The sequence below is a fragment of the Candidatus Sysuiplasma acidicola genome (assembly GCA_019721035.1).
Taxonomy (GTDB): Archaea; Thermoplasmatota; Thermoplasmata; order Sysuiplasmatales; family Sysuiplasmataceae; genus Sysuiplasma; species Sysuiplasma acidicola.
Map to the genome: position 1 here is coordinate 1 of JAHEAA010000018.1, position 42518 is coordinate 42518.

A 42518-nucleotide genomic window follows, 5' to 3' on the forward strand; every position below is an offset into this window, starting at 1 on the left:
CATCCAGAAGCCAGTTTTCGAGCTCATGCTGGTCGAAGCCTGAGCCGACGTATTTAGCGAGATAGAACGCCTCGCTGTTGAGCGTAGTGGTAAACGAGATAACTTCCCGCTGCTCCCAGTGCGGAGGCAGTCGGCGGATATATAGTACTATTGGCGGCAAAACTCGCCGGCAAATGTGCAGACAGCTCCAGCTGTGCGGAATAAGTGTCTTCGGTGGGAGCATAGAAGGAGAGAGGATTGTGGAATATAAGCACAGGCGATAGAATCGTCATCCCCACAAAAAATACCAGCATGTAAAAGCCGACCTTCCCGTAAGTCGACCTGTAGTAAACTTTCCACTGCTTCTTGAACCTCAGATATTGAAAATGTGCACGCTCTCGTCTGAAACTCTTTTCCCTTGGACTTACAGCGTCTGCCAACCGGAACACCTCAGAGGCTAATTCGGGGGTCAAGCCAGGCGTGAATGAAATCAATTATGGAATATGCTATGATTACAATAATGGATATGACAAACAAGGCGCCTTCGCTGAGCGGATAGTCTTCAGTTAACGTCGCTTCATAAAGCTTGTGGCCGATCCCGGGCCAGGAAAAAATTATTTCCACGATGACTGCACCACTCGTCAGCAAGGCGAATTCAAGGGCCATTCTGGTGGAAACAGGTATCATTGCATTCCTTGCTGCGTGGTGGAACATTATTGTTCTCTCCGGTACGCCTTTAGCCCTGGCAGTGGCAATGTAATCTTCGCCAAGCACCGAAACCATCGCGGCACGCATTGTCAGCACGTGTGCCGCAAGCTCGACTACCACCAGACTGATGAGAGGCAACGACATTTTGTAAAGAATGTACTCGAATGAAGCAAACGTGAATTGATGAAAATAAGACGGACTGAAACCCGAGGTCACCGGAAAGAGGTGATAATACGCAACAAAATAAACATAGAGCAGAATGCCGAGGATGAAAAATGGAATCGAGTTGAGTATCAGGCTCGATGTGTTTATCAGAGCTTCGCTCCTTTTCCCTCTCTTCCATGTTGAGATGATACCTACCGGTAGGCCAAACAGGAATGAAAGCACCGCAGCCGTTCCCAGCAGGAGTAGGGTATATGGCATCGATGAAGCGATAATATCCCAGACGGTGGTGCCCCTGTAATAGTCAAAACCGAAATTAAATGTGAACATATCTTTGAGATATATTACAAAATTTGCGAAATTCCACTTTCCCCCGGCAAGTCCCAGAGACTTTTCAATCGCGGCGAGGGTTGTCTTCGAGACGTTCTTTCCCCTCGCTCCGATTAGAAACAGCTGAGCAGGATTTCCTGGCATGAGTCTGTAAATCACATAAATGAAAATAACGGTGGACACAATCAAGACCAAGGCCTGAATGATTTTTCGCGCAATGAGATAGACATTCATTGATTACACCGCACAAGAGCTTTTGACCCTTCAACTGCCGATGGCACGTATACTTCGTCTTGCTATTAGAAAATAATTAATTTCCGGAGACAGAATGGTCTCCGGAATTCCAAGAAGTTTCACCTATTCAGGGATTGGTTGTGTTTCCTCCACCAGTGCTGCCGCCTTTTTTACCTCTTGATGAAACATAGAGGACTGCAAAGATGACAGTCAGTATGACAAATATGCCGATAAGGCCAAACGCATACAGTGGAACAGACACAACTGTTTTTGTCTTTGTCACAGGCGGTGATGTGACCGTTGTTGTAATTACATAGTGCGGAACGAGGTATACTGTCTGTGTAGTGGTTCCAGAGCTTGTGGTTACACTGATTGTTACTGCGGTCAAAACAGACACATTCGGTGCATTATAGAGCAGCACAAAGCTCCCGTTGCTTGCAGTAGTACCGCTGGAAACACTCACATTTCCCAGACTCACGCTGACAGAGACGGTTACGCCTGATGCAGATGGGCCAGCGGCAGAATTTAGCGTGGAATTGACATACATGGTATAGGTGCCGTTAGCTGGGAGGACTGTGACGCCGTTTATTGAGCTCTCACCTGAGATATAAGCGGCAACGACAGGCGAAGGTGCAACGCTATTCACGCTCTGGTTGGAATAAACGAGAGCAGAGGCAACCTCGCCGCCCATACCAACAGCGGAAAGCTGGAATTCGTCGTAGGGTATGAGATAGTTATCAGTGTATGGTGCAATGTTGTAGCCAACAAAGGTTCCGCTTGGCGCATATGCGGGCTGATACAGCTGTGGTGTAAAGGTCAGATTTGCGTTGCCGGTTGCATTAGTAACAACAGAGATGCCTGGCAGATAGGTACTTCCGAAGAAGACATTGGGATTGAATGCCTGAAGTTCAACACCGGAACTGTTGAGGAGCAATCCGCGATTCGCACCGAGCGCGTTTTGGCTGGCAGCGACTACAGTGTAATTGGCCACAGGCTTACCGGTGGTTGAGTTTGTTACGGTTAGTGTTACAGTGGTCTGACCGTTTGGAGAGATGGTGGAGTTCACAACAGTCATAGTGATTGAAACATTTGGCGCGACTGTAGTTTGTTCAACCTGAATCGGAAGCTCTACCGGTTGCTGAACGCCAAAGCCCTCAGGACCGAAAATCGGGTTGTTGTTTGTCGCAGAGGTCATCTCACCTATGGTGCCGTATGGGGCTATGCCTCCGACAGCACCGCCGGCAGCATAGTTGCCCAGGAATACGTAAGATTCGAAAACACTGCCTGCAACGCTGAAATTAGTAGTTGGAGCAGCGCTCAGGAGTACGGATATCGTTCCGTTGCCGGGCGTAACTCCGGAGATTGAGGTAAGGCCGTAGTCCTGAACAGTGTTGACGTTCACTTCAGTGATATTCATTGTCCCGGTTACCGGAAGAATCGAAAGTTGCGTGAGGTTGTATGACTTCATGTTAGCCACATAGACCTGGTTCGCTGGGCTCTCTGCCAGTGCAACAGGATCGATGCCTGTAAGGTTTGAAAACACTGTTTTCATCATTGTAGTGTTTACGACAGTGACATTGTTTGAAAGAGCGTTGGCAACAAGCGTGTAGTTAGCGGAAACGGGTAGAATTGAATCTGGCGAGGTGCCCACGTGTACGCTGCCGATAGGAGTGTTACCTGCAGCCGAATACACTGACAGGTTGCCGGTTCCCTTGTTAGCAACCATCAGATCTCCGGAAGCGTTGACAGCGAGAGCGTCAGGTCCGCTAACTCCAGCCGTTATAGGTGTGACCGCTTTTGCGCTTGTCGTGTTAATTACAGTGAGATTGTTTGAGAGTTCATTGGCAACCACCAGGAAGCCTGTCGCATTGAACGCTAACGCAGACGGGTCTGTGCCCACTTTATATGTCGCATTGACCACACCAGTTGTGTTGATGACTGAAACGTTGTCGGACCCGTAGTTGGCTACGAAGACGAAGCCTGTCGCATTCATTGCAAGTGCAGAAGGTGCAAGGCCGACGGATATGTTCATCATGGTTGCCAGTGTTGTGGTGTTTATCACTGTTACATTATCAGAGCCCTTGTTTGCCACGTACAGCTGACCAAGTCCATTGGCCAGCAGCGCATCCGGATTCTTTCCGACAGTTATGCTGCCCACCATCTGAGGTATTCCAGAAGGATTGGATGGATTGATTGCATAAACCTCTCCTGTAGAGTTGCTTGCGACAAACAGCAGTCCGCTTGCCGGGTCGAAGGCCATAGATGTCGGAGCGGGAACTGCCGAACTGGTCACAGGAATGGTTGAGTTGACGATCAGAGGATTGGTTATTGGTGCGCTGTCAAATCCGAAGCCGTAAACCGGATTGTATGACGAAGTGTTGGAAATGCTCTGATTCGCGCTGGTGTTAAGCATGTAGACTGCACCGTTCAGCGATTGAATCGTGTACTGGTAACCGGAAATCGGAGCTCCTGTCATCGGATTGTAAACTTCTACCTCGATCTTTTTCCATCCGGCTCCATTCACCAGCGTCGGCGATGAAACAACTTTGTAGGCAACAGGCTGACTGGATACCGCTACGTGTGTCCAGCCGATTCCTGGAACTGAAGTCCCGGTGTAACTCGGCGGCATGACAGCCGCGGCAGATATGTTGATTTCCGACACATAATCGGAAGTATATATCAACGGATTGTTGTCTAGAACTTTAAACTGCCATACAGCTTCGCCTGCCGAATTTGTGATCAGTTTGTATGAAGTAATGTTCACAAGTGCTCCCTGGGGAGAGTAACCTACGTCGACCTCAGCACCAGAGACCGGCTGCCCGTACTGGTTTCTGACCTGTATCGTGGCATTTGCAATTTGTCCATTGAAGTAAACAGTTCCGGGGGTTACAACACCCACATGAAGCTGTATTGGAACGGTCTTGGGCGGAGTCACTTTAACAACGGCTGTCCTGAGGTGCAGAGACAGGAAATTCCAGTACATGAAGCCCAGGTACGGAAGCGAGTCCTTGATTACGCCGGTAAAGGTAGAGTTTGTGAATGGCAGGATATCGATCGGGTAACCCAGATTAATCATAGTCGACTCCTGTGCGGCTATTCCCTGGATCTCATACGCAATCGACAACCTTTGAGAGAAATTTGTCTGAACATTCAACTCATTGGTGAGATTGTTCATCAGGCTGTCAACCTGACTTCCAGTGAGAAGCTTTCCGTTTATGGTCAAGCTGGAGAACGGACCAAGATAGAAACCCGTGCCCAGACCGACCGTTGAATTGTAGAAGGAGAAGAAATCGCCGGTAGGATCGCCGAATATGCCAGTTATACCCAGATTTATGGAGCTGTATGAGTAGGTTATGAGGTTGGAAACGAGTGTGGTAAAGGCCTCTTGGGTAATTGTCGTAGGCACACCTATAGCGTTCCATTCCTTGGCTATGATAAGTGCACCCTCAACACCCAGTGGATCTTCGCTCGCGACTGTTATCTGCATATTGGCAGTAACGGCCGTGGCTTTGGTAGGCGATGTTCCGTAATACCACTGACCGGGTTGTGGATAAGTTGTTCCTTTAACTGCTGGATGCCAGTAGAAACCCGGTGTGCTGTTTATCATACTCCAGGCGAGAGCGGGATTGTAAGAGTACTGGGGTGTGCTGTAATTGTGCCAGACGCTGTCGGATACTGGAATTATAGGCTGACCGAGCACATCATATCCTTCATCAATAACAGATGCGAGATATGCCTTGTCCGTTGCATAATTAAGTGCTTGACGGAAGGCAGTTACATTATACGGTGAATTTGTAGAGTAGCTGTTGAGCTGCATATACCCGTAACTGGTCGATTTCTTGTGATAAATGTAGGTACTGGGCATCGTCTTTATCGTAGGAAGGAACGTCGGGGGCAGACCGAACTGTATCGTGTCGACTTGTCCGAGTAATTCAGCTGTCGCTGCAGCAGAAACAGACAGATACTGCGGAGTGTGAAGTTCATAAAACTTGGGGGTATATTGTCTCATCCAGGAAGGACCGTATTGGACAAAGTAGTGAGGATTAACATATTCGGTCCAGTATGCGTCCGGTATCCAGCTGCCCTTGGGCATACCGTAACCGCCGTTGAACATGAACGGACCGCTACCAACGAGACCCGACGCAGTGCCTGTAGTCGGATTGTAATTCATATTCCATGTGTCATAACCATTCTTGGCACCTGTGTAGTTCCAGGCGGTGGTTATCGACGAGGCAAAGTCGTGATTCACCCATATGTGGTATGGAAGAACACTAGATTCGAGAGTGTAAAACAGGAAGCTCGCAGACTGTGCACTGAGGTAAAACTGCACTGTAAGATTGCTTGTAGGCACAACATTTACCACATTAATGTAATCGCCGCTGAAGTCAAGTGAAGATTGCAGTATCTTCCATGTAAGGATAACATCGGCCGACTGGACATATTCTGTCCTCATCGTTACGGACGGCCACTTATACTGATGAGTGTAAGACTGTACAGCACCTGTGGACGCATTGAACGCGTTGAATGTAGTGGTGTTGCTGAATGTATACGTGCTGGCGGCATTTGCCGGCGTCCAGTCAGTCCACTGAACACCAGGCCTGAGATTAACAGTCCATATGTATGCAACTGGCATAGTCTGCCCGGTAACCGGGTCAAAAGTGGTCATATTTGCACTCGCAGGCGCCTCAGACCAGCTTGTAGCGAGCCATGGCATGACAGCGGGGGTTGCATTCGGAGAAAGCTGGGTAAGAGGATCGTAAACCTGGTCCAGAAGAGCAAAACTGTAAGCATCAGTCGCCAGATAAATGTTAAGATGTTCGACAGATGCCGTTGCTGCCCAGTTATAGGTACCATTAGTATAACCAGGTTCCTGCATCGTGGTAGTAGGGTAAGTCCATGCGGTCGAAGAAGCGCTGGAAGTCGCTGCCTTTGAAGCGGCAGAAAGTCCTGCACCTCTCACGGCGTATGCGCTCAAACCCCCTGCAAAAAAGGCAGCGCCCATCATCACAGCGACTGCCAGAATCGATATTGCTATTTTCGTCTTACCGTTCATCGAAAGCGGCTGCCTGAACATACTTATCTTGGACTTTTGCATTTCAATCAACCCAATTTTTATCATTTTCAGACACAAAATTTAGTCCCCAAATGGCATTAGTTGTATTTAAACAATAGGGATAAAGGTTTGTTATTTAACATTATGAATAAATATTCGAAAGAGTCGTAGAGGGAGAACTATGCTCTCTTTGAGTTTATTCATCTCACCACTGCCGGTATTTTCATGAGTACTGAGATTGATCGCTCACAGTGTATCCGTAAATCGCTAACAATACCATAGCTAACCTTGTTTGCAAACTTCCAGCTATCACGATGCCATGGAAGTGGTGTTTCCCAGCACTACCTGCAGGAAAGAAATCACTATATTTTAAGTTCCCTGTTCTCCATAAGCAGCCGGCCGTCGATAATCGTTGTGACCACATCCGATCCCTGTGCAGAGTACACGATATTGTTGAGTGCATTACTTCTGGTCAGGGGATGGAGACGTGGGCTTAAGGCGTCGAGGATTACAATGTCTGCCCTCTTGCCTTTTTCAATCGTGCCGATGACATCTCCCTTCAATATGGACTGTGCTGCATCCCTCGTTGCCATATCCAGTACAGTTTGCGCATCCATCAGTCCTGCGTCCCACTTATTGACTTTCTGAAGAAGGGAAGCAGTTCGCATCTCTTCGAACATGTCAAGATTGTTGCTTGTCGTTGCACTGTCTGTCCCTATGGATACGTTCACTCCCTCATTCTTCAACTCGACCACAGGCGCGATGCCCGAGCCGAGCTTCATGTTAGACCTGGCGCAGTGAGCTACGGACACGTTATGCGTTTTCAACATACCTATTTCCGCCTTGGTCAGCCATGCGCCGTGTGCGGCAACAATATCGCAGCCGTCGAAAAACGAAAAACTGTTGAGCCATTCTGCGGGCCTCATGCCAGTCCCCCTCTGATGGGAGTATACTTCATGCCTTGTTTCCGCAAGATGCGTGTGAAGCAGAGTGTTATGCGCAATGGCCATGTCCTTGGCACTATTGCACGTTTCGCGGGAACAGGCGTACACGCCTTGAAGACCGACTGAAGGCGTAATCAATCCATTTCGCGGACACTCCCTTATGAATCGTTCTGCATTTGCTATCGGCTTCCCTTTCTGCGTGGTTTTGTCTTCGTCGAGAACTGCCCATGAAAGAAAGGCCCGGATACCGAAATGCCTGCAGACCTCCGCAACCAGATCTTCGCCGTAATACATGTCCAGAAAAGATGTGGTACCGCTCATCAGCATTTCCCGGATAGACAGTTCGGTCGATGCCCTTATGGATTTGTCTGACCTGTGGGCGTCGAGCTCGAAAGTCTTCTCCAGGAATTCCTCGAGCACTATGTCGTCGACCATTCCCCTGAATTCTGTCATCGCCACATGTGTGTGCGTGTTTATGAGTCCGGGCATCACGATACCATTCTTGGCGTCTATCACAACGTCCGATGTATGACTCACTTTGCCAATCTCTGAGATGACGCCGTCCTCGATCCAGACGTTCCCTTCAACGACACTTCTTTTCGAATCCTGTGTAACTGTTATGCCGTTCTTGATCAGAATATCCGTGTGCATGCACCAGCCTGATGGTCTGATCGGGACATGACGGGCAGATAATAAAAATCATTGTACGGTGATGCGAAGAATCCTCCGCAGACATATAGCTAGCGAAGACGCCGATGTGCAAGGCAGATGATACAAGCTAACAGAGAGTCAAGAACAGCAACGGTCCACTGTACTGAACAAAGTTGACATCACGGTGCTTCCTCAGAAAGAGCGCGCGCATGCACTGAAAAGTTGCGCAATCTGCCGCTGCCGTTGATCATATCGACACGGGTCAGGATTAAATATTACGAAGATCATATCGTCAGACATACGTCGGACCGGTGGTAATTTTTGAAGCATTACTACGAACAGCCATTCAGCGAAGAAGACCTGTACAGGATACCACAGGGAGTAGTTGGTCAGGCTCCATCCGTTTATCAGCTCCCAAAAACGGACAATGCAAAGAAAACAGGTCTTGGTTCCGGGCATAAACCATACAGCATATGGAGTGCTGCCAAGTACATTCTGATGATATCGCTGATGCTCTACTGGCTACCGCTTGTAGGACAGATGATAGGTGGCTTCATCGGAGGCAGGCGGGCGGGCTCGCCGTGGCGTGCGATAATCGCGGCCATGCTTCCTGTTCTGGTTCTTTACGGTTTGTCCTCGGCGCTTACTACGGGGCTGATTCCAATCAGATTCCAGAATGCAACATTACTGACATACGTGCTTATCAAGGATGCCCTGGAAAAGCTTCCTATTGCGGCACCTTACATCAGTTTCGCCACGACATATGTCGGCTCATTCATAGACGAGTTGAGGACAGCCGCCTCATTCAAGGTTGGCAATTACCTCTTAACCATAGCATTTGCGTATATCGGCGGCATACTGTCTGATCAGAGCAGGAGAGAGCTTGAGTACGTCTCTAGATTTGGAGCGCCCACGACAAACATACTCGTGTCAGGGCGCGACGGGGGTCAGGAATCGCCGAGGCAGCACATCAACTTTACAAGACCTCTTGGTATGCTTCGATCATTCTTTCCCGCGAGGAGTAGAGGACCGTATGGATTTGACAGCATGACACCCGTTTACCCGTCCCTGCCGCCGGGAGGAGGTGGCGCGTATGCTTCACCCGGAAGAACGATGCAGGCGCAACCCCGTGGCAGGTTTGAGGAGATGCGCGCGGCGCCGGGTGGGATGCCCGGACCGCAAGCCAAATATGCCCGGAACAGTGATTATCAGACCGGGGCAAACACATCGCCCCGTCAGCCACAAGATGCCTACTTCGCCCCTCCCCTGGAAAACATCTACCGGAGAAGGATGCCCGAAGATGCGGGTAAACCGTCAATTATGCGGAATACAGGAAAGGCGGACAAGTCGACAAGAATGTACGCAGGGGCGCCACAAGTCAGGCTCCACAGAGCCGCAGACGGCGTTGACATGTCAACACTGCGGAAGGACAGGATCAAGGCAGAGAGCACACGGAAGCTCGTCGAGAGGGCGCTGGGCAAAGACTACCTGAACACTGTCGGGAAGCGAAGTGTTCAGCATGGTAGCATGATCGCTGCAAGAGCACCTTCAGGCACATTCGTGCAGCCAAATATTCAGAGAGAGGAGAAGAAGACAAGTCAGTGGGACCTTCTTTAGTCAAAGACCATCTGTTTTCGGGTTTGGCTGGCAAAGCACCACCGACGATTCAGCCATGGCATTCAGCCATGGCAAAGTGTTAAGAGCAGGTAGTCTTTGATCTAAGAGGAACCAGAATGTTTTGCTCAAAGTGCAAATCGCTTATGTTCCCTGAAAACGGGAAATTCAGATGCAGAAGATGCGGCAATGAAGAGGGCATTGGTAAATCTTCCAAAAACACGGTCCGTTCCGAAATGAACGCAGACCGGGAGCTATTAATTGTTGAAGGGCGATCCGACACACTGCCCAAGACAGACATCAAATGCATCAGGTGCGGTAACAACGAAGCATACTGGGTGCTCAGACAGACAAGGGCCGCCGATGAACCCGAAACCAGGATCTACAGGTGTACTGAATGCAGTTACTCGTGGAGAGAATATTGAGTCGCTGTACGCAGACACGCGCGAGCGATTGGATGTTGCACCGCGATACTCCTTCAGATGCAGTAACCCGCCTGCGGCATAACAGTTTGGCAGACGATGCAGAAGAGTGGTTTTAAGCCCAAGCAGACATAACAATTATATTTTGATAGCATTCTACCCGCAGAAGGAGTTAACAGATGTTTAAAGCCAGTGTGAAAGCCGAAGTACTGAAGCAGATTGTAGAAGTGGTTTCGACACTCGTTGATGAGGCGAAGTTCAACATAGATGCAGACGGAATATCGCTCAAAGCCGTTGACCCGGCTCACGTCGCGATGGTTGAACTCACGCTTACCAAGGAAGCGTTTGAAGGGTACGAGGGAGAGGAATGTGAACTTGGAATAGACCTTGAAAAGCTCAGGGATATACTCAAACTCGCCCATTCGGGTGATGAGGTCAAGCTGGAGCATAATGAAGACAAAAACCAGCTCATTATCAAAATAGGCAGTGTTACGAGAAGGATGAGCCTTGTAGACACGGCAGGCATGTCTGATCCGAAAGTGCCCAATATCGAGCTTCCCACGACGATGAAAATCTCCGCCGATGAGCTGAATTTCGGCATAAAGGCATCGGAGAGCGTTTCCGATCATATCGCGCTGGTTGCCGACGAGGATTATTTTGAAATGAGTTCAGAGGGCGATTCAGACTCCGTTGATTTCCGGCTCCCGAAGGATAAGCTTCAGCTGCTGGAATCAAAGGGGAAGGTGCGCAGCCTCTTCCCTCTCGATTACTTTTCCAACATGGCCAAAGCCATTTCCGGCAACAGTGAAATCAAGATTAACCTGGGCAACAACTATCCGGTCAAACTTGAATTTGAAATTGCCGGCGGCAGCGGACGTGTGAAGTACCTTCTCGCACCGAGGGTAGAAAGCTGAACTGCCATGAGTTCCAGCGGATACCGGATATGCGTCCTGGCATCGGGCAATGGTTCCACCTTTCAGGCCATTGTTAATGCCTGCAGAAGCGGTTATCTGCAGGGTAAAGTCATAACACTGATATCGAACAAACCGTCCGCATTTGCACTGAAAAGGGCGGAGAAGGAGGGCATAGAATCCATTGTCATAGATTCCGCAGCAGTTCCGCGGCAGGAATATGACGCGCGACTTCTTCACGAACTCAGCATCAGGAAGCCGGACATCATCTGTCTCGCTGGATACCTGCGAATACTCCCTGCATCTACCATTTCTTCTTTTCCCCTAATACTGAACATACATCCTGCTTTGCTGCCGAAATTCGGAGGCAAGGGCATGTACGGCATAAATGTTCATCAGGCGGTGATTGCAGCGGGTGAAAAAGAAAGCGGATGTACGGTTCACATTGTGACGGAGCGCGTTGATGATGGCCCAACAGTCGTACAGAGAAGAGTGCCCGTGCTACCCGGCGACAACGCCGAGAGCCTGAAGAACAGGGTGCACGCGGAGGAGCTTATGGCATATCCGGAAGCCATAAAGAAATTGATGGAAGAGAACCATCCCGGACGGTTGAAGTAGAGTGCTGCTGTTGGCTTGACCGACAGACAAATTTCATTGTATACTAAAAGGGAAATTGTTCAAAAGATTATATACACGAATATATTCGCTTTAAGCGGGTGTGGAATCAGTTGATGGAGCATTCTGCGGAAACGCGCTCTGTGCCTGAGCTTCGCCGAATTGCCAGAGAGGTCAGGAAAAGCATTATAAGAATGACGAATGCCGCAGGCTCCGGGCATCCCGGAGGCTCGCTCTCTTCCGCAGACATAATGACAGCACTCTACTTCGGGCTTCTGAAACACGATCCGAAGAATCCGCGCTGGGAAGGGAGAGACATTTTCATACTAAGTAAAGGACATGCGGCGCCCGGATACTATTCCGTTCTAGCGCAGGCCGGATACATACCCGAATCGGAACTCATGACGTTAAGAAAGCTTGGCAGCAGGCTGCAGGGACATGCACATACCGGAGTGCCTGGAGTGGAGCTGTCCACGGGCTCGCTCGGCCAGGGGCTCTCCGTTGCTTGCGGCATGGCGCTTGCATCCAGACTCGACGGAACGAAACGAAGAATTGTCGTTCTGATGAGCGACGGCGAGAACGATGAAGGCGAAACGTGGGAGGCGGCGATGTTTGCAGCATACAGGAAACTCGACAACATCACAGCGTTCGTCGACAGAAACGGCATTCAGAATGACGGTTTCACAAAAGACATACTTGACACATCCGTGCTGGAGGAAAAGTGGAGGGCCTTCGGATGGAATGTCATAACAATTAACGGTCACGATTTCAGCGAAATCATCGATGCTTACGGCAAATCGCTGCAGCAGACAGGACGACCCACGGTGATAATAGCCAATACCGTAAAGGGAAAGGGCGTATCTTTCATGGAAAACAACGTCGCATTTCACGGTAAGGCGCCGACGGCAGAGGAAACGGTAAAGGCACTTGCGGAACTGGACAGGGCGGGCTGACCGAGATGGAGGCGGGTAGCCTGAAGCTTGAGAGTCAGAGAAAGGAGTACGGCAGAGCGCTGACAGAGCTCGGCGCAAAAGACAAGGACGTTGTGGTGCTCGATGCCGACCTCTCCGTGTCCACACGGACTGCAGATTTCGGAAAGATATACAAAGACAGATTTTTCAACTGCGGCGTTTCTGAAGCGAACATGATGGCAACGGCAGCGGGACTTGCGATGGCCGGGAAGACTGTGTTCGCCTCAACCTTCGCAGTGTTTGCAACAGGTCTCACTTACAATCAGATCAGACAGTCGATAGCTTATCCGTCTGCAAATGTGAAGATCGTCGCGAGCCACGCCGGCCTCTCCGTCGGACCTGACGGAGCAACTCATCAGATGTTTGAGGATATTGGCCTGATGCGAGGCCTGCCGAACATGACTGTGGTCGTCCCCGCGGATGCGGCTGAAACACATCAGGCGACGTTCGAACTTGCCGGAATGAAGGGACCGGCATACATGAGATTCGGAAGGGCGGACGTGCCGCCCGTTGGCGCCGGACAGGTTCCGTTCAGGATTGGAAGGGCCCAGGTACTCCGTGACGGGAAGGATGTTGCAATCATTGCCACGGGCCAGCTGGTTCACGCTGCACTGCGCGCGTCCTCCATGCTCGGGGAGCGTGGAGTCGACGCCTGCGTCGTCAATATGAGCACGATAAAACCGCTTGATACAAGCACCGTTCTTGCATGTGCAAGAAAGACCGGTGCCATCGTGACTGCTGAAGAGCACAGCATCATCAATGGACTCGGCGATGCCGTGTGCTCGGCAGTTGCTGGCAATTATCCCGTCCCGGTATGGAAGTTGGGCATCAATGACACTTTCGGGGAATCGGGACAGGCGGAAGAGCTTATGGTCAGATACGGCCTTACAGCAGAAGGTATAGTAGACTCTGTTGTGAAGGTCATGAAGCTGAGGCAGTGAGCGTGGCGTTATGAAAATTTTCCTGGATACTGCAAACATTGCGGAAATCAGAGAGGCGTGGGATCTTGGTGTGATAGACGGCGTGACGACGAATCCCTCGCTCGTGTCCAAAGAACATAAAAAATTCGACGAAGTGCTGCAGGAGATTTGCAGAATAGTCGACGGTCCTGTAAATGCCGAGGTTGTCAGCACCGACTACGACGGTATGATGAAGGAAGGAAGACAGCTCGCCAAAATCAACAGGAGGATCGTCGTGAAGGTTCCGATGACGCCGGAAGGGCTGAAGGCGGCGAAATCACTGCACGGCGAGTGCATTAAGACCAACATGACACTAGTGTTCTCTGCGAATCAGGCATTGCTCGCGGCGAAGGCCGGTGCTTCGTACGTCAGTCCGTTCATAGGCAGGCTGGACGACATGGGGAACGAGGGCATGCAGATCATCAGGGAAATCTCGGAAATATACGGGCACTATGATTTCAGGACAGAGATACTCGTCGCAAGCGTCCGCAATCCCATTCATGTGATTGAAGCGGCAAGACTCGGGGCACATGTGTCCACCATTCCGTACACCGTTCTGAAACAGATGATGAAGCATGCGCTAACAGACACGGGACTCGAGCGATTTTTGAAGGACTGGGAAAAGGTGCCGAAGTGAAAAGGGCGGTGCCGTATTGAAGGACGGAGAAGGGAGTCAGGAACCGCAGGAGAGGGACGGTCTTGACGAATGGGTGGATGAGCTCGACAGGCTCATCGGCGTAGAGGAAATGACGGAGGAGGAAGTGCGTGCAGCCCAGGCCGCTCAGAATGAGCAAAAACGCGGCATTGACATCACGCTTGTCATTGTTGCAGCAATCATCGTCCTGATAGTCATTGCGGCGCTTCTCTTTTTCAGAGTACTGTGATCAGAAAGCTGTGAGGATGTAATAGGCGTTGAACATGATTATTATCGAAGCTGTGACGACCGCCAGCAGCGTAGTCACCCTTCTGTTCACAAAGGGACCCATGAGTCTTCTGTCTGCGGAATAGAGTATGAGCGGTATCATCGGCAGCGGTATCATGATGCTCAGAACAACCTGGCTGTAGAACAGTATGAAGAACGGGTTGAATCCCAGAAGCAACGCGAATGTTGTCGGAAAAACGTTGATGATCCTGGTGACGATACGCCGCTTCCATGGATTCACTTTTCTTCCGAGGAGGCCCTCCATGACTGTCTGCCCGGCAAGGGTCCCTGTGGTGGAGGAAGAGAGACCGGAACAGAGTAGTGTGGCAACAAACGCATAGCCCGCTATCGGGCCGAAGAGCGGCACGAGTGTCGCGTATGCGCTGTTAATCGTCAGCACGAATGTGAGATGACGTGAAAAGAAGCTTCCCGCCGCAACGAGAAGAATTGCGGCATTGACGAATGACGCCATGGTGAGGAATATTATTGTATCATACTTGTGGAAACGCAGCATCTCCCGCTTTTCAGCCGGATCCGAGCCTCTGATCTTGTTACGCGTGAGGTCTGAATGCAGATAGAGCACATGCGGCATCACCGTTGCGCCGATGATTGATATGATGAAGACGGCGAATTCCGCATTCACCGAGGGGATGAACGAACCTTTCAGGACTGCGTGCAGGCCCGGTCTTGCAAGGAACAGCTCGTAGAGATAGCCGACGCCAATCATACCGACGAAAAGCATGAAGGCCTGTTCCACCCTGCGCATTCCCTTGTTTGCAAGATAAATGAGCAGAAAAACGTCGAATACACCAATGAGGGATGCTTCGATATAGGGAATGCCGAACAGGAGATTGAGTGCCAGGACTGTTCCGAGGAATTCTGCAAGGTCGACAGAGGCTGATGCCGCCTCCGCTCCCAGCCAGTACGGTAAAATATAGCGCCTTCGCTTCAGAGAATGACCGACGAGTTCAGGAAGCGATTTTCCCGTTGCTATGCCAAGTTTGCCGGAAAGGTACTGCAGCAGCATAGCCATAAGACCCGCAAGCCACACTACCCAGAGCAGCACGTAACCTGTTTTCGAGCCTGCTGCAATGTCAGAGGCGAAATTGCCCGGATCCACGTAGGCGACGCTGACTATGAGGGCGGGTCCCATGTAAGCCACGAGGCGCAGCAGGCTGCCAAGCGGGCTGTTCTCCTTGCGTCTGCTTTTGAAATTGAACATTCAGATCGTCGCCTTTTACAGAAATGCCTGATCGGAAGGTCAGGTGGGAACCGCGCCGCCTGAAGCATCCAGCCACTCTTCCAGAAAATGCTTCATTGGCGGACCAAGATCTGTGCGAAGTCTGCTGAGCATCTCCTCACCGAGCCTGGTTGTTGAGTAATACTTGTGCACCTTTCCGTGCTCTATTCGCTCTTCCTCCTCCAGCATCCCTTCATCCATCAGCTTGTGGAGGACAGGATAGAGCTTGCCCGGGCTCAGTGTGTGGTTGTGCATGCGCTCCACATTCAGCAGATCCGTTCCAGAAATAGGCGATTTGGAGCATACCCACAGTACATAGGGCCTGAACAGACCCCGTTCCATATATCTGGTCAATTCATCCATCGTCTTCTCCCCGGATTAATATCTATTTTAGATAACAATAATAGATATCTGTCTCAGATATTAAAGATTGCGGAGAACTTTCACGCTACAGAATAACAAACTCAAGAACATTTTCCAGACGTTTCAGCGTGGCGGGAAACGCCATACCTACTGGCCGGTAAATTCCGGCTGCCGCTTTGCGGAAAAAGCCGAACGGCCCTCGTCAAAGTCGTGCGTGTGACCGAGCTCTCCCTGCACCTCTGCCTCCAGATCGAGGAATTCTCCCATTCCTTTGAAAAGCGATGCATTGAGAAGGCGCTTGCTCTCTGCAAACGAACGGTATGGTCCGGTTGAAATTTCATGCGCGGCTTTCATCGCTTCGCTGAGCGGATCGTCGGATACAGAGAACAGAGACCAGGAAGCAGCCTGTGCTGCGGAAAATTCTCCTCCTCTCAACAGCAGATCGAAAGCTGCGGCGGCAGGCATCAGGCGGGGCAGCATGAACGAGAGGCCGGTATCAGGCGCCAGACCGATGCGGTGAAATGCCGTGACAAATCTTGCGTCCGGAGAGGAAAAGCGCAAATCGCATGCAACAGCCAGGCTCAAACCCGCTCCTGCAGCCACTCCCCTGACCGCACAGACAAATATCTTCCTGCCGAAACGAATCTCCCTCAGCAGCGGATGAAAAGTGTCTCTAAGATCCGTCTTCAGATCGCTGCTTACTGAGGACAGGTCGGCACCTACGCAAAAGCCCCTTCCGCTTCCGGTCAGCAGCACGACCCTGATATCATCGTCTCCGTTGGCCCTGCGCAATTCCTCGTGAAGCTCGGAGCGCATTTCACTGCTCAGTGCATTGAGCTTTTCCGGCCTGTTCAATGCGATTGTCTCGATATGGCCATCCTTTGAACAGGAAAGTGTATGCATTTTCTCATCCGACACGACGGTGCGTGCAGGCGCTCAATCGGACGCGCTGCGACGAAGAGCAGTGCGTCACACGTCAGCCTGTTAACCATTCCCTGAGTATATCACGATTGTTGCGTCTTCTGTTTATGCGTCCGGTGCACCAGTCTCCTGCCATTCAGACCGAGGAATCGGGCTCATTCCACTTTGCCTTCCGCTTTTCCAGAAACGCACTTATGCCCTCCTTTCCGTCGGGATGTGAAATGGAGAGAATGAAATTCTTACGTTCCAGTTCCAGTCCCTGGGTGAGCGTGGTTTCATGCGCCCTGTTTACGCTCTCCTTTGCGAGCTCAAGCGCGAACACCGGCCGCTCAGCAATCTGTGCGGCGAGAGTTAGTGCCTCTTCCATCAGCAGCTCGTCTTCGCAGACACGGCTTACGAGGCCACAGGACGCTGCTTCTGCAGCATCGATCAGCTTGCCGGAAAGGACGAGTTCCATTGCCCTGGACTTGCCTATCGCACGTGTCAGTCTCTGCGTTCCGCCGGCGCCCGGCATTATGCCGAGATTTATTTCAGCCTGACCAAACTTTGCGCTTCTGCCGGCAATGCAGATGTCACATGCCATAGCAAGCTCGAGTCCTCCTCCGACCGCTGCGCCGTTTATTGCCGCGATCAGCGGCTTCCTGAAACGCCTTATGCAGTCCCACAGCGGCAGATGGCCGCCCCGGACGAGTTCGGAGACAGACATGCCTGAAAGTTCTTTCACGTCCGCGCCTGCCGAAAATGCCTTTCCGTTTCCCGTGAGAACGACCACGCGAATTTCTCTATCTGCTGCGCACCGATCTAGAGCATCGACAAGCCCCTGCACCATTGCCATGTTTATTGAGTTCAGCTTCTCAGGCCTGTTCAGTCTGATAGTGCATACACTGCCCTTCTTTTCTGTTGAAACTGTATCGTTCACCGGAACCACGTCCTGTATCACCCTGCAATTGAAATCATGAGCCCGAATGGTTTCATGCAGGTGATGACCTTATATCCTTTCGAATAAATGTTTTTGGCGCCCGAACCGCAGAATCGTCAGGCCAGTTCACTGTATTATTTATAGCTTCTACAGCACTATCTCCTTCCATCATGAAAAAGGAAAAGGTGGAGCTTCCGGAGTTTCCGCCGAATAACATCTATCCCGCTGAGTGGGAGTTCACCGGCGATTTCGAATGGAGGCTGTACGAAAGGTCAAAGAGGGAACAGTGGGACGAGTCCTCGCTTGACTGGGCGAAACTGGATGATTTTGTTTCCGGACTGGAGAGAAAGGAGCGACTGGCCATGGCATACTGGTGGGCACTTCTTTCCACGTTCGATAATGCCAATCCCGTCTTTTCCTACGCCGTCGTGAAAGCTCACGAACTCAAGGAAAAGACAGCAGTTCGGTGCCTGCTGAATACCATCGCATATGACGAAAACAGGCACAACATGGTGTGCGGCATGTGCATAAACAAACTGTGCCCTGGTTTTCCGACGAAATTCAAACCGGCAAATGACCTGGAGGCGAGGGCTCAGGCCAACATACTCTGGACGTGGTACAACGGTGCCAGATACTGGAAGGCGTATCTGGATTCCTACAACAAGTACAGTACCGATGTGCTGTTCACGTCTTTCATGATGGGCGAGGCTGCGGCAACTACCGTATTCACCCAGATGTCGAAGAACACGAAGGTGGAAACATTCAGCCAGGCATTTGGCAACATAGCAAGGGATGAAACGAGACACTATGCGTTCACTCAACTCGTGATGGCCGACGGCGCCGGGAAGATGAACAAGGAGAGGAAGGCTCTAGTCACCAGGCAGATTAAAGCTGGCTTTATCTTCCTCTCGCTCATTACATACAAGCTGCCTACAACGTCCAACACATTCTGGAAGCTTCCGCACTACTTTGGTGAAGTGAACGGGAAAATGGAGGACATAGCGAGGGATGCAGGTCTTGGCATCCCTTTCATCGGCGAAAAAGAGGAAGCCTGGCGATCGGCCGTTCTCAAGGTCGGTGCGTCTCTGAAGAGATATGACATACGGCTTCCCGAGATCCCGGAGCTTGGAATAAGCGGAGAAGATGTGGGCGATGTTGACGGAGACGAAGTGATACCTGTCTTCTGACAGGCCGGATAACTTCATGGTGATGTGCGCATGCACCGTTCAGAATACGACATCGTAGTGGTGGGAGCTGGCCCCGCAGGAAGCAGATTCGCGGCAGCTTCGGCCGGCACAAGAAGCGTGCTGCTGCTCGAGGAAAACTTCGAAATTGGGAAACCGGTGCAGTGTTCCGGCCTCGTCAGTCCGCGTGTGATTGAAATGAGCGCGCTGCCTTCATGGTTCAACGTCATAAATTCCGTGAGATTCCATTCGCCTTCTGGAAACGAGCTTTCTCTCTCCGGCACTGAACCCAAGGGATATGTGATTGACAGGAGCGGCCTGGACATCCATCTTGCGGGGAAAGCGGCGAGAGCCGGTGCAGACATGATCCTCGGCGCCACATTCACCGGCGCCGAAAGACAGGACGGGCATCTTGTCATATCCTTTATGCACCATGGTGAGGCAAAAAAGGTGAAATGCAGACTGCTCATAGGCGCAGACGGCATGTCCTCGTCTGTTTCGAGGGCATTCAGACTGGCAAGGTATGAAGAGATGGTTTCCTGCGTTCAGACAGATGCGTTTGCTGGGGAACTGAACAGGGGAGATGCTGTGCGCCTCTATTTCGGCAGCGGCATCGCGCCGGGCTTCTTCGCCTGGGTGATACCTTCGGGTGACTTCACCCGCATCGGACTTGGGACAGCAGTAACCGATGCGCCGGCATCCCTCTACTTCGAACGGTTTCTGAAGAAGCTGGGCGTGAAGAGGACGCTGAACATAACTGCCGGACCCATTCCGCTCGGCAACAGGGGGAGGATGGTGGACGACGGCGTCATGCTCATAGGCGACGCGGCAGGGCAGGCCAAACCGATATCAGGCGGAGGCATATTCACGGGAATGGCTGCTGCAGATATAGCAGCAGGCATAGCCCTGGAAGCGTTCGAATCCGGCGATTTCAGCCGCAGATTCCTCTCACGGTACGAAAAGGAGTGGAAGAGGGGGATCGGCAGGGAGCTGGAACGGGCTTCCCTTGTCAGGAAGATATTCCTGGAAATGGACGACAGGCACCTGGACATGCTGTTCAGGACCCTTGAAGAGAGTTCTCTGAAGGATCTCCTCAGCAAAGGCGACATAGATTTTCCGACGGAACTTTCGCCTCTCGTCCTCTCCAGAGCTCCGGGACTGCTAAGATATTCGCCGCAGCTGATAAAGGCGCTTCTGTGATGGTTCGGCATCAGCTGCGCTTGCGCCTGTGGGTTCTTCTGAAGGAGAGGGCGGCGGCAGCCGCGAATCCGGCTGCGAGCACGCCTGATGCAAAGAAAATGGACCATGGCGCAGGCGTATTCACACCGAAGGAAGTATCCGGGAGTATCCCTGCAAAACCAAGCGTGTTGTTGAGATAGGTGTAGTTCAGAGAAGCGGAACTGCCGTTCTGAACGTATATTTTCTGCCACTGGGCAGGAGAGAAATAACCTTTTGAAGCCATTCTGTACACAGTGGATACGATGAGAAAGGTGAGCGACATCGACACCATGTATGTCCCTTCGTTGAAAAACGTACCGTGCAGCGTGTTATAATCCGTCTGGAACGGGAACGTGAAATTGTGAAGGGCACCGGCCCCGATCGATTTGGCTGTCAGCGTTTCTGCAGGCTGTCCCGTGCCGATGAAATATGGCAGGCGGGAAGAGGTAACGGATGATGAAGGCACGGGAACGAACGAAGAGCCGTCCACAAATGCATAAACAGTCAGTGTGAGCAATACTTCGGTTATACTGCTGTTGAATACATTCTGAACCTCGACGTTGAGCGTGCCGCTCTGTCCGGGCTGGATATCGGGTGATGAAACCGACCGTATCATTCCGTTTGCGTACGACTGCTGTCCATAGGCTGGAGATGCGAAGGGCAGGAACAGAAGAATTGCGGCGCAGACAGTCAAAAGCTTATTGCGTAGCACGAATTCATGATTTTGTGTCACATATTAAAGACTCGCCGAAACGCGGCATGCCCGGGCATGAGCCGGCGGTCGAGGGCCGGTGAACGATGGGCGGCAGTGAGACAGGCGGCGTCGCCAGATCGACGCCTTACACTAAGGCGGTGTCAATTGCGAACGTGCCGCCTGAACTTAAAAAGCTCCTTCCAGGGAAGTGGGAGATGATCGGGAAGGTTGTCATACTGAAACTCAGGAAGGAACTGGAACCGTTTGACGATCAGGTGGGCGAGGCCTATGCTGAAGCGCTTGGAGCCGACAGCGTGTTTGCGGTGGACGGTATGATCAGCGGCACATACAGGAGGCCGGCGCTTCACCGGATATACGGCCACGACGGTGAGACCGTGCATCATGAGAACGGCGTCAATTACGTCATAGACGTCTCGACCGTGATGTTTTCGTCCGCCAATCATGATGAGCGCATCAGAATGGCCGGTCTCGACTGCGATGGTGAAACAATCGTGGATATGTTCGCCGGTATCGGACATCTTTCCATGCCAATTGCGGTGCACTCTGCTCCAGCGAAAATAGTGGCTTCAGAGGCAAGCGAAGCGACGTACCGCTATCTGCTGAAAACGATCGAGGCAAACGGCGTTCAGGATGTTTATGATGCGTTGAACATAGACAACAGACTACTCGACGTGAAGGGAGCGGACAGGGTGATCATGGGATATCTGATGAACACAGGCGAGTGGCTCGGCCATGCAATAAGCATGTGCAGAAAAGGCGCCACGATTCATATGCATGAGGCTGTGCGCCGCAACGCCCTGAGCGAGTGGAAAGAGACATTGACGGCACATTACGGCGGTGGCAGGGTGACTATTTCATCGGTGCGCAAAGTCAAGGGATACTCTGCTCTTTTCGACCACATGGTCGCGGACCTCACTGTCTGCTGATGAACTGACTGTGAGCGCGCCGGGAGTCTTGGCTTCCAAAAAGTAATTAGTAGTAAAAGCGAATTGAATACGAGAAGGTTTCCGATGGGAGAGCGCGAAGACTATGCACGGGGTTATCTCAAGGGATTTGAAGACGCCCTGAATGAAGTGTGGACAGAAGTTCTCTCTTTCGGGACCAGGGCATATTCGCCGCATGAGCTGCAGATCCTCGCCAGAACGAGGAAGAACATGATCCAGCAGACCGTCGACGTAAAGAGACAGGAACTGCAGAAGATGTTCGGCGTGATTCTGACGAAACCGAACAGGGAAGTGCCGTCGGAGTTTACAATCAGGGCAGGCAGTTCAATCGTGGTGAGGGAGGAGAGACCTGACAGGGCGTTTTCAATTTTCGCTTCGATGCTCTCCGGCGGTTCGGCCGGCATGTCCGTCACACGTACCGATCCTTCCAGGGTAATAGAGAAATATCATCTGGATGCAGGCAAAACAACATTTATCTGGCTGACCAAGATTGAAAAGGACGAAATAGTGCAGGGAGACAGAAGATACCTGATAAGAAACAACCTGCCGAACCTCGCGGCGGAGATACGCTCGTTTTACAGTCGCGTGAAAGGCGGAATAGTCATACTGGAAGGGCTCGAGTACCTCGTGACGCAGTATGAATTCAGGCCGGTGCTGAGATTCATACAGATGGTGAACGAGCAGACCGAGTACAGCAGCGGCTACTTCATCATCACTGTCGATCCGCAGACGATTGAAGACAGAGACTACAGGCTGCTCGAGAAGGAAATGAGTCTGACAGTCTGAGCGCTGCACTCAGTCCTGATCTGTCCCCGATTTTGCGCCCTTCCCGCCGAATTTTATTGCAGCCTGAGCGGCCGCCAGCCTTGCGACGGGCACCCTGTACGGCGAACAGCTGACGTAATCCAGTCCGGCAACCTGGAAGAAGTCGATGCTACTGGGATCGCCGCCATGCTCGCCGCATATGCCTATTTCGAGGTTGCTCTTTACCTTCTTCCCTTTCTGGATGCACATCTTGACCATGGCGCCTACGCCCTTGACGTCTATGCTCTGGAACGGATCCGATGGCAGCAGATTGTTGGCCACGTAGTCTGGCAGGAATCTGCCTGCATCGTCCCTGCTCAGTCCGAGCACTGTCTGTGTCAGATCATTGGTGCCGAGCGAGAAGAAGTCCGTGACCCTTGCAATCTCGTCGGAGAGGATTGCGGCCCTGGGAAGTTCAATCATCGTTCCGACCATATACTTCAGTGTGACGCCGTGCGCTCCCATGACTTCAGCCGCCACCGCATCGATCTGGGGTCTGAGCAGGTCGATCTCTTCCCGTCCTTCAACAAGCGGTATCATTATTTCCGGTGTCACCTCGATGCCTTCGTTCTTCTTCAGTTCGCAGGCAGCCTCGAATATCGCCCTGTACTGCATTTCGTAGACTTCCGGGAAGGTTACTGCCAGCCTGCAGCCCCTGTGCCCGAGCATTGGATTCAATTCATGAAGCGCGACCGTCCTTGCACTGACCTCTTCCGGTGCTAAACCCATATCCGCCGCGAGTCTTGACACCTCTTCAGTCCCTTTTGGAAGGAATTCATGAAGCGGAGGATCGAGCAGCCTTATGATTACCGGATATTCGCCCATTTCACGGAACAGCCCCATGAAATCCTCCTTCTGATAGGGCAGAAGCGCCTTCAGCGCATCTTTCCTGGCATCTGTCGTGTTCGCGAGTATCATGCGGCGCATGTGCGGCAATCTCTTTTCCCCGAAAAACATGTGTTCCGTTCTTGTCAGACCTATGCCGTGCGCACCGAATTTTCGTGCAATCCTTGCGTCCTCAGGCAGATCGGCGTTGGCCCGTATCCCCATGGTTTTGATTTCGTCCGACCATTTCATGAACGTATCGAAATAAGAATCCAGCTCCGCTGCCTTTGTTGGCAGTTCACCGAGATAAACGAGCCCTGCCGTTCCGTCCACGCTTATGTAGTCGCCGGCTGAGACCACCCTGCCGCCTTTGGCCCTGAACGTGCCGCTGGCGCTGTTGATGGAAAGTTCGGAGCATCCCACAACGCAGCACTTACCCATGCCTCTGGCGACCACGGCCGCATGAGAGGTCATGCCGCCAGTTGCGGTCAGTATGGCCTGTGCCACAGCCATGCCGTGTATATCATCTGCCGATGTTTCGTTCCTGACGAGCACTACTTTACTGCCTCCGGAGGAAAGCGCCACGGCCTGCTCCGCGTCGAACACCACCTTACCGGATGCAGCGCCGGGAGAAGCTGGGAGTCCCGAGGCTATTTCTGTTCGCTGCGCAGTTTCATCAAACACCGGATGCAGCAGCTGCTCCAGTGTCGAAGGGTTTACAGACATGAGAGCCTGTTCCTTTGTCAGCAGTCCTTCGCTCACCATCTCCACTGCAGCCCTCACTGCCGCCTGTGCAGTTCTCTTTCCTGCCCTCGTCTGCAGAAGATAAAGCTTTCCGCGCTGAATCGTAAATTCGATGTCCTGCATATCGTGGTAATGGGACTCCAGAAGCGTTTTGATTTCAATCAGCTTCGCATGCGCTTCGGGCATCCTTTCCTCGAGCGATACACCAGGTCGGGAAGCATCCCTGTTTATCGGTTGGGGAGTCCTGATGCCTGCGACGACATCTTCGCCCTGGGCATTGGTCAGGAATTCGCCGTAGAATCTGTTCTCTCCGGTGGAGGGGTTCCTGGTGAAGGCGACACCAGTGGCACAGTCATCGCCCATGTTGCCGAACACCATGCACTGAACCGTAACGGCGGTTCCCCATTCTTCCGGAATGCCGTTAAGCTTTCTGTATGTGACGGCACGCTTGTTGTTCCATGACTCAAACACCGCCCCGATTGCATTCCACAGCTGTTCCATAGGATCTTCCGGAAAAGGCTTGCCTGTCAATTCGCCTATCCTGGCCTTGTATGCGCCAACGAGCTGCCTCAGTTCCTCCTCGTTGAGATCGGTGTCGAGCTTCACGCTTCTCGCGCGTTTTGCTTCCTGTAACAACTCTTCGAATACATGGTGCTCCACACCCATGACAACATTCCCGTACATCTGAACGAACCGTCTGTATGTGTCATATGCCCATCTGCCGTCACCGGTTTCGGCTATGATCGACGCTACTGTCGCGTCATTGAGGCCGAGATTGAGAACGGTGTCCATCATGCCGGGCATCGAAACGCGCGCACCCGAGCGCACTGAAACGAGCAGAGGTTTTTCCTTCCCGCCGAACTTCCTTTCCATCTTTGCCTCTGTCTTATGAAGCGCCTCCATGACCCTGCGTCTGAGTCCCGGCGGAAACTTGCGGTCGAGTTCATAATATGAGTTGCATACCCTGGTTGTGATAGTAAAACCAGGTGGAACAGGCAGCCCGAGTCTGGTCATTTCTGCCAGTCCGGCACCCTTTCCACCAAGCAGATTTCTCATCCCGGCGTCTCCTTCCTCGAAAAGATAGACAAGTTTTCGCTTTACCATTCAACCACAGCCTCATCGGACAGTATACGTTCAACTAATTAAAACCTTAAAGGATCAAAAGTTGCTCTAACGGAAAACGCTGCCGCTTTCTTTATTTGACTGCGCCTGGTGCCGCCGCTGCGGGCAAAGCATGCACAGCGACTACGGATGTGCCGGAAAGGGCTACTTGCCGAGGACGATTTCTATGGACGAAACGTTTGAAGTGGTGCCGTCCTCTTCCTTCAGATTCTCTGTCGATATCCTGATGTTCTTAACGACAGAATCCTTAAGGAATCTGTTACGCGTTATTTCGGCAACGTCGACGGCCCTGCTGATGGATTTTCCGCGTGCCTTTATCGTCACGTCCTCTCCCGCACTGTTGAACTGCGTGATAACTGCAAGAACGTAGTTCATTGCGGGCTTCTTCCCTATATATATAGTGTTGTTTTCTGCCATGATATTATTCTCCTTCTTACGTTGTGACTGGATGTGATTGTGCGCCTCCGATGGATTACGTCATCAATATTTAACTTCGTCGCCGTTTCACCAGAAGCCGGAACCTGCAGAAACTCGATCTTCGACAGTAAACAGGACATTCCGTCCAATGGCCAGGCCGTGCAGGTTTCCCTCGGGAAGCAGTTCCGGCAGAGGATGCGGCGGGATAAAATAACGCGAAAGATTGAAGTTCAGGGAATGTTTGGAACGGAAGGTGGTGCTGGATTGAAGGCGCTCATTATAACCGGAATGGCCGGAGCCGGCAAGACGGAATTTGCCAACTGCTGTACATCGCTCGGGATACCGGTGGTGCAGATGGGCGATGTCGTCAGGGAGAGGGTGAGGCAGCTCGGCCTTCCGCTCAACGGCCAGTCTGTTGGAAGAATCGCGAGCGCGGAGAGACTGAAATTCGGAAACGATATCTGGGCGAAACGCACTGCGAAAATCGTCAGCGCCGCCATGCAGAACACGGTGATCGACGGGACAAGGAGCGAGGCGGAAGTCGCCTATTTCCGCCGCTTCTTCGGTGCAGATGCTACCGTTGTGACGGTATATGCATCAGCTGTAACAAGATATAACAGACTGATGTCGAGAGGCAGGGATGACGTGCCGCTGAGTCATGGCGAATTTGAAGAGAGAGACAGGAGGGAGCTGGGCTGGGGACTGGGGAATGCAATAGCGCTCTCCGACAGAATAGTGGGCAATGAAGGCGCAATAGATGAGTTTCGCGTTTGTGTGAAACACATGCTGTCCGAACTCGGCTTCACTGTGAAGAAGGAAAAGTGATCCTTTGGCGGAAATGAAGCTCGGCACAGTCAGGCCATGCACGGGGGAGTCCTATGTCGTTTATCCCGCGCCGATATATGATCTTCCGCTCAGGGATTGTGCAAAGGCACTCAGGCGGCACGGGTTCGCGGCGAGGGAGGAGGGGGCGATGGTGGTCGTTCAGAAGGAGGATGTCTCCTTCACGCTTTACAGGACAGGCAGGCTGCTGGTGCTGCCGTGCAGAACTGCGGAGGAAGCAGTGCGCAGATCCAGGGAGATATTCAGTGTGCTGGAAGATGACAGGAGAGTTTCGCAGGCCATCGGATCCGCAGAGCTGATTTGAAATGCACCCTATGATGATGACGGGAGGATATCTGACGGATGATTGCCGCCGCTGACAGTGATATCATTTCCATTGTGCTGAGCATTGCCCTGAGCTATATCGCATACTGGCAGGGAATGCTCACGGCAAAGGGATCAGTGGCTGCATTCGCAGTCAGCGCCACGGTGGGAGTACTGGGCAATCTATCCTGGCTCCTGGTCATACTGACGTTTGTCCTTGCCGCGTTCATTACCACAAGATTCAAAATACTTGAGAAGGCAGGAAGAGGACTGCAGGAAGGTAAGAAAGGCGAAAGGGGAACAATCAATGTAATAGCCAACAGCCTGCCTGCGGTAGTCGTATCGGTGGCGGGTTACATCTTCGTAAAAAGCATGCCGGGCTGGTATTTCGCTATCGTCTTCATAACAGCGATAAGTGCTGCAGCTGCAGACACACTGGCAAGCGAAGTCGGTGTCCTTGATCGCAATACAAGGCTCATCACAAACCTCAAACGCGTGCCGACGGGAACGGACGGCGGCATATCTTTGACGGGCACGCTCGCGGCACTGGGGGGAGCTGTTTTCATTTCGCTTGTCGGCTTTGTGATGACAGGATGGATTGGTTATCCGATTCCCTTCTGGTCTGTTCCGCTTATCTCATTCCTTGGTTTTGCGGGTTCGAATGTGGACAGCCTGCTGGGTGCCACGCTGGAGCGGAGGGGAATCATAGGAAAGCAGGTGAACAACATTGCATCCATTACAATTGTGGCACTAACTGCTGCGCTGCTGCTGCTTTGAGCCCCGGAGCGCTATGAAGCACTGGAGCGACGTACGACGTGCAGCGCCAGAATTGAAGCTCAGCCCATGCGCGGTTCGCCAGCCTGATGCCCCTAGAAAGGAATAAATACAGATTGCTTTTAACACTTCACAGGAATGGTACGACGGCCACAGTGGTGGGGCTACACCTGGTCTCGTCCGATCCCAGAAGTTAAGCCCACCTACGTTCCCTGTGGTACTGTTGTGCGCGAGCCAACGGGAAGCTTGGCCCCGCAAGGGGTTATGCATCATAGGGCCCAGGCAAATTAGTTGAGATCCTTCGGGAAATCGATGAAGTTTGCCGTTTTAAAGGCTCTATGATCATAGAGCGCTGTCGGCCATTCCATCGCGATTATTTCGTCTGAGAATAGGCAGATAAACTTTATTTCAGCGGCCGCGTTTTTGAACTCGGTGCAGCGCGGTTGATCTTCAACACTGAAACGTCGTTTCTTGTAGCTCTTGTCATAGCGGTTGTCGTTTTCATAGGCTACCTTGAATGGAGCAGTGCAAAAGGGAGGCTTATGAGAAAGAGACAGGTGAAGATGGCCGCCACCCTTGTCAAGGACGATGCATATAACGCCACAGTGACGGCAAAGGCAATATCCAGGAATCTGAAGACACAGGGTTACGATGTTTCAGGAGTGGAAAGTTTAATCAGGCAGGCTGAATCAGCCATAGACCTGGGCAATTTCAAGGCAGCCAAGGGGTATGCGGACGATGCGAAAACAGCACTGTACGCGTTGAAACAGAGGGGAATCGCTCAGGCGATGCCGGTTTCCGGCCATGGTCAGGCGGCTCAAACAGTATTCTCTGGCGACGCATCGGCCGACCGCCCCGGGGCACATGACAGATTGCAGAAGCGGGAATTGCCCAGAAACTACGCGCAGGCGAGTTTCGCTATTTCCACACTCAAGGAGGAAACAGGTAATGCACTGGCAGAAGGCTCCGACACTTCAGCAGTCGTCGAGCTTCTGGCACAGGCGGAGGAGGAATTCAGGCAGGGCAATTACGATGCAGCACTCAATACAGCCCTGAAGGCGAGAAAGGAAGGCACGTTACAGCCTGTAGGTGAGCGGGGCGGCCTTGGAACCGTAAAATATACGAAGGAGAAGGAAACCGCTCCGAAGTCAGAAATCTGTCCAGCGTGCGGTGCGGAGATAAAGGAAGGCGACTCATTCTGCAGAAAGTGCGGGACAGCTTTCAATTTCGTCTGCCCGGACTGCGGTGGTACACTCGAAGCAGGTGACGTTTTCTGCGGCAAATGCGGTGCAGGCATAAAGTGAGCGTTTGGCAGCGTCAGATCGTTCACAAATAGGAGGAATATTATATTCGAACATCATAATCAGAAAAGCCAGAAGGAGAAGTCCTGGAAATGGTGGAGGGCAAGGTTCCAAACAAGAAGACAGAGGAGAAGACTCTCGATCGGATTGTTTCCGAAGCCCAGCTCGTGTCGTGCTCCATAGTTTCCAAGACCGGGCTCCACGTTGCCGGTGATTCCAACAGCCCCCAGAAGAAGGAGACGTTTGCAGCGATGGCCGCAATCGTTTTCAGCGCCGCGGAGGCACTCAAATCCGACGTCAAGGACGGACGTGTTACAAACATTGTTACTTCTTTTGACAGCAGCAAGATTGTTTTTGCGCCGATAAATTCGAATTACATACTCGTCGGCATAACGAGGGAAGCGGATGTCGGGGAGAAGGTTATCAAGTCAATGGACGAGGGAGCGGCGAGACTGAGGAAAGAAGCGCCGTGGCTGAACTGATAGCTCAGATGACGTATTCCTCTACCTTCGACTGCACCCTGTCGCAGTAATGGCACTTGAGCGTGAGGGGCCTTTCCCTGTACACGGAGAAGATGCTTTCGGCCGGCTCATTGCCGTTTGTGATGCAGTTGGGATTGGCGCATCGGACGATGCCCCTGACAAGCGCCGGTATCTTCACCTTTCTCTTTTCTGCAACATTGTAATCCCTGATGATGTTGATCGTTGCCCGCGGCGCTATGAGCGCTATTCGGTCCACTTCCTTGGCATACAGTTCCCTGTCCTCTATCTTCACTATGTCCTTCCACTCCTCCTTCTTGCTGCGCACGTGCATTACAACACTGATCGTGCTGTTCACGTTCTCGCCGGTGATGCCCAGTATGCGCAGAACATTCAGCGACATGCCCGTGTCTATATGGTCTATAACTGTGCCGTTCCTGATCGGCTGTATCTTGAGTTCTTTCATACATCCAGCCCCATAAGCATGCAGAGTATCGCCATTCTGACAGGTATGCCGTTGGCCGCCTGCCTGAAATAGAGCGAGTGTTCCGTGGCGTCGACCTCGGGTGAAATCTCATTGATGCGGGGGAGCGGATGCATCACAGACATTGTTGATTTCGCGTGCGCAAGGAGTTTCATGTCGATCCTGTAGCTTCCGGACACCTTTGCGTATTCAGCGGCATCAGGGAAGCGCTCCTTCTGTATGCGCGTTACATACAGTATATCTGCATCCTTCACCGCATCCTCCAGCGAAATTCCGGTTTTCGGCTTCACGCCGTTCAGCTCAATCTGCGCAATGACATCCCTTGTCATCTGAAGAGATTGCGGTGCGACAAGCGTTATGTTTGCGCCAAACATTGAAAGAGCTTCTGCAAGCGAGTGAACCGTGCGGCCAAATTTAAGATCACCGAGAAGGACGACGTTCAGGCCCTCGAGCTTTCCCTTCGCCTCTATCATAGTATACAGATCGAGCACAGTCTGGGTGGGATGCTGCCCTGCGCCGTCTCCGGCATTGATGACTGGCTTGGAACTCAAATCCGCAGCGAGTCTGGCAGCCCCTTCGAGCGGATGCCTTATCACCAGCATGTCCGCATACGATTCGGTAACGCGAATCGTGTCCGAAAGAGTTTCCCCCTTCTCCACAGATGTTCCCATTGGAGTCGAGAATCCCATGACCGAACCGCCCATCCTCAGCATGGCCGCCTCAAATGAAAGCCGCGTTCTCGTAGAAGGTTCGTAGAAGAGCGTTCCCAGTATCCTTCCTCTCATGACATCGGTTCTCTTCTCTGCGGAGGCGTACGGCACCATCTGACTCGATCTATTGAGCACTGCGTTTATCTGCTCCTTCGTGAAATCCCTTATAGATACGAAATCCGAAAACTGCGCCCTTGCCATCCGAACCAACTGCGACATATCTTTGAAGTATTAGTTTTTAACGAGTGCGATCATACGGTTGAGAGAAAGGTCCGGAACATCACATGAATGAAAACCAAATTAATGAGGTTGACAGGCCTGTGTTTCAAATCAATAGCCGCGACTTCGCCGCCAGGACAGGCACATTCGGCCTTGGGCGCTTCTCACTGTCTGTCCCTGCGGTGCTTTTTGCAGCAGGCACCCATGACGAGTACGGCAAAGAGTTCGAGACGCTGCTCACAAGCAGCAGGATTGAGACAGAAAAGGTTCAGTTCATGTCTTCGCGGAATACCATGTTCCACGGCGAGAGGGTTTCGGAGATTGGGGAAAGACATGTGCTAATGCCCAATGTCATACCGTTCTCATCGAGTTTGAGCGGTGTCGCCGAGGCAGCGAAACAGAAACGGGTGGAGCGCGTTTTCGTTTCCACCGCCTCTCCGGAAGAAATGGACGGCGTGCTCGACAGAGATTCGGACATATACGTGATGGCGAACGCTGCAGAACTCGTGAACTTTCCCGATCAGCTCGCCGGAGCCATAATTGCGATGAGGGAAAAGATCGGATGGAGAAAACTCATATATGTTCCCGGAGTCGCCAGGCCGTCCAACCTCGCACTGCTGATGTACGCAGGCGTGGACATCGCAGATTCCCTCCTCACCGAAATGGATGCTGCCCGCGGCAGGGTGACAGTTGACGGGGATGTGCGGGAGGCCGGTGCCCTTGGTGAAGGCATCTGTCATTGCGTCGCTTGTGCAAACGGTATGGAGAGAGTCGTGCACTGGCACAGCAGGTATCAGCTTCTGGACGAACTGAACCGTGTGAGATCGGCTATTCGCAGGGGACACATCAGGGAGATGGTCGAAAGAAGAGCCGTCCAGCACTCATGGAATGTTCAGTTTCTGAGATATCTGGATACTGAACACCATGATTATTTCGAAAGAGTCTGCACGAATGCCGGCGGCTCGATAATAGCCACATCGGAGACATCGCTAAGAAGGGCAGACATACTTCGCTATGTCAGGCGCATTGCAGCGCAATACGTGCCGCCGGCAGGCATGAAAATAGCGCTGCTTGTTCCGTGTTCCAGGAGGAAACCGTATTTCCGCTCCAAATCACACAGAATATTTCGCGATGCGGTTATGTCGTCGCAGTCGGCAACAGCTGTTCACATGCTGACAGTGACATCACCCATCGGCATCGTGCCGGAAGAGCTTGAAACAGTCTATCCGGCTGCCCACTACGACATACCTGTTACCGGCCAGTGGTCTGCCGACGAAAAAGCGAGAGCGGCAGACATGCTGCTGGAAATACTTGGAAAGGGCGGATACGAGGCGGTCGTGTCCCACCTCGAGGATGAGAGGGATTTTGTTAACGCCGCACTCCGTGGAGCAGGAATTGAGTTCACAGACACGTCCGAAGGCAGGACGCGCGAACACGCATCTGTTGAGAGGCTGAAGAGCGTGCTTGCAGCCGTGAAGATTAGCGGTGTTCCCGGCTGGAGAGAAAGAAACAGACAGTTCCTCGAGAGTATGGCGCGTTACCAGTTCGGACCGTATGGAACACGGCTGCTCGAAGGAGTCACGGTGCTGGGAAGGTATCCCAACGTCAGAATCATTCTGAATGGCGTGCAGCTGGGCATGCTGACAGAAGACAGGGGACTCATCTCCCTGACACTGAAGGGCGCGGAGCGCATATACGAAGGGATACCGGAGTACTGCGTGGAGATACAGAATTTCGTGCTGCGCAGCAACCTGTTTGCCGCGGGAGTGAAGCGCGCCGGATCGTGCATAAGGACAGGCGACGAGGTCGTTGTGACACAGAATGATCGGGTTGCGGGTGTGGGAGTGGCCATGATGCCGGGCGATGAAATGAACGAGAGAGGGAAAGGGGAGGCGGTTCGCATAAGACATTATTCTTCGCACGATGCAGGAAAGCGGTAAATGAGCCGGCCGCCTGACATACAGGTTGCCCATGGCGCCACTGAAATGCAGTAACATGATTGTAGAGTACAGCTATCAGCTGAGAGTGAGTGATCATGCGCATCCGACGGCTGAACCTTTGAGGACGGGCATCTTTCGGCCTACTCCCCCTGATACGCATTTAAATAAGAACAGCCGATGATTCAGGGCAACTGAAGGCAATTCGGATGGCAGAAAAAAAGCTTGAAGAAATTAACGGAATAGGACCTGCGACGGCCGAAAAATTGAGAGAGGCCGGTTACACAGATTTGATGTCGATAGCAATAGAGTCGCCAAGGAATCTGGCGGAAGTATGCGAAATAGGCGAATCGACTGCTGCAAAGATCATCAACTCCGCGAAGGAGGCCGTCGATATCGGCGGTTTTGAGACAGGCGACGAGATCATGGAGAGAAGGCGCGGAGTACGCAGACTCGCGACCGGCTCTAAGGCGTTCGATGACCTGATCGGGGGCGGCCTGGAATCGCAGGCCATAACTGAACTGTACGGCGAGTTCGGCAGCGGAAAAACACAGATATGCCACCAGGCTGCCGTCAATGTAACACTGCCTGAGGAAAAAGGGGGACTGAACGGCGAAGTCGTGATAATCGACACGGAAAACACATTCCGCCCGGAGAGGATAACGCAGATGTCGATCGCAATGGATCTCGATCCTTCCGAAACGCTGAAGAAGATACATGTCGCGCGTGCATACAATTCGGCTCACCAGATGCTGCTGGTCGACAAGGCATCAGAACTGGCGAAGGAGAAGCCGGTCAAGCTGCTCATCGTGGACTCGCTCACTGCTCATTTCAGGGCTGAATACGTCGGACGCGGTTCGCTTGCAGAGAGACAGCAGGCATTGAACACACACATGCACGCTCTACTTAGATTCGGCGATCTGAACAATTCGGTCATACTGTGCACAAATCAGGTGGCTGCGAAGCCTGATGCATTTTTCGGCGACCCGACCAGGCCCATTGGGGGCCACATCGTTGGCCACACAGCGACATACCGTGTGTACCTGAGAAAGAGCAAAGCGGGAAAGAGGATTGCGAGGCTCGTCGACTCCCCGAGTCTTCCTGAGGCTGAGTGCGTTATTACAGTGAGTGAGGAAGGCATAAGAGACTGAACCCGCTTATCGCACTCTGCATGCCCGCCGTGGAAGAGAGACAGGTTGTGGTGGAACTCTCGCTCGAACACGAACTTTTCCCGGCGGCAGAAGTCGAAGCACTATCCGGTATTGCCGCATTCACTACAGCGAAGATGCACAGGGAACTGGCGATTCTCCGCAGCCGCGATGCGGACCTCACGGCCGGGAAGCTTTGCTCCAGACTCGCATTTTCCCACAGTGTCTCCTTCCTGCTCGGCGATTATTCGACCTGGGCAGAGGTCCTGAAATCCGCACAGTTGTGCGGCAGGGAACTCGGGGGAAACACGTTCAGGGTAAGGGTGGTGACCAGAGACAGGGAGATGAAACGCATCGTTCCGTCAATGGAAAGAGAGCTGGGAGGTGTGATAAGCAGATACGGGAGAGTTGACATCAGCAACGCCGGCACCGAATTCAGGGTCTTTTATAGCGACGGACGTTTTATGCTGACCATGTTACGCTGCGCCGTAGACAGGCGCGCGATTGACAGGAGGAGTGCTTCGAACAGGGTGTTCTTCTCACCCGTATCCCTTCCACCAAGGTACGCGAAGGGACTGCTGAATCTCTGCAGAGTCTCGGAGGGGGAAAGAGTTCTCGATCCTTTCTGCGGCACCGGCGGCATCGTCATGGAATCGATGCTCATGGGAGCGGATACGGTGGGAACAGACATAGACGGTGCGATGATAAGCGGTACGATTGCAAATCTGAGACAGATAGGCATAGACGGAAAATACGAACTGCACGTACTCGATGTTTCCGACATTCCGTCGCTTGGCAGATTTGATGCCATTGTAACTGATCCGCCGTACGGCAGATCGTCATACATGAACAGAGAACAACCGGAGTCGCTGTATGCGAGGGCAATGACGGCCTTTGCCCAGTGCCTCAAAAGAGGCGGCAGACTCGGCATCGTTCTTCCGGACCCGTCGCTTGTTGACGGTGGAAAGGCATTCACTCTCGAAACGTGCATCAGGCAGAAGGTGCACAGATCCCTCACGAGGAACTACATGGTGTTTTCCAGGAACTGAGGCCGTTGCGTCCGCTCCGCCCGCAACTGCTCACTGAGCAGTAACAGAGATTGTAAATACGGTTCTGAAACCAGAAGCAACTCCGAACACTTCCAGCGTGTAGTGTCCTGGCGGCACGGGATTGGAGCTCGGATTGATCTCGGCAATAGAAACTGTCACGTTTGTCTCTGTGGCTGCCGCTAATTTAAAGGTGAGCGAGCCTTTGTATGCGGAGCTGTTGGGCGGAGCGGATCCGGGTGCAAAAAGCATCAGGAAATAAGGATATCCGCTCGTGCTCTGGACGGAAGACAGCGTTATGTTTTCGACAGTATTGCCGGTGCTTTTGACGTTCAGCAGAAACGTCTGCGTGCTCGTATTGTTAACCATGACGGATGTAGTGGCAGAAGTCATGGAAAAACTCGTGTGTGCTGGTATGGTTGTGACCGGGATTGGCGTGAATGAAATCAGGAACATGGCGGCGGCTATAGCTCCGAGCATCTTCCTGTCAATTTTCAGCTTGGATATGTCGTTAAGCGGGGGCGGATGCCTCACACCGAGAATCATCACGAAAAACGCTATGAATATCCAGCTTGTGAAATTGAGCGACAGGACAATCAGCACAGCGAGCGTTGCCCAGCCGAGATAGCGTGCATTATCGCCCAGCAGCGCCCTTGCGACGTGACCCCCGTCCAGCTGTCCTGCAGGCAGCAGGTTCAGCGCTGTTGCGAAAAATCCTACCCACGCTGCGAAAGCGGTGGGAAATATTATGAATGAGCCGGATGAGAAAGGGAAAAATGACATCATGAAGTCATAAAGGAAAGGCGCCTTGAATACTGGCGTACCGGGCACCACGATTACATGAACGAGGTTCATCTGTGTGAGCATGAAACCGGCGATTGCCACAGGTATCGAGACTAGGAAGCCGACGATGGGCCCGGCGATCCCTATCTCCAGCAGCGCCTTTCTGTTCGGAAAAGGATCACGTATTGATATGAAGGCGCCGAGCGTGCCAAGCGGCGGTATGGACGGCAGGAAATAAGGAAGGGATGCATTCACATGGTAACGCCTGGCCACGATAAAGTGGCCCATCTCATGGGATGCCAGTATAAGCATGAGGGGGAAAACAAAGAATATGATGCCGTTCACGATGCTGTCAGGCGTGAACGTGTTCGCCTGATTGTAGTAATTTGACCAGAGTATCGCCCCGGTCACCGTCGTGGAAACAAGTGTGACCGCGAGCAGAACGATGTTTGGAATATTGCCGTGACGCCCCGTGGGCCTGCGCTTTCCGACTATTATTGCAAATTCGCCGCCGCGCTTCTGCAGGAAGGGAACATAATTCTTCGGAACGAGTTGTTTTCTAACCTCGTCAAACTTACTCTCCAGTTCTGACGGAGTGCATCTCACAAAGAATGCCACGGTCTCGTACGTCACCCGTATATCGTAGACATCGAAATAATTCGAAACCGCCGACTTAAGCATCTCGACTTCCGCACCCAGCGATCCGGACGCGGCGTAGTGGCCATAGTTCACGCTGGAAATTAAGATGCTCTTGGTAATTAAGCATTGTCAACGGCTACGCGATAAATCAGATGGCTTGATTCGCCTCTTCCGGTTTTCATTAAGCTGCTGATTCTACTTGTAACGCCTCCTTGAAGTGAGACCGCAACTTGATAATTCAGGCCAGTACCTGCCGCTGCATCGCATCCATCACAAATGCAAATCAAGCCGGGAGTCGATGGCATTAAATTCTAATAATATCTGGCACTCCCGCCCAGCGCACGGAGCATGATCAAGTGTCGGACGGAATCGGCGGAATGTTTCGCAACTATCTCAGGCTGATCAGGTATGGCAACTGCGCCATGTCCGGGGTAGCTGCTTTCCTTGGAGCGTTCGTCGTATCCGGGACTCGACTATACAGTCACGTGCCGGCAGTATCGGCGGCCATAGTCACTGTTTTCCTGTTCACCGCAGCGGGCAACACGCTGAACGATTTTCTGGATGCAGACATAGATGCGAGGGCGCACCCGGAGCGCCCCATACCTTCGGGTTTTATCGCCAGGGAGAAGGCACGCAGGCTTGCGTATCTGCTTTTTGCGGCATCCGTCATCTCATCACTCTTCATAAACGCCCCGGCGCTGATGATCGTCATACTCTCGCTCATCATAATGCTCGCCTACGAGTTCAGGCTGAAGAAGCTTGGTCTTACGGGCAATTTTTCAATAGCATGGCTCACAGCCTCACTCTTTCTGTTTGGAGCGGTATCAGTGGGCACGCCACTGCCCGTGTGGGCGCTGTTTGCGACATCGTTTGCCGCCACGCTGGGCAGGGAGATCATAAAGGACATTCAGGACAGGGAGGCAGACTCAGGCATCAGGAAGACGCTGCCCATGAAGATAGGTGATCGTAAATCGATGCTCATTTCATCGATTGCACTGCTTTCCGCAATCGCAGTGAGTCCGTTTCCATATCTGCTGCATCAGTTCGGCACCGGCTATCTGCTGATCGTCATTGTGGCAGATGTCCTCTTTGCAGAGTCCGCGGTACTGCAGGTGCGAAGCGCGGCAAGGGCACAGTCAACTACTAAAATAGCGATGTATGTTGCCCTTCTTGCATTCCTTGCCGGAGCATTGGGTGGCTGAATATGCCGAAGGTCATAGATTACATACATTCGAGGTTGAAAGAAGGAACGCTGCACATGACGCTGATAGATCCGGACAAGCAGACGGCCGCGGCGGCCGGAAGGATTGCCGGGGAAGCGACGGCGTGCGGCACATCCGCAATAATGGTTGGCGGCTCCACGGGAATAGAGCAGAATAGTCTCGACAGGACAATTGCCGCGATAAAAGCATCTTCTGACAGACCGGTGATATGTTTCCCGTCCAACGCCTCCAGTCTCAGCGGCAGCTTCGATGCCATATATTTTCTATCCATGCTCAATTCTGCTTCGCCGAGGCACATAACTGGGGAGCAGGCGGCCGGAGCGCATGCAGTGAAGAGTTTAGGCATCGAACCTATCGGCATGGGCTACGTGATTATCGAGCCGGGAATGAAGGTTGGCGAGGTCGGAAAGGCGGAACCAATCCGGAGGACGGACATAAAGTCAGCCGTGGGGTATGCACTTGCTGCAGAATATTTTGGCATGAAACTCGTATATCTTGAAGCAGGTAGCGGTTCACCGGAGCCGGTGCCCGGAGAAATGATAAGGGCAGTGAAAAAAGCCATAACTGTCCCGCTGATCGTCGGCGGAGGTATCAGGGACGGCAGTGCTGCCAGAATGGTCGTTGCAGCGGGAGCCGACATCGTTGTCACCGGGACGGTTGTTGAGCGGGAGAACGGAACGGAAAACCTCTGCGAAATAATCAGCACGATCAATACAGCTGGGAAGCGGGCATGATGCGTTACCCGGCAAAGCCGTAAGGCATAGTCAGATCGCGAGAAATGCTTCGTGCAGTGCCGTCGAACCTGAGAGTTCTGGATGAAACGCGAGCGCCATAAGGCTGCCCTGCTTGGCCATGACAATTTTATCGTCGAACCTGGAAAGCGGCCTGCAGTCACCCCACACTTCCGTAATGGCTGGAGCGCGTATGAATACACCCGAGAAGTGGTCGACTATGCTGTCTATGGAGAGGCTCGCTTCAAACGATTCCCTCTGCCTTCCGAAGAAATTCCTGTCGACCTTCATATCCATGAGACCCAGCAGCCTGGTGCCTGTTCTGCCTACCTGCTCATCCCCCTTCTTTGCCATCAGTATGCATCCGGCGCACGTGCCCATGACCGGCATGCCCTCATCTGCTCTTTTCACTATTGCGTCAAAGAGGCCGAAACGCACTAGCAATTTTGAAATGGTGGTGCTTTCACCGCCGGGGATGATGAGGCTTTCGACTGTTTCGAGGTCTTTCGCGCTCCTCACCATGACCGCTCGCCCTCCTGGACGACGTATGTCGATAGCCGCCTGAAGCGTGTTGATGTGCTCGCTCACATCACCCTGTACAGCGACAACGCCTGCCTTCATCGTCCCGGAGAATATTGAATCTGTTTATGGCTTTTCCGATCCGGTTTTCCTGTTTTCAGAGAATTATTTCGATTGGGGAGCATAAGAAATTAAGACTGCATCCTTTTACCCCTGAAGAGATGATGAACAGCACAGGACATGATGCAGACTGCCTCTTCTGCAAACTTATTCGTGGAACCATGCCATCGTTCAAAGTGTACGAAGACGACTTTGTATTCGCATGCCTCGACAGATTCCCAATAACTGCGGGACATACGCTCGTGATGCCTAAGAGCCACCATAGCAGACTTGTTGACCTGCCGTTTGACCTGACCGCCAAGATGTTCGACGTGACACGCCGTATTGGCAGGGCATTCTATGCTATGAACTACACGGGAGTGAATTACTTTGTAAACGAGGGTTCTGATGCCGGTCAGGTAATATTTCATGTGCACTGCCACGTGATACCGCGTCGCCCTTCAGACGGTTTGGACTTCCGCGTGAGAAGAAAGGGGCTGACTGAATCAGACATGGAGGATGCTGCGGGCGGCATCAGGGAGCATATGAAGCATGACTGACGAAATGCTGTCCTTTGGTTCAGGAACATAACGGTACGCTGTTTCGGTTTTAGGGAAGTCCCGACTCCCGGATTTGAACCGGGGACCTGCTGATATCAGCGGCCAATATCGGCTTTGCCGATAACACAACTACAGTCAGCCGCTCTGCCAGTCTGAGCTAAGTCGGGCTTATCTGAAAATACAATAATTATTAATTACTTGTTGTCGAAAGCGACTGAACTGCACCGCGCCGTCAGCCTTGTCGCGTTGCCACAATAAGCATGTCAGCGGCTTCTCCGATGCTCAGCACATGTTCCTTTCCGGTGTCCATATCATGAACCGTGACTTTTCCTGTCTCCAGTTCTCTCCTGCCGACGACCATCACATACGGTATGCCGTTCCTGTCCGCGAATTCAAACGCCTTGCCTATGCTCTTTTCGAACGCTATGTCGCAATTCAGGCCGCGCCTTCTGAGTTCGTCTGCCATGCGTAGACAATCGTCAAGCGTCTTCAGCGGAACTATCAGCACAAAGGGAACATGAGACAGCCTGGCCGAAAAACCTTCGAACTTGCGTTCCTCGAGAACGGCAAAGATGACGTCCAGTCCGAACGTCATGCCGGTTGCAGGAAACACTTTGTTTCCTCCCGCAAAACTGTCTACCATGCCGTCATACCGGCCTCCGGCAGCCAGCGAACTCGTGATGGCGTTCTGTCCTTCCTTCACGTAAACTTCCCACATCGGCCCTGTATAGTAGCTCAGTCCTCTTGCCAGCGTCGGGAGGAATATTACATCGCTCGACTGCCCGAAACTTTCCAGGAATCGGAAGAGCTCCTTCAGCTCGGTGATGCCCTCACTGTCTTTTCCGCCAGAAAGAATACGCTCGAAGAATCCCAGCCTGTCCTGATAGTTGTCGATGAGCAGCGCTTCGTTCAGGAGCGACATAAGCTTATCTGCTGCGCCATCAGGTACGCCCTTCTGCGCCAGCTCAGTCCTGACACTCTTCTCGCCGAACTTCACGAGCTTATCGAGAGAAAGCGCTGTCTCAGTGTGCATATCATCCGGAATAGAGCAGTGACGGAACAGCTCGAAGAGAAGTTTTCTGTCATTGACGAAAACGCACACATTCAGTCCGAGCTCGGCGAATATGTCGAACGTCATCCGGATAATCTCCGCATCGGCAACCACACCACTCACGCCCACGACATCTGCATCGCATTGTGTGAACTCCCTGAGTCTTCCGGCGCGGACAGGCCCGTCTCTGAACACCTTGCCGATCTCATACCGCTTGAACGGCATCTTCAGCGTGGGATTCATGGCGACAAGCTTTCCAAGTTTGAACGTGAGTTCATATCTCAGGCAGAGATCTCTTCCTCCCTGATCCTTCAATCTGTAAGTTTCCTTGAGTATCTCAGACCCGCCTGCGTATTTGCTCGCGGCCACTTCGTAGTGCTCCAATATGGAGGTCTCGGCCGGACCGTACCCGTATTTCATGAAATTGGATTTCATCACGCCCGCTATAGATTCCCTGATAAGCTGTTCACGCGGAAGATAGTCCTTCGTTCCCTTCACTTCCAGAGTATCGGAAGGAATGCCTCTGATTTTTCCGGCTTTGCCTGACTCCGCTGACATATTGCAGACCCGCTTGCTGTTTTAAGCAGATATACTACCGTTTCATAAAGGTAGAGTACGGATAGAAGTGTACATAATCTGAAGTAATTTATATAGACATATTCATATAAAATATTTAACGATCGGTGCTGGCGTGACTTTATTGCTTTTTTATGATTTTGATTCGGAAAGTATTGCAGAAATGGCTTCAGGAACCTGTCAAAATCACTATCTGATTTGTTGAAGGCTTTGATAGCAAAAAATGGACGGAATTACCTGGTTTTTCACGTCTGCCTCAGTAAATTCACAACACGAAGCGTACTTTTACGATAGATATTTCTTTCACAAAACCCGGCATCAGTACATGAGCAAGACATGCTTGCTTCATTGAAATTTTCACAGAATTTCTCGTAAAAACAGTATTGGAAAGGATTACATTGCGGGAAGGCATCTCATCCCGTTGAAAAGAATTTTCTCTCTCTCTTTAAACGTCTTCGAACGGGATGGGATGCCCATGAGTGAGAGGAAGATAGAGAACGAAGTACAAAAACATATTCTCGGCTATTTGGGCAGTGGTTTTTCACTGCCGCTGAGTGCGTGCGCGCAGTATACGGAGAAGGAACACCTTGATGTGCTCATCAAGTGCGCAATGGATCACGGCTACATACAGGGAACGGCCAGGAGGCTCAGGAGCAACTGGGAACTGCCGCTGCCGTCCGGCTGGACGGTCAGACGGCTGCTGATCAGAAAGGACGCGGGCCGGCTGGCGGAAGAACTGCAGGCGGTAAATTTGGCAGTGCTCTAGAGTGCACGCAGGATGGGGCTGTTCAGGAATCCTGTCGTATGTGCAATAGACAGTTCAGACACAGAGTATTACGGCGAAGGGGATACGCTTGTTGTCGGTGGAAAGCAGAAGAACGGAACGAACAGTTTCCACCGTGTCAGCACGACCGTACCCGTCTCCGGAGGAATAAAGTTCGACCTCGGCATGGTTGTGAGGAAGCCGATGGACAGCGACACGGACGCGATAGCCGCACTCATCGGAAGTTCGTCCGTGTATGTCAATGTCTGGCTCTATCTGCTGGACAGGGGTTTCCGTTCTGCAGAGAACTGGAAACTGTTCGACGGCATGGGGAAGCATTACCTCATGCCCTATCCCCACGACGACAGGATAGAGAGGGAAATCAGGAAGACAGCGGGGCTGTCCATGCGCATAATCGGCAACTACGAGGTAAAGGGCA

At 52.2% G+C, this 42518-nt stretch carries 41 protein-coding genes, 1 tRNA gene and 1 rRNA gene; 26 read left to right on the plus strand and 17 right to left on the minus strand.

Annotated features, from left to right (window positions below; all coding sequences use genetic code 11):
- Positions 1–53: 53 nt before the first annotated feature.
- From KIS30_08150 to KIS30_08165, 4 genes are all read right to left on the minus strand, one after another.
- The gene (locus tag KIS30_08150; protein ID MBX8646711.1) at positions 54–419 is read right to left on the minus strand and encodes a hypothetical protein; all 366 of its coding nucleotides are present in this window, start codon (positions 417–419) and stop codon (positions 54–56) included.
- Between the two features lie 10 nt (positions 420–429).
- Entirely contained in the window at positions 430–1413 is a 984-nt protein-coding gene (locus tag KIS30_08155) for an ABC transporter permease (GenBank protein MBX8646712.1), read from the minus strand.
- Between the two features lie 127 nt (positions 1414–1540).
- The gene (locus KIS30_08160; protein MBX8646713.1) at positions 1541–6508 is read right to left on the minus strand and encodes a hypothetical protein; all 4968 of its coding nucleotides are present in this window, start codon (positions 6506–6508) and stop codon (positions 1541–1543) included.
- A gap of 320 nt (positions 6509–6828) precedes the next feature.
- Complete coding sequence (locus KIS30_08165; protein ID MBX8646714.1) at positions 6829–8061, minus strand: amidohydrolase family protein; 1233 nt, start codon at positions 8059–8061, stop codon at positions 6829–6831.
- Between the two features lie 321 nt (positions 8062–8382).
- On the opposite strand from KIS30_08165, the gene KIS30_08170 reads away from it, so the two are divergent.
- The 8 genes from KIS30_08170 to KIS30_08205 all read left to right on the plus strand — a co-directional run bounded on the left by KIS30_08170 (position 8383) and on the right by KIS30_08205 (position 14437).
- Positions 8383–9678, plus strand: coding sequence for a hypothetical protein (locus tag KIS30_08170; protein ID MBX8646715.1), 1296 nt, complete (start codon positions 8383–8385; stop codon positions 9676–9678).
- Positions 9679–9794: 116 nt separating this feature from the next.
- Positions 9795–10100: a transcription factor S gene (locus KIS30_08175; protein ID MBX8646716.1), complete on the plus strand. Its 306-nt coding sequence runs from the start codon at positions 9795–9797 to the stop codon at positions 10098–10100.
- Between the two features lie 176 nt (positions 10101–10276).
- Positions 10277–11011: a proliferating cell nuclear antigen (pcna) gene (gene pcn / locus KIS30_08180; protein ID MBX8646717.1), complete on the plus strand. Its 735-nt coding sequence runs from the start codon at positions 10277–10279 to the stop codon at positions 11009–11011.
- Positions 11012–11017: 6 nt separating this feature from the next.
- The gene (gene purN, locus KIS30_08185) at positions 11018–11626 is read left to right on the plus strand and encodes a phosphoribosylglycinamide formyltransferase (protein ID MBX8646718.1); all 609 of its coding nucleotides are present in this window, start codon (positions 11018–11020) and stop codon (positions 11624–11626) included.
- A 113-nt stretch (positions 11627–11739) separates the two neighbouring features.
- Positions 11740–12576, plus strand: coding sequence for a transketolase (locus tag KIS30_08190; GenBank protein MBX8646719.1), 837 nt, complete (start codon positions 11740–11742; stop codon positions 12574–12576).
- A gap of 5 nt (positions 12577–12581) precedes the next feature.
- Positions 12582–13535, plus strand: coding sequence for a transketolase family protein (locus KIS30_08195; protein MBX8646720.1), 954 nt, complete (start codon positions 12582–12584; stop codon positions 13533–13535).
- 10 nt (positions 13536–13545) lie between these two features.
- Positions 13546–14190, plus strand: a complete 645-nt coding sequence (gene fsa / locus KIS30_08200; GenBank protein ID MBX8646721.1) for a fructose-6-phosphate aldolase — start codon at positions 13546–13548, stop codon at positions 14188–14190.
- Positions 14191–14206: 16 nt separating this feature from the next.
- Complete coding sequence (locus KIS30_08205; GenBank protein ID MBX8646722.1) at positions 14207–14437, plus strand: hypothetical protein; 231 nt, start codon at positions 14207–14209, stop codon at positions 14435–14437.
- Here the strand turns inward: KIS30_08205 and KIS30_08210 are convergent, their stop codons facing one another.
- From KIS30_08210 to KIS30_08225, 4 genes are all read right to left on the minus strand, one after another.
- Positions 14438–15697, minus strand: a complete 1260-nt coding sequence (locus KIS30_08210; GenBank protein MBX8646723.1) for an Nramp family divalent metal transporter — start codon at positions 15695–15697, stop codon at positions 14438–14440.
- A gap of 39 nt (positions 15698–15736) precedes the next feature.
- Positions 15737–16078 carry a PadR family transcriptional regulator gene (locus KIS30_08215; GenBank protein MBX8646724.1) on the minus strand — a complete coding sequence of 114 codons (342 nt, stop codon included), beginning with the start codon at positions 16076–16078 and terminating at the stop codon, positions 15737–15739.
- Between the two features lie 147 nt (positions 16079–16225).
- Complete coding sequence (locus tag KIS30_08220) at positions 16226–16981, minus strand: enoyl-CoA hydratase/isomerase family protein (protein MBX8646725.1); 756 nt, start codon at positions 16979–16981, stop codon at positions 16226–16228.
- Positions 16982–17135: 154 nt separating this feature from the next.
- Positions 17136–17939 (minus strand): enoyl-CoA hydratase/isomerase family protein, encoded by an 804-nt coding sequence (locus KIS30_08225; GenBank protein MBX8646726.1) that lies wholly within the window; start codon positions 17937–17939, stop codon positions 17136–17138.
- Positions 17940–18088: 149 nt separating this feature from the next.
- Here KIS30_08225 and KIS30_08230 point away from each other — a divergent pair, with 149 nt between their 5' ends.
- The gene (locus KIS30_08230) at positions 18089–19105 is read left to right on the plus strand and encodes an aminobenzoate oxygenase (protein ID MBX8646727.1); all 1017 of its coding nucleotides are present in this window, start codon (positions 18089–18091) and stop codon (positions 19103–19105) included.
- A 30-nt stretch (positions 19106–19135) separates the two neighbouring features.
- Positions 19136–20302: an NAD(P)/FAD-dependent oxidoreductase gene (locus tag KIS30_08235; GenBank protein MBX8646728.1), complete on the plus strand. Its 1167-nt coding sequence runs from the start codon at positions 19136–19138 to the stop codon at positions 20300–20302.
- Between the two features lie 10 nt (positions 20303–20312).
- On the opposite strand, the gene KIS30_08240 is transcribed toward KIS30_08235, so the two are convergent.
- On the minus strand, positions 20313–21032 hold the full coding sequence (locus KIS30_08240; protein ID MBX8646729.1) for a hypothetical protein: 720 nt from the start codon (positions 21030–21032) through the stop codon (positions 20313–20315).
- An 86-nt stretch (positions 21033–21118) separates the two neighbouring features.
- On the opposite strand from KIS30_08240, the gene KIS30_08245 reads away from it, so the two are divergent.
- Together KIS30_08245 and KIS30_08250 are read left to right on the plus strand one after the other, a co-directional pair.
- Entirely contained in the window at positions 21119–21961 is an 843-nt protein-coding gene (locus KIS30_08245; GenBank protein MBX8646730.1) for a class I SAM-dependent methyltransferase family protein, read from the plus strand.
- Between the two features lie 63 nt (positions 21962–22024).
- Positions 22025–22765, plus strand: coding sequence for a DUF835 domain-containing protein (locus tag KIS30_08250; protein MBX8646731.1), 741 nt, complete (start codon positions 22025–22027; stop codon positions 22763–22765).
- A 9-nt stretch (positions 22766–22774) separates the two neighbouring features.
- Here the strand turns inward: KIS30_08250 and ppdK are convergent, their stop codons facing one another.
- Together ppdK and albA are read right to left on the minus strand one after the other, a co-directional pair.
- Positions 22775–25456, minus strand: coding sequence for a pyruvate, phosphate dikinase (gene ppdK / locus KIS30_08255; GenBank protein MBX8646732.1), 2682 nt, complete (start codon positions 25454–25456; stop codon positions 22775–22777).
- Between the two features lie 162 nt (positions 25457–25618).
- Positions 25619–25891, minus strand: coding sequence for a DNA-binding protein Alba (gene albA / locus KIS30_08260; GenBank protein MBX8646733.1), 273 nt, complete (start codon positions 25889–25891; stop codon positions 25619–25621).
- Between the two features lie 195 nt (positions 25892–26086).
- On the opposite strand from albA, the gene KIS30_08265 reads away from it, so the two are divergent.
- The 6 genes from KIS30_08265 to KIS30_08290 all read left to right on the plus strand — a co-directional run bounded on the left by KIS30_08265 (position 26087) and on the right by KIS30_08290 (position 29594).
- Entirely contained in the window at positions 26087–26716 is a 630-nt protein-coding gene (locus KIS30_08265) for an AAA family ATPase (protein ID MBX8646734.1), read from the plus strand.
- Positions 26717–26720: 4 nt separating this feature from the next.
- The gene (locus KIS30_08270) at positions 26721–27038 is read left to right on the plus strand and encodes a hypothetical protein (protein MBX8646735.1); all 318 of its coding nucleotides are present in this window, start codon (positions 26721–26723) and stop codon (positions 27036–27038) included.
- 38 nt (positions 27039–27076) lie between these two features.
- On the plus strand, positions 27077–27814 hold the full coding sequence (locus KIS30_08275; GenBank protein ID MBX8646736.1) for a DUF92 domain-containing protein: 738 nt from the start codon (positions 27077–27079) through the stop codon (positions 27812–27814).
- A gap of 139 nt (positions 27815–27953) precedes the next feature.
- Positions 27954–28072, plus strand: a 5S ribosomal RNA gene (gene rrf / locus KIS30_08280).
- A 182-nt stretch (positions 28073–28254) separates the two neighbouring features.
- Positions 28255–29115, plus strand: coding sequence for a zinc-ribbon domain-containing protein (locus KIS30_08285; protein MBX8646737.1), 861 nt, complete (start codon positions 28255–28257; stop codon positions 29113–29115).
- An 89-nt stretch (positions 29116–29204) separates the two neighbouring features.
- Complete coding sequence (locus KIS30_08290; protein ID MBX8646738.1) at positions 29205–29594, plus strand: roadblock/LC7 domain-containing protein; 390 nt, start codon at positions 29205–29207, stop codon at positions 29592–29594.
- 4 nt (positions 29595–29598) lie between these two features.
- Here KIS30_08290 and KIS30_08295 read toward each other — a convergent pair whose 3' ends face one another.
- Entirely contained in the window at positions 29599–30057 is a 459-nt protein-coding gene (locus KIS30_08295; protein MBX8646739.1) for an aspartate carbamoyltransferase regulatory subunit, read from the minus strand.
- Positions 30054–30986, minus strand: a complete 933-nt coding sequence (gene pyrB / locus KIS30_08300; GenBank protein ID MBX8646740.1) for an aspartate carbamoyltransferase — start codon at positions 30984–30986, stop codon at positions 30054–30056. Before pyrB ends, KIS30_08295 begins: the two co-directional genes overlap by 4 nt.
- A gap of 83 nt (positions 30987–31069) precedes the next feature.
- Here pyrB and KIS30_08305 point away from each other — a divergent pair, with 83 nt between their 5' ends.
- The 3 genes from KIS30_08305 (at position 31070) to KIS30_08315 (ending at position 35138) form a co-directional block, all read left to right on the plus strand.
- Positions 31070–32944, plus strand: coding sequence for a DUF5591 domain-containing protein (locus KIS30_08305; GenBank protein ID MBX8646741.1), 1875 nt, complete (start codon positions 31070–31072; stop codon positions 32942–32944).
- 206 nt (positions 32945–33150) lie between these two features.
- Positions 33151–34092, plus strand: a complete 942-nt coding sequence (gene radA / locus KIS30_08310) for a DNA repair and recombination protein RadA (protein ID MBX8646742.1) — start codon at positions 33151–33153, stop codon at positions 34090–34092.
- Positions 34093–34112: 20 nt separating this feature from the next.
- Positions 34113–35138, plus strand: a complete 1026-nt coding sequence (locus tag KIS30_08315; protein ID MBX8646743.1) for a methyltransferase domain-containing protein — start codon at positions 34113–34115, stop codon at positions 35136–35138.
- A gap of 30 nt (positions 35139–35168) precedes the next feature.
- Here the strand turns inward: KIS30_08315 and KIS30_08320 are convergent, their stop codons facing one another.
- Positions 35169–36650 carry a site-2 protease family protein gene (locus KIS30_08320; GenBank protein ID MBX8646744.1) on the minus strand — a complete coding sequence of 494 codons (1482 nt, stop codon included), beginning with the start codon at positions 36648–36650 and terminating at the stop codon, positions 35169–35171.
- A 263-nt stretch (positions 36651–36913) separates the two neighbouring features.
- Here KIS30_08320 and KIS30_08325 point away from each other — a divergent pair, with 263 nt between their 5' ends.
- A complete protein-coding gene (locus tag KIS30_08325; protein ID MBX8646745.1) occupies positions 36914–37759 on the plus strand; it encodes a UbiA family prenyltransferase in 846 nt (281 codons plus the stop codon).
- Positions 37760–37761: 2 nt separating this feature from the next.
- The gene (locus tag KIS30_08330; GenBank protein MBX8646746.1) at positions 37762–38514 is read left to right on the plus strand and encodes a geranylgeranylglyceryl/heptaprenylglyceryl phosphate synthase; all 753 of its coding nucleotides are present in this window, start codon (positions 37762–37764) and stop codon (positions 38512–38514) included.
- A gap of 30 nt (positions 38515–38544) precedes the next feature.
- Here the strand turns inward: KIS30_08330 and pdxT are convergent, their stop codons facing one another.
- Complete coding sequence (gene pdxT / locus KIS30_08335; GenBank protein MBX8646747.1) at positions 38545–39132, minus strand: pyridoxal 5'-phosphate synthase glutaminase subunit PdxT; 588 nt, start codon at positions 39130–39132, stop codon at positions 38545–38547.
- A gap of 119 nt (positions 39133–39251) precedes the next feature.
- Here pdxT and KIS30_08340 point away from each other — a divergent pair, with 119 nt between their 5' ends.
- Entirely contained in the window at positions 39252–39689 is a 438-nt protein-coding gene (locus KIS30_08340; GenBank protein ID MBX8646748.1) for an HIT domain-containing protein, read from the plus strand.
- Positions 39690–39747: 58 nt separating this feature from the next.
- Here the strand turns inward: KIS30_08340 and KIS30_08345 are convergent.
- Together KIS30_08345 and hisS are read right to left on the minus strand one after the other, a co-directional pair.
- Positions 39748–39856: transfer RNA gene (locus tag KIS30_08345), tRNA-Tyr, on the minus strand.
- 65 nt (positions 39857–39921) lie between these two features.
- Positions 39922–41298 carry a histidine--tRNA ligase gene (gene hisS / locus KIS30_08350; protein MBX8646749.1) on the minus strand — a complete coding sequence of 459 codons (1377 nt, stop codon included), beginning with the start codon at positions 41296–41298 and terminating at the stop codon, positions 39922–39924.
- 439 nt (positions 41299–41737) lie between these two features.
- Between hisS and KIS30_08355 the strand changes: the two genes are divergently transcribed.
- Both KIS30_08355 and KIS30_08360 read left to right on the plus strand, forming a co-directional pair.
- The gene (locus KIS30_08355; GenBank protein ID MBX8646750.1) at positions 41738–42082 is read left to right on the plus strand and encodes a hypothetical protein; all 345 of its coding nucleotides are present in this window, start codon (positions 41738–41740) and stop codon (positions 42080–42082) included.
- A 12-nt stretch (positions 42083–42094) separates the two neighbouring features.
- On the plus strand, positions 42095–42518 hold a 424-nt coding region (locus KIS30_08360; GenBank protein ID MBX8646751.1), incomplete at its 3' end, for a transposase.

Coding starts and splice junctions, on each gene's coding strand:
- KIS30_08155 (MBX8646712.1), bottom strand. CDS start 1,413: ATGAATGTCTATCTCATTGCGCGAAAAATCATTCAGGCCTTGGTCTTG.
- KIS30_08160 (MBX8646713.1), bottom strand. CDS start 6,508: ATGCAAAAGTCCAAGATAAGTATGTTCAGGCAGCCGCTTTCGATGAAC.
- KIS30_08165 (MBX8646714.1), bottom strand. CDS start 8,061: ATGCACACGGATATTCTGATCAAGAACGGCATAACAGTTACACAGGAT.
- KIS30_08175 (MBX8646716.1), top strand. CDS start 9,795: ATGTTTTGCTCAAAGTGCAAATCGCTTATGTTCCCTGAAAACGGGAAA.
- pcn (MBX8646717.1), top strand. CDS start 10,277: ATGTTTAAAGCCAGTGTGAAAGCCGAAGTACTGAAGCAGATTGTAGAA.
- purN (MBX8646718.1), top strand. CDS start 11,018: ATGAGTTCCAGCGGATACCGGATATGCGTCCTGGCATCGGGCAATGGT.
- KIS30_08190 (MBX8646719.1), top strand. CDS start 11,740: ATGGAGCATTCTGCGGAAACGCGCTCTGTGCCTGAGCTTCGCCGAATT.
- KIS30_08195 (MBX8646720.1), top strand. CDS start 12,582: ATGGAGGCGGGTAGCCTGAAGCTTGAGAGTCAGAGAAAGGAGTACGGC.
- fsa (MBX8646721.1), top strand. CDS start 13,546: ATGAAAATTTTCCTGGATACTGCAAACATTGCGGAAATCAGAGAGGCG.
- KIS30_08210 (MBX8646723.1), bottom strand. CDS start 15,697: ATGTTCAATTTCAAAAGCAGACGCAAGGAGAACAGCCCGCTTGGCAGC.
- KIS30_08215 (MBX8646724.1), bottom strand. CDS start 16,078: ATGGATGAATTGACCAGATATATGGAACGGGGTCTGTTCAGGCCCTAT.
- KIS30_08220 (MBX8646725.1), bottom strand. CDS start 16,981: ATGCATACACTTTCCTGTTCAAAGGATGGCCATATCGAGACAATCGCA.
- KIS30_08230 (MBX8646727.1), top strand. CDS start 18,089: ATGAAAAAGGAAAAGGTGGAGCTTCCGGAGTTTCCGCCGAATAACATC.
- KIS30_08235 (MBX8646728.1), top strand. CDS start 19,136: ATGCACCGTTCAGAATACGACATCGTAGTGGTGGGAGCTGGCCCCGCA.
- KIS30_08245 (MBX8646730.1), top strand. CDS start 21,119: ATGGGCGGCAGTGAGACAGGCGGCGTCGCCAGATCGACGCCTTACACT.
- ppdK (MBX8646732.1), bottom strand. CDS start 25,456: ATGGTAAAGCGAAAACTTGTCTATCTTTTCGAGGAAGGAGACGCCGGG.
- albA (MBX8646733.1), bottom strand. CDS start 25,891: ATGGCAGAAAACAACACTATATATATAGGGAAGAAGCCCGCAATGAAC.
- KIS30_08265 (MBX8646734.1), top strand. CDS start 26,087: ATGCGGCGGGATAAAATAACGCGAAAGATTGAAGTTCAGGGAATGTTT.
- KIS30_08275 (MBX8646736.1), top strand. CDS start 27,077: ATGATTGCCGCCGCTGACAGTGATATCATTTCCATTGTGCTGAGCATT.
- KIS30_08290 (MBX8646738.1), top strand. CDS start 29,205: ATGGTGGAGGGCAAGGTTCCAAACAAGAAGACAGAGGAGAAGACTCTC.
- KIS30_08295 (MBX8646739.1), bottom strand. CDS start 30,057: ATGAAAGAACTCAAGATACAGCCGATCAGGAACGGCACAGTTATAGAC.
- pyrB (MBX8646740.1), bottom strand. CDS start 30,986: ATGGCAAGGGCGCAGTTTTCGGATTTCGTATCTATAAGGGATTTCACG.
- KIS30_08305 (MBX8646741.1), top strand. CDS start 31,070: ATGAATGAAAACCAAATTAATGAGGTTGACAGGCCTGTGTTTCAAATC.
- radA (MBX8646742.1), top strand. CDS start 33,151: ATGGCAGAAAAAAAGCTTGAAGAAATTAACGGAATAGGACCTGCGACG.
- KIS30_08315 (MBX8646743.1), top strand. CDS start 34,113: ATGCCCGCCGTGGAAGAGAGACAGGTTGTGGTGGAACTCTCGCTCGAA.
- KIS30_08330 (MBX8646746.1), top strand. CDS start 37,762: ATGCCGAAGGTCATAGATTACATACATTCGAGGTTGAAAGAAGGAACG.
- pdxT (MBX8646747.1), bottom strand. CDS start 39,132: ATGAAGGCAGGCGTTGTCGCTGTACAGGGTGATGTGAGCGAGCACATC.
- KIS30_08340 (MBX8646748.1), top strand. CDS start 39,252: ATGATGAACAGCACAGGACATGATGCAGACTGCCTCTTCTGCAAACTT.
- hisS (MBX8646749.1), bottom strand. CDS start 41,298: ATGTCAGCGGAGTCAGGCAAAGCCGGAAAAATCAGAGGCATTCCTTCC.